The following is a 45936-nucleotide window of genomic DNA, read 5'->3' as shown; positions in this document are numbered from 1 at the left end:
GCGGCATAAACGCGAGAGAAAATACCTCTCTCGCATTTATTCCACGGTCCTCTTGACCCCCTTTCAGCCATCACTTCCCATGCTCTCCCAAATGAACCAAAAACCATGAAACGAAGCATACAAGGGGTCTGGGGGAAGGGAACAGTCATCGGTTTCATCCCTTCCGGGGTGGCTCAGAAAGCCATGACCGTTGGGGAAAAACGCGCTGCCTCAGGCTAGGATGGGCCCAAAGAGGTCATCCAGACTCCGGGCATCGAGCACCTGGTCCAGCCACGCCTCAATCTGCTCGAGGGAGGCGGTGGAGATCTTCCCCAGAACCTCCGCAGGGACGGCACCAAAACGCTTCTTGAGCAGCTTCTGCAGTGCCAGCGCTTCACCCTCGGCCTTGCCCTCGGCCTTCCCCTCGGCCTTGTAGGCCTGCGCCCATTCCTCGAGTCGTTCCGCCAACATGACCTTCAGCTCCTGTAGATCATCTATCCGAGGCAACACGATACGGTATTCGGCCTTGCGCATCAAGGTCGCCCGGATCCAGAGCGCGAACATCCGGCGCAGGTCGGGCCGGTCGGCCAGCCACTCGTCGAGCAGGCTCAGCAGGCCGCCGATGGCCTCCGGCGACGCCGGGTGTTCGATCCGGAAGACGGCGGCAACGAGGTTCCTGAGCGAGGCCAACTCGCGGTCGCTCCAGGCGTTCTCGTCGATCAACAGGTATTTCAGCCGGGGCTTGAACTGCTCGACCAAGCCCGGCACCGGCGGGATCAGGTCAAACACGTCGGTGACCGCCGACCAGCGCTGACTGCCGTTGTAGAGGACGATGGGCAGGACCGGCGGCAGGCGGCCGTCGGCCAGGACTTCACCGCGCTTGAGCAGGTCCTGATAGAGCAGCCCCCCATAGACCATCATGCGCAGGGCCATGTACTTGTCGACGCGGCTCTGGAATTCGATCAGCAAGTACAGATACACCCACTCCCCGCCCACTTTCACCCGCCAGACGATGTCGTCGGCCCGGTGGCCGAAGTCTTCGGTGACGTAGCTGCCGGGCACTCGCTCCAGGGTGCTGTAATCGAGTCCGTGCAGCCATTCATCCGGCACGAAGCCGAGAATCAGGTCGCGCACCAGTTCCGGCGTGGAGAAGAGGAGTTTGTAGCCGGTGTCGTGAGCGTTTGCCATGGCCGAATGGTAGCAGGACTAGGACGGTCAGGACATCCGGCCGCCTGCAGCGGCCCGCTTCCGAAGGACGATCAATGGCTCCGGGCGGGTGACGATTTCGAGCAAGCGCTAATGGCGCCGAGTTGTGGTCCTCACCTCGCCCTCCCCTCAGAGATAGTAGGTCGAAATGAAGAGTCTGGCGTACTGCGGGACGTAACACGCGCGGCTTCAGCCTCAGATTGGCCCAAAGAGGTCATCCACACTCCGAGCATCAAGAACCTGATCCAGCCACGCCTCAATCTGCTCGAGGGAGGCGGTGGAGATCTTCCCCAGAACCTCCGCAGGGACGGCACCAAAGCGCTTCTTGAGCAATTTCTGCAGCGCCAGCGCTTCACCTTCCGCTTTCCCCTCTGCTTTCCCCTCGGCCTTACCCTCGGCCTTCCCCTCGGCCTTGTAGGCCTGCGCCCATTCCTCGAGTCGTTCCGCCAACATGACCTTCAGCTCCTGTAGATCATCTATCCGAGGCAACACGATACGGTATTCGGCCTTGCGCATCAAGGTTGCCCGGATCCAGAGCGCGAACATCCGGCGCAGGTCGGGCCGGTCGGCCAGCCACTCGTCGAGCAGGCTCAGCAGGCCGCCGATGGCTTCCGGCGACGCCGGGTGTTCGATCCGGAAGACGGCCGCCACGAGGTTCCTGAGCGAGGCCAATTCGCGGTCGCTCCAGGCGTTCTCGTCGATCAACAGGTATTTCAGCCGCGGCTTGAACTGCTCGACCAAGCCCGGCACCGGCGGGATCAGGTCAAACACGTCGGTGACCGCCGACCAGCGCTGACTACCGTTGTAGAGGACGATGGGCAGGACCGGCGGCAAGCGGCCGTCGGCCAGGACTTCACCGCGCTTGAGCAGGTCCTGATAGAGCAGCCCCCCATAGACCATCATGCGCAGGGCCATGTACTTGTCGACGCGGCTCTGGAATTCGATCAGCAGGTACAGATACACCCATTCCCCGCCTACCTTGACCCGCCAGACGATGTCGTCAGCCCGGTGGCCGAAGTCTTCGGTGACGTAGCTGCCCGGCACTCGCTCCAGAGTGCTGTAATCGAGTCCGTGCAGCCATTCATCCGGCACGAAGCCGAGAATCAGGTCGCGCACCAGTTCCGGCGTGGAGAAGAGGAGTTTGTAGCCCGTGTCGTGAGGGTTTGCCATGGCCGAATGGTAGCAGGACCAGAACGCTCAGAGCATCTGTCCGCCTTCATCCGTCCGCCTCCGGAGCAGGATCAATGTCCGCGCAGTCGAAGGCGAAGCCCTCCCGGAAGAAAAGCGCAGCCCCTCGCGAGCCCCTGAAAGAATCGGATCAGCATCTGCTCCCGGTCGTTGATTTCATAAACGACGTGAAGCCGTGCCCCGAGAGGTGTCCAATGGTCCTGATCGTCGTGGTCTGCGCTCATCCTCTTCTTGTGGGAGTCCACCGCCGGTGATTTGTCCGTGTCCCCGTCTTGGCAACGGCGAAACATTCCCGCCCTCAAAATCCCCCTTGGGGGGGATGGACAGGACGGGTGAACATGATAAGGTTTTTTAATGGTAGGGCGCCTGTAGGCGCGCGACACTCTATCGGGAACGGGCAGTGCCCAACGTGGGAGTTGGGTATTTATATAGGGAGAGAAAACGGATGCCGTACAAAATGGGTCGTGCTTTGGCTTTGGCGGGTGCCGTCTGGGCCGGCAGTGTGGGGGCGGTGGAGGTCCGCTATGTCGCGAGTGATCTTCCCGATGCCGTCCCTGGCTTCGACCGCTGGCGCTACGACTATACGGTGAGCGGCCCGGTGGCGCAGTATTTTTCGCTCAATCTACTCTTCTCCCCAGCCTTGTATGCCGATCTCGACCTCGTCACCCCGCCCGACCCGTCGCGCTGGTCGTCGCTCGTCGTCGCCCCGGAGCCCGCTTTCCCCGCCGACGGCTGGGTCGGTCTCACCGCCCTTGTCGCGCAACTGACCGGCGAGGCCAGCCCCTTGAGCGTCGAATTCTCCTGGTTGGCCAGCGGCACTCCCGGCAGCCAGTGGTTCGAGGTGCTCGATGATTTCTTCTCGCGAATCGGCATCGGACCCACCGCGCCACCAACGCCGACCGGTGTGCCGCTTCCTGGCAGCTTGTGGCTTGCAACGCTTGCACTTGCCGGCGTCGGGGTCTTGCGCCGACGCTAACGCGGTCAGCCGACGCTGGCGAGCAGCGCCAGGCATTGGGCCGCCTGCCCCCAGGCGCTTTGCTGACTGAACCCTCCTGACCGAATCATGCCTGCGGCTTGCCGCGTTTCTCCGGAGTCGACCATGCGCACCCCTCACCCGCCCCGTCGTGGACCACGCCGCTGCAGCCCCCTCCTGGTCCGTCTCCTCGCGCGCCTGCACGGCTGGCTGCACGACTGTCTGCGACGCTGGCAGGCGCAGCGCGCGGCGGCCCACGCCCAGCCGGCGCGGGTGTACTTCGAAGCGCTCGAACCGCGCCTGCTGCTCTCGGCCGATCTGGCGGCCGGTAGCCTCAGCTACAGCACGACCACCGCTCCGCTCGTCCCGGGCGAAGCGCTGAGTGCCCTGTTTACCGTCGATCGCCTGGGGGACGAAGTGCCGGCGACGCAGGTACGCTTCTACGCCTCAACCGACAGCACGCTCGATGCCGCCGATCCGCTGCTCGGCCGCCGCGATCTCGCCGCCGGAACGCTCCATCCCGGCGCCAATCCGATCGCGGTCGACCTCGATTCGCACGCCTTCTCCAGCCCCGGTCGCTATACGCTGATCGGCGTGATCGATCCCGGTCACAGCGTTTCCGAAAGCGACGAGACGAACAACCAGGCGCTCGCCGCTGTCCCCTTCGAGGTCGCTTTCACCGTTGGCCAGATCCCCGGCCGCAGCCCGGTCCCCGCGCTCGAACGGATCGACGCCGACGGCACGCGCTTCACCCTGGCGATCAGCGGCCCCGGCTCGGCAACCTTGCTGCCCGATGCCGGCGGCTATCGGCTGACGGTCAGCGGCAGCGATGCCACCACCCGGATTACCTTGACCGGCAGCGGCGGCGATGGCCGCATCACGCTCAGCGGCCTGGAGGCAGAGCGCTCGCTCGGCAGCCTGACGGCACCAATCGCTGTGCTAACGGGCTACGCGCGCTTCACCCAGGTCAACACGCTCAGTCTGGCTTCGATCGACGCGGGCGCGCGCATCGAAGGCGCTTCGCTGGCAAACCTCACCGTGACCGGTGATGCACGCGGCGAATGGCGCCTCTCCGGCGCCGGCGCGACCGGCTTCATCCTCGGCACGGTGCAGATTGGCGGTACGCTCGCCGGTCTGTGGGCGATCAACGGTCGCGCCAACAGCGTCAGCGCGCAAACGACGGCCGCCGACTGGCGTGCCAACGTCCGGGCGCCGCTGACGCAACTCGTCGTGCGCGGCGACGCCTCCGGCCAACTCGCAGCGGCAGCGCTACAGCTTCTGCAGGTCGGTGGCTCGCTGCGGGGAATGACGGTGCGCATCGGCGCCGATCTGGGCAGCGACGCCGCCCTCGGCGGCAGTGGCGAGGCGGCCGATACCTTCCGCGCCGGCACCCTGGCACGCTTGCGCGTTACCGGTCACCTCGACAACAGCGTGATTCTCGTCGGCCTCGACCCGCGCAATGGCCGCGACCTCGACGGCGACGACCAGGTGCTCGGCAGCGCCAGCGCCAACCGCATTCAGGAACTGCTGGTCGGCGGGCGGCTGACCGGGGAGACCCGGATCATCGCGCCGGCCTTCCCGGACAGCGTGCGCGTCAATGGCGCGCTCGTTTCTCCCGCCAGTCTCAGCGCCTTGTCGGTGACGGCACCGGATCGGCAGGCACCCCTGCTCAGTGCGGCGCTGGCCAACGATACGGGAGCCTCTGCCAGCGACCGCCTCACCCGCGATCCGACGATCGCCGGCACGCTGACCGAGACCGGTGGCGGTCGCCGCTTGTGGGCGAGCTTCGCCGCCAGCGCGGCGTCGTTCGTCGACGTGAGCAGCGCCCTGCAACCCGACGGGCACTTCGTCCTCGATGCGGCGCGTCTGGCCGCGGTCCATGGCGCGACCCTGCCCGAGGGCGTGCAGTCGCTGCGCCTCGTCGCCGAAGATGCCGCGGGCAACCGCTCGCCCACCGTGACCATCGACTTCACGCTCGATACGACCGCGCCGGCGGCGCCGGGGCTGGATCTGCTCGCAGCGAGCGACAGCGGCGTCCGGGACGACGATGAGCTGACCCGCGACGCGACACCGACGCTGCGCCTGACTGCCGAGGACGGCAGTGCGATCGTGCTGCGCCGGGATGGCGATCCCACGCAATGGTCGCTCACCGGTCCGTCCGCCGAATTCACTTCGCCACCGCTCGCCGACGGCACGCAGATCTTCCGGGCCACCGCCACTGACCTTGCCGGCAACGTCGGCGAGACGGCCACGCTGGCGCTGTCGATCGACACCGAAGCTCCGGCCCTCGTGCACCTGGGTCTCGATCCGGCTTCCGACACCGGCGCAGTCGGCGACCTGCAGACGAACGCCGCGGTGATCGCGCTCGTCGGCCAGACGGTGCCGGGGGTGTCGGTGCGCCTGCTCGATCCGGCCACGTCCACCATCGCCGACGGGACGGGGGACTTCCGCCTCGCCGACCTGCCGCTCGCGGTCGGCGACAACGCCTTCCAGGTCGTTCTCTCCGATGCGGCGGGCAACGAGACGAACGATTCGATCGTTGTCACCCGACTGGCTCTGCCTGCCGATACGACAGCGCCGACGCTGAGCGCAGCGCTGATCGCCGATACCGGCGCCTCCGCCAGTGACGGCCTCACCTTCGATGCGCGCTTTGCCGGCAGCGCCAGCGACGACGTCGGCGTCGTGCAACTGCTCGCGCAACTCGATCCGGCGACGCCCGACGCGCCGTTCGCCGACCTGACGACGCTGCTCGCGACCGACGGCGCGTTCACCCTCGCGCGCAGCACGCTCGACGCGCTGGCTGGTGGCACACTCGCCGACGGCGCGCATACGCTACGCTTCGTCGTGGTCGACGCCGCCGGCAACCGCTCGGACGTGCTCGAACGCCACTTCACGCTCGATACCGCTGCACCCGCCTTCACCGGCTTCGGCCTCAGCGTCAGCGACGCCACCAACGCCACGCTCGACGAAACATCAGCCGGCTCCGTCCAACTCAAGGGTAGCGCCGAAGCCGACGCCACGATCCGCCTCGACGCGCAGGACCTCGAGGTGCTCGCCGGCGCCGGCGGCGCCTTCGTCATGCCCGGCGTCGCGCTTGCGCTTGGCGCCAACGAACTGACGCTGACCGCCAGCGACGCGGCGGGCAACTCGACGACCTTTGACCGTACCCTCACCCGCACCGCCGTCGTGCAGGCCGACGCGGTGCTCGAGTGGAACGACCTCGCGCTGCGCGCCGTGCAACTCGACGTCACCGACCCGCCGGTCGCCACGCGCACGCTGGCGATGGTCAGCCTCGCGCAGTACGACGCGCTGGCTGCGATCGAGGGCACGCCGGCGTACCTGGTCGGCCGCTCGGTCAGTGGCCCGGTGTCAGCGCCGGCCGCGGTCGCGGTCGCCGCGCACCGCGTGCTGTCGCAGACCTACCCGGCGCAGCAGGCGGTGTTCGACAACGCGCTCGCCGCCGACCTGGCCGCCATCGCCGACGGCAAAGCCAAGGACCAGGGCATTGCGCTCGGTCTGGCCATCGCCGACGCCGTACTCGCACTGCGCACCCACGACGGCGCGCAAGACTTCGTCGCCTACGACGGCAGCACGGCGCTCGGCCAGTGGCGGCCGACCGGCCCGATGTTCGACGTCGCCGACGATCCGCAGTGGGGAACGGTGCAACCCTTCGCACTGAGTTCACCCGACCAGCTCCGCCCGGCCGCCCCGCCGGCGCTCGACACCGCCGCGTACGTCGTTGCAGTCGAGGAGGTGAAGCGACTCGGCAGCGCGACGAGCAGCGAGCGCAGCGCCGACCAGACCGAGCAGGCGCTCTTCTGGGCCGACGGCAAGGGCAGCTACACGCCGCCCGGCCACTGGAACCAGATTGCCGAGGAAGTGGCGCGCGCCAAGGGCAACAGCCTCGCGGCCAACGCGCGCCTGTTCGCGCAACTCAACGTCGCGCTCGCCGACGCGGCGATCGCCGCCTGGGATGCGAAATACACCTATGGGCTGTGGCGCCCCGAGACCGCGATCCAGAACGCCGACCTCGACGACAACGACGCGACCACCGTCGATGCCGCCTGGCGTCCGCTGTTGCTGACGCCGCCGCATCCCGAGTACGTCTCCGGGCACTCGACGTTCAGTGCCGCGGCCGCGGGGATTCTCGCCGCGACTTTCGGGGACGCCACCGCCTTCAGCACCACCAGCGCGACGCTGCCCGGCGTCACGCGCAGCTTCACGAGCTTCACGCAGGCGGCACAGGAGGCCGGCCGCAGCCGCATCTACGGCGGCATCCATTACGAATTCACCAACCAGACTGGCCAGCAGCTCGGCACGCAGGTCGCCGAAGCCGTGCTCGCGCGCTTCGCGCTGACGAGCGACACGCAGGCGCCGGCGATCGTGCTCGACGACACCCCGGCGGCAACCAACGCCAACCTCACACTGACCGGACAGGTGCTCGACAACCTCTCCGGAGTCGCCTCGGCACAGTTCCGGATCGACGACGGCGCGCTGCAAGCGCTCGTCCTCGATGCGACCGGCAGCTTCACCGTCACCACCGCGCTGGCGACCGACGGCAGCGCCGACGGCGCGCACACGCTCACGATCGTCGCCCGCGATGCCGCCGGCAACCACAATGCCGGCGTGACGCGCGGCTTCACGCTCGACACCTTCGCGCCCACCCTGACGTTGGACAGTCTTGTCGATGGCGACACGTTGAGCGCGGCGAGCCGCCTGGCCGGCACGGCCAACGCCACCGGCAGCGCGCTGACGCAACTGAGCTATCGCATCGACGGCGGTACCAGCCGCAGCCTGATCTTCGACGCCAGCGGTGCCTTCGACGAAGCGCTCGCCTATGGCGATCTCGACGTCGGCAGTCACGCGCTGGTGCTCACCGCCCGCGACGCGGCCGGCAACCTCGCGACACTGACGCGCACGCTCGTGGTCGACGCGCTCGCGCCGCTGACGGTGACCAGCCTGACGCCAACCGATGGTTCCGACGACGTCGGCGTCACCGTGCGCCCGCAGGTTCGCTTCGCGCGCGCGGTGGACGCGGCGACGCTGACTGCCGACTCGTTCTACGCCACGGGGCCGGATGGCAGCACGCTCGCGGCGACGATCGTTCCGGCCAATGACGGAACGTTCGCCTGGCTGTTCTTCACCGACCCGATGCCGGGCGCTTCACAGGTGACGTTGCACGTCGATGGATCGAAGATTCGCGGCGCGGCCGACGGCCGCTTGCTCGACGCCGACGGCGACGGCACGGCGGGCGGTACGCTGACGCAGCAGTTCACGACGGTCAGCCGGTCGGCGGTGATCGGGACGACCCTGGTCGGCAAGGTGGTCGACCCGGGCCCGGATCTGGAGCCGATGAGTTTCGACGACATCCGCCGCGGGGCGGACGGCGTGATTCATACGCCTGATGACGTCTTCCTGCTGCCGATCGCGCATGCCAAGGTCTATCTCCTCGGGCTGGAGGACCGGGTCGTCTATACCGACGAGAATGGCAATTTCGAGCTGACCGACGTGCCGGCCGGCACGGTGAAGGTGGCGGTCGATGGGCGTACGGCGACGAACGCACCGGCCGGCGTGTTCTTCCCGGAAATGGTGATGGATGTCGAACTGCTTCCGGGGGTAACCAACACGGTGATGGGCGGCATGGGGGCTACTGCCGAGCGACTGGCGAACGTCGATCGACGGGAGGTCTACCTGCCACGCGTGCCGACGAACGCACTGCAGCCCGTGAGCAACACCGGGACGACGGTGATCACGCTGACCGACGCCGCTTCGGCACCGCAACTCACCGAGCAGGAGCGTGCGGCGCTGACGTTGACCGTCAATCCGGGTAGCGCGATCGGCGAGGATGGCCACGTGCTCGATGACGTGCAGATCGGCATCAGCACGGTGCCGCCGGAACTCGTGCGCGACATGCTGCCGCCGGGGGTGTTGCAGCATACTTTCGATATCACGATCCAGGCGCCGGGCGTCGCGGCATTCGCCGAGCCGGTGCAGATCACCTCGCCGAACGTGTTCCATGCAGCACCGGGGACGAAGCTGAACCTTCTGAGCTTCGATCACACAACCGGGATGCTGGTGATCAACGGGACGGGAACGGTGTCGGCCGATGGGCTGACGGTGGTGTCGGATCCGGAATCGGGGATTCGGGCACCGGGGTGGCATGGGTGGACGCCACCGGGCGGGCCATCCAGCCCGCCATGTCCCCCGGGCACGCCACATCCGGTCGACGTGCCTCCGGTACCCGATGCCACCGGGCTGAAGGACCGCTTTTATTCCAATGACGATGGCGAGTTCACACTGTCGTTCAGCAACAACGCGCCAAGGATTGACCCCAGCAGGAATGCTACCGACCCGGTCAACTGTGAGGCCACGCCTCTGGTGGTGGAATTGACCATCGATGGCCCGTCGGCCGATTTTCTCAACGGCCTGACGTTCATCGGCAACAAGGACAGCTTCGAGCTATATCCTGGCCAGCAGAAAAGCCACAAGGTGGATGTCAAGGACCTGCTGGCCAACATCATCAAGGCCGAGAAAGACGTGCTCTACGGCTGCTCTGTAACGGTGAAGGGCTGGAAGTTCAGCACGCCAGGCACGCTGCTGCTTGATGAGAAGATCTACCTGTACCGCTTCCTAGATGCCGCGGACGGTAGCCTCACCGACCTGGTCGGGCCGCACAAGGACGGCATCGTCGACATGGCCGACACGCTGAACGACGGTACTGGCGGCACGGTGGTGACGCGGCGGCCCTTCGTCATCGACACCGGCAGCGAGAAGCCGACGCTCACGGTAACGGATACGACTCACTTCCCGGACATCGGAACCGGCGCTGAATTCGTTTTCGACCCGCAGGCGACCAGCTCGGCCAAGGTCCCGTTCACATCGCCCGTGCAGGTCAAGACACCAACAGGCGCTGTGGCGGGTACTCTGACCCTGCGCGGCGAGGCCACGCCCAAGCAGCAGATCAACATCAACAAGGCCCAGTTCTTGAGCGCGATGAAGGCCATCTTGGCCGACGCAACAGCAGTTGGTGGCGACGTGAGCCCCGTGCTGTTCACCGAGGCCGAGCGCGCCATTTTCCCGGACGATGCGGCGATCAATGCCTTCGCCGATGACCTGGCCACGGCCGTGATCGCCAAGTTCGCGGGCGTCTCGGCCGGCATCGAGTTGGGCAGCGACACCTATAGCATCATTATCAACTACAAGAGCAACGCCACCGTCGGCGAATACGGCACATCGGGCAGCCCTGCCCCGGCTGACGGCATCGACAACAGGACCCTCATGGCGGCTTGGTATCCCAACCGCTCAAAGTACAGCGAGGCCGTCCAGAACTACCTGATCTCGTCGCTCATCGTCAATCAGAGCTTCAGCAGCAACGTCACCGTTTACGTCGACAACGGCATCGAACGAGCCGAACGCGGTTTGCCGCTCGAGTTGACACGGGCGCAGATGATCGCCGAGATGGCGAAGTTCGTCGCGCACGAGGCTGGCCATACGCTGGGCCTTCGGCACACAGGCACGGCAGGCGGCGGCGCGGGCACCCAGGAAGTGCAAACGATCGAACTGCTCGACGGCGTGGCAGGCGACACCTTCAAACTGAGCTTCCTGGGCAAGACCACGTCCGCCCTGGCCTTCGATGCGACGGCGGCGCAGGTCCAGACAGCCTTGAACAACTTGGCTTCGCTCAAGGGTGCTGCCGCTAACGTCGCGGTCACTGGCGGCACAGGCGGCCCCTACACCGTCACGTTCCAGAACGAACTGACCAATCAGAACGTGCCGCTAATAGAGCCCCGCGACGCCACCAGAGCCCTCAGGTTGACTGTGGCTACCACGACCCAGGGCTCCGGGAGCTACACCGGCCTCAAGCTGGTCGCCAACGGCAACCAAGACATCATGTGGCAGGCAATCGTTGATGTCGCAGGAAGCTTGAACTTCGTCGACGGGCTGGGCCTGTCCGGCCTAAGAGTCGGCCTGCACCTGGATTCGACGACTGAAGCCCAGAAGATGCTGAATTTCTGGACGAACCACGTCACAGCGGGCGGCTGGTACGACGCCGAAGGCATTGAGGAGGATGTGCAGTCTATACCGTTCGCCGGCGCGGCCTTGGCCTTGATCGACGGTAGCGACAAGGTGATCGATGACTCGCTCGACTTCGGCACGGCGACGATCGGTCAGCCCGTTACCTCCCAAACGCTCACACTGAAGAATTTTGGTGGCAGCCCGCTCACGATCGCATCGCTCGGCATCGCCGAGGCCGGCGGCGCCTTTAGCGTCGACCCGGTCGCGGCGGGTACCGTGGTGGCTCCAGGAAGCACGCTGCCCGTCGTGATCCGCTTCAACCCTTCCACTAGCGGTACGCTTAAGTCTCGTCTGCACATCGAGTCGAACGACACGAGCGGCTTCTTCACCGAGATCACGCTCGAGGGCCGAGCGGTCCACACCACTCCCCAGCTCAAGGTCGACATACCCAACAACAACATCGGCGGCCAGGACGTAAGCGTTGGCGCCAAGCACGTCCACGGAGTCGCAACGCTGCGCAACGACGGACTGCAGCCACTCGAGATCGCGTCGCTGACGCTCGATGACACGACAGCAGGTTTCTCTCTGATCGACCTGCCGCCGGGCTTCGACGCAGCGCATCCGATCGTGCTGGCATCCGGTGAGAGCCTCGACCTAGGCATTGCTTTCGATCCAAGCCGGCTGGGCATTGCCCGGACGGCCCTGAATGTCCTCTGCAACGATCCCATCACACCGCTTTTCTCGTGCAGCGTCGTCGGTACAGGGACAGGGGACCTTCTGGAAACACTCGACTGGGGCAGGGACTACGTCGCCCTGGAGTACGACGACGGCACGGTGGCACCGGTGATGCGTACGGTCAGCGACGACGCCGGCAACTGGAGCTTCTTCCTGGGGCCAGACAGTCGCGTGCATTATGCGATTTTCGACCCAGCAAGCGGGCTAATCGCACATGGCTACGACATAACGGCAACGAGCGGCTCATCCGCATTAACCGGAGGTGAGTTTGGCGCCAGCACGGCACCAGACACCGACTTCGACGGCCTCCCCGATGACATCGAGTTCGCCATCGGTACCTCCTCGGAGAAATCCGACTCCGATCGTGACGGCCTCGACGACTTCGCCGAAGTCGACATGGGCCTCAACCCGCTCGACGGCCGGGGCCTGCCCGCCGGGATGCTCGCGGTGACCGGGCTGCAGGGTGAGGCGAAGGAAGTGGTTCTGGCCGGGCGGACGGATGGCGCAAGCGGCCAGCTCGCGTATGTCGCCACCGGCTCGTACGGCCTGGCGATCGTCGATCCGCGCAACCTGCTGAAACCGATCGTCGTCGGACAGCTTGAGTTGCCAGGCGACGCCGTCGATGTGTCGCTCGATTCGCGCCTCAACCTGGCCGCCGTGGCGACCGGCGTGTCGGTCGAAGTCGTCGATGTTTCGAACTCGAACGCACCGAGAGTGGCGCGCTCGATCCCGGTGGCGGCCCGACAGGTCGAGGTGGCCGATGGCGTTGCCTACGTCGCGGTAGGCAACGTCATAGAGTCCTACAAGCTGTTGACCGGCGAGCGCGTGGAATCGGCACCCTCAGGTGCCGGTGACATCGTCGGCCTGGTGGCGGATCGCGGCGTCCTGTTCGCCGCCGATGCGGGCGGACGTCTGGCGTCGGTCGACATCAGCAGCGCGACGATGGCGCCGCTCGGCGGCATCGACCTGCCGGCCAGCTCGGGCCAGGTGTTTGTCGGCGACGGCGTCGCCTACGTCGGTGGCGGTGCGACCGGTGGCTTCGTCACCGTCGACGTCTCTGACCCCTCTGCCATGGTGCTGCTGAGTGGCGTCGACAGCGCGGCGATCGCGGGCAATGCCATCGTCGCCAGCGGATCGGGCGACGCGCTGACGCTGGGAACGAATGCAGCCGGGCCAGTGCTGAGCGTGGCCGATGTGCGCGATCCGACACGGACCGATCAGCGCGTCAACAGCTTCCGGCTTCCCGCGACGGCGCATTCGCTCGCCGTCGGCTCGGGGCTCGCCTTCATCGCCGGCGGGACGAGCGGACTAGTCGTCGTCAATTACCGGCCCTTCGATACGGAAGGGAAGCCACCGATCGTGACCCTCAGCGCCCCCGGCGCCGACATCGATCCGGCCACCGACGGGGTACAGGTGCTGGAGGGAACGACGCTCGCTCTGGATGTCGCCGTCGAGGACGATCGTCAGCTCGCTCGCGTCGAACTGCTGGTCGACGGCCAGGTCGCGATCAGCGATGTGTCGTATCCATGGCCGGGCAGCGTCGTGCTGCCGACGATCAAGGGCAGCGACGACACGGTCAGCATCCGGCTACGCGCCGTCGACACCGGCGGCAACGTCGGATTGTCGGCACCCATCGACCTGCAACTGATGCGCGACACCGTCGCACCGGCGCTGGTCGGCAGCAATGCGCCTGACGGTGCAATCAAGGGAACCACGTTCCGCGTCCTGACGCTGGAATTCTCCGAGGCGATCGCCGCCGGAACCGTCACCCCCTCGACGGTCGTACTGAGCGATAGCTCCGGAACCGTGATTGCCGCGCAGGATGTCCAGTTGCGGCGCAACGGGATCGAGCTGCAGGTCACGTATCCGCCGCTGGCCGAAGGCGCCTACCAGCTTCGGCTCGTCGCCCCGGCGATCACCGATCGCGCCGGCAACCCGCTCGGCGCGACCGACATCATCTCGGGCTTCACGATCGGCGAAACGCACACCGTCGAATGGATCGGCAGCCGTTCCGGTTTCTGGGACGACCCGGCGAACTGGAGCAGCGGCGTATTGCCGGGCCCCGGCGATGACGTGGTGATCGACGTGGCGCCCGGCGGGCTGATCGACCATCGGGCGGGCGCAACGACGATCCGCTCGCTGACCGCGAACGGCAACCTGCGGCTCTCCGGCGGAACGCTCGAACTCACCGCCGACTCGTCGATTAGCGGCGCGTTCACCCTGACCGACGGCACCCTCTCCGGGGCGGGTACGCTCACGCTGGCCGGAAACGGCAACCGTTGGGACGGCGGCGCGATGACCGGCAGCGGCACCACCCGGGTCGCTCCGGCAGCGGACCTGCTCGTCACCGGTCGGCTCGGAGCCCTGACGCTGGCCGAGCGCACGATCCGCAACGACGGAACGATCGTCGTCGATCGTGGCGCGGCCGGCGAGGTGCTGATCCAGCCGAGCGGCGCCGCGCTCATTCGCAACCTCGGCACGTTCGAATTCGCCGGCAGGGCACGCATCGGCGACGCAACGCACCCGGTTGCCGGCCCCCGATTCGAGAACCAGGGGCTGCTCAGGGTGCGCGCCGACACCGTTCTGGCGGTCGACCTGGACAACGCCGGCACGGTCGAAGTAAGCGCCGGTAGCAGACTGTCTCTCGCCGGTGCCAGCACCGGAAACAGCCGCGGGGCTTTCCTGGTCGCCGAGGGGGCGACGCTCTCGCTGCCCGGACGCCAGCGCTTCGAGAGCACGGCCAGCGCGTCCGGCGGCGGCAGAATCGACCTGGGGTCGTCTGGTCGCCTGGCGATGACGGGCGGCAGTTACGATCTCACCGTCGCGCTGGCGGACAGCGCCGAGTTGTCGATCGAAGCGCCGACGACCATCCGTTTCCTTGAAATGACCGGCGGCACTCTCTCTGGCACCGGTCCGCTGACCCTCACGCTGCCGCAGAGCGAGCTGCTGGGCGGCACGATCACGGTGCCGCTGATCGAGCCGCCGGATACGATCCGGCCCACGATCATCGAGAGCAGCGTCACCGATGGCGCGATTTACGGCCTCGGGCTGGGTCACATCACCCTGCGTTTTTCCGAAGCGATGCGGCCGGAGAGCCTGGTCCCCGGCCATTTCTTCCTGCTCGATGACGCCGGCGAGCGCATCGACGTACTGTCTGTGTCCATCGGTGCGCGCTTCCGATCAGTCACGCTGGAAGTGCCTCGCCTGACCACCGGCGGTTATCGACTCGTCGTCGCCGGCAACCAGCTCGAGGACCATCGGGCAGGCAACCGCCTAGCCGATGGCGACTGGACGATCGCCGCTTTCCGCGCAACGCCAAGACTCTTCGATGGCGCCCTGTACCCGACTGGGGCTGGAACGCGTTCTGCCGTCCTCGGAGACCTGGACGGCGATGGCGACCTGGACATCGTCACGGCGAACTACTACTCCTCCGCCTCGGTGTTGCTGGGCAACGGCGACGGCAGCTTCGCGGCGCGGGTGGATTACGCCTTGCCGCGTTGGGCAGCTTCGGTGACGCTGGGCGATGTCGATGGCGATGGCGACCTGGACATCGTCACGGCGAACTCCTACTCCGCCTCCGCCTCGGTTTTGCTGGGCAACGGCGACGGCAGCTTCGCGGCGCGAGTCGATTACGCCTTGCCGGGTAGGGTAGCTTCGGTGGCGCTGGGCGATGTCGATGGCGATGGCGACCTGGACATCGTCACGGCGAACGACTCCTCCTTGGGCGATGGCGACCTGGACATCGTCACGGCGGCGAGTGACTTCTCCTCCTCCTCCGCCTCGGTGTTGCTGGGCAACGGTGACGGCAGCTTCGCGGCGCGTGTGGATTACGCCTTGCCGTATGGGGCAGCTTCGGTAACGCTGGGCGATGTCGATGGCGATGGCGACCTGGACATCGTCACGGCGAACTCTTCCTACTTCTCCTCCCACTCTTCCGCCTCGGTGTTGCTCGGCAACGGCGACGGCAGCTTCGCGGCGCGGGTGGATTACGCCTTGCCGCGTTTGGCAGCTTCGGTGACGCTGGGCGATGTCGATGGCGATGGCGACCTGGACATCGTCACGGCGAACTCCTACTCCGCCTCCGCCTCGGTGTTGCTCGGCAACGGCGACGGCAGCTTCGCGGCGCGGGTGGATTACGCCTTGCCGCGTTGGGCAGCTTCGGTGACGCTGGGCGATGTCGATGGCGATGGCGACCTGGACATCGTCACGGCGAACTCCTATTCCGCCTCCGCCTCGGTGTTGCTCGGCAACGGCGACGGCAGCTTCGCGGCGCGGGTGGATTACGCCTTGCCGTATGGGGCAACTTCGGTGGCGCTGGGCGATGTCGATGGCGATGTCGATGGCGACCTGGACATCGTCACGGCGAACTCCTCCTCCGCGTCGGTGTTGCTGGGCAACGGCGACGGCAGCTTCGCGGCGCGGGTGGATTACGCCTTGCCGGATGAGGCACGTTCGGTAACGCTGGGCGATGTCGATGGCGATGGCGACCTGGACATCGTCACGGCGAACTACTACTCCGCCTCGGTGTTGCTGGGCAACGGCGACGGCAGCTTCGCGGCGCCGGTGGATTACGCCTTGCCGGGTGGGGCATATTCGGTGGCGCTGGGCGATGTCGATGGCGATGGCGACCTGGACATCGTCACGGCGAACTACTACTCCTCCGCCTCGGTGTTGCCCGGCAACGGCGACGGCAGCTTCGCAGCGCGGGTGGATTACGCCTTGCCGGGTGGGGCATATTCGGTGGCGCTGGGCGATGTCGATAGCGATGGCGACCTGGACATCGTCACGGCGAACTACTACTCCTCCGCCTCGGTGTTGCTGGGCAACGGCGACGGCAGCTTCGCAGCGCGGGTGGATTACGCCTTGCCGGATGAGGCACGTTCGGTAACGCTGGGCGATGTCGATGGCGATGGCGACCTGGACATCGTCACGGCGAACTACTACTCCTCCGCCTCGGTGTTGCTGGGCAACGGCGACGGCAGCTTCGCGGCGCGGGTGGATTACGCCTTGCCGGGTGGGGCAGCTTCGGTGACGCTGGGCGATGTCGATGGCGATGGCGACCTGGACATCGTCACGGCGAACTACTCCTCCGCCTCGGTGTTGCTGGGCAACGGCGACGGCAGCTTCGCGGCGCCGGTGGATTACGCCTTGCCGGATGAGACACGTTCGGTGACGCTGGGCGATGTGGATGGCGATGGCGATCTGGACATCGTCACGGCGAACTACTCCTCCTCCTCCGCGTCGGTGTTGCTGGGCAACGGCGACGGCAGCTTCGCGGCGCGGGTGGATTACGCCTTGCCGCGTGGGGCATATTCGGTGGCGCTGGGCGATGTGGACGGCGATAGCGACCCGGACATCGTCACGGCGAACTTATTCTCCTCCTCCGCGTCGGTGTTGCTGAACCGTTTGCGTTGACTCGTGATGGCCACTGACCTCGATTTCCCGCAACGCCTTCGGCTGCGACCGACAGATCGCACGCGTCATCCCTCCCGCAGCTCGTGCCGGTACGCCGGGCGACTGGTTGACTGCCCTCGCGTTGACGGCATTCCCGCCTGGATCATCCGATGAGCCATCCGACATCTCCCGCGAACGAGACCGATCCGCCGCCAGCCGCTGACACCGAACCGGCGAACCCCTTCCGCTACGTCGTCTCGCCCGGCTTCGCCGACCTCCTCGAGCCGCTCGAAAGCACGCTCCTGCTGACCACGTACCAGGCCGGCAAGCTGATGGCCGTGCGTGCGCGAGCGGGCCGGGTGTCCACACTGCTGCGCACTTTCGAACGCCCGATGGGCTTGGCGCACCAGGGCGATACCCTCGCGCTGGGCACCCGCAACGCCGTCTGGTTCCTGCGCGACGCCCGCGACATCGCCCCCCAGCTCGCTCCCGCCAGCCCCTTTGACGCCTGCTTCACCCCGCGGCAATGTCACGTCACCGGCGACATCCTCGGCCACGAGATGAGCTGGAGACACTCGCTGCCAGCAATCGGCGGCGAAACTCCGCCAGGGGGGCCGGCCAGCGAGCTGTGGCTGGTCAACACCCGTTTCTCGTGCTTGTGCACCCTGCACGCCGACTACAGCTTCGTCCCGCGCTGGCGCCCGTCCTTCGTCTCCGCCCTCGCCGCCGAAGACCGTTGCCACCTCAACGGTCTGGCCATGGTCGACGGCCAGCCGCGCTTCGTCACCGCCCTCGGCCGCAGCGACACGCCGAGGGGCTGGCAGCCCGGCAAGGCCGACGGCGGCGTGCTGATCGAGGTGCAGACCAACGAAATCATCACCGACGGCTTCGCGATGCCGCACTCGCCGCGCTGGCATGCCGGCAGGCTGTGGGTGCTGAACTCGGGTGAGGGCGAACTGCAGGTCGTCGACCCGAAGACCGGCCAGCGGGAGACCGTCGTTCGGCTACCCGGTTACACGCGCGGCCTGGCGATGCACGCTGGCTACGCCTTCATCGGCCTCTCGAAGATCCGCGAGAAGGCGGAATTCGGCGGTCTGCCGATCGAGACCCGTGGCGAGCCGCTGCAATGCGGCCTCTGGGTGGTCGACCTGCGCCGCGGCGCGGCGGTCGGGTTCCTCGCCTTCGAGGCTGGCTGCGAAGAAGTCTTCGCGGTGGAAGTGCTGCCCGGCATCCGCTGGCCGGCGATCATCGGCTTCCAGCAGGAAACCATCCAGGGCCTCTATGTCGTGCCGCCGGCATGAAACCGCGCGCAGAAAGGCCCGACGCTGGCCTCAGCCGATCAGAATCCAGGACCCCATCGTCGGCGCCTCGCCGGGCAGCGGGCGTGACCCTGGCGGGAGAAGGACGAAGACCACGACCATCGCGCAGAGACGCGGCACCATTTCCCAAGAAACCCGGCTGTTGCCGCGTTGACCTTCGTTAACCTTCGTTAACCTTCATTCCAACCCAGGCCGCATGGCGCACACGAACGATATCGTCTGGCACCCCTCCGCGATCACTCGCGAACAGCGCGAACGACTCAACCGTCACCAGAGCGTCATCGTCTGGTTCACCGGACTCTCCGGCGCCGGCAAGTCGACCCTCGCGCATGCCGTCGAGGAAGCACTGCATCGGCGTGGCTGTCGCAGCTTCGTCCTCGACGGCGACAACGTCCGGCATGGGCTTTGCGCCGATCTCGCTTTCTCGGACGCCGACCGGACGGAAAACATCCGCCGTGTTGGCGAGATGGCCAGGCTGTTTCTGGAAGCGGGGGTGATCACGCTGACTGCCTTCATCTCACCCTTTCGCAAGGATCGTGAACGGGTTCGTTGGTCGGTGCCGCCAAAGGACTTTCTCGAGATTCATTGCCACTGTCCACTCGCCATCTGCGAGCAGCGCGACGTCAAGGGGCTTTACCAGCGAGCGCGTGCCGGCAAGATCCCGGCATTTACCGGCATCTCTTCGCCCTACGAGGAGCCCGATCGCCCCGAGCTGGTTGTCGAGACGGGGGCATGCACCGTAGACGAGGGTGTGGCACAGGTGTTGAGCCTGCTCGAAGTGCGGGGCGTGATTCCCTGAACCTGTTTTGCAGCCATGGCCCTCCCGACCTTCCCCGCGAAGTCTCGCCGATGTTCGCCAGAGGTGCCGGCCACGAACCCGGCGGTTACGCCCCGTCCATCTTCAGCCCGAGCACCTTCAGGATCAATTCACGCCGATTCCGGGTTTGGGTCTTCCGGTACACTTCGCGCAGGTGAGACTTCAGGGTCTCGGCACTGATATGCTGGCGTTCTGCCAGATCGGCGTTGGTCAGATCGCTCACGATCGCCTGCTCGGCAATCCGCACCTCGCGTGGCGAAAGACCGTAGCGCCGCAGCCTCTGGCAAAGATCATGCCGCTGCTCGAAGCGGCGCAAGCGCACGATCATCCCCTTTTCGGCCTTCCCGAGCGCTTCCCGAACCTCGCTCGTCGTCAGGGCCGAGGAGCCAGGCTTTGCCTCGGGCAGCATGAAACGGGTCAGCAGACTGGCCGGTTGCCACGCGAGACGTTCGACGCCATAGTGCTGATCGGCAAGCACCACCATCGACGGGGATTCTTTCCGGGTCAGAAGCTCGAACAGCTCGACCACGTCGTGCCCTTCGAGCAGGCGCTCAGCCGCCGCGTCCCGAAAGACGAGTTGCCCCCTCTCGTCGAAAACGAGCAGTCCGCTCGACTCCCGCGCCGAATGGCGCGCCAGCCACTCGCGTAAGGCCAGCGAACGGCCCAGGTGCGGGGCAAGCGCGGAGATCAGATGCCCGTCTTCCGTCGTGAAATCCGGCTGCCCGGGCGGGCGATGAATGCAGAAAGCCGCCAGGGGTCGTCCGCGATAACCGCAAACGGCAGCCAACGCATGCCGATACGGAACCGTCTGCATGAAGTCGATGAACGCCGAGCGGCCCAGCGCCCCGTCGTCCATCAACTCCGACAGCCGCACCGACTGATTGATCCGGAAGTTCGCCGGTCCGCGCAGGACATACGGATCGAATGCCGCGTAGTGCTCGAGGTAGGCCGTGAGCGTGCTGTGCGCGCAATCGAAGGCGAAGCCCTCCCGGAGTTCCAGGCGCTGCGCATCGATTCCCAGGAAGACCCCGGAGGAGAAGCGCAGCACATCGCGCAGCCTCTGAAAGAATCGGGTCAGCATCTGCTCCCGGTCGTCGATTTCATAGACGACGTGAAGCAGTGCCCCGAGGGGTCCCCAACGGTCCTGATCGTCGTGGTCTGCGCTCATTACTTTTCTTCTTTTGGGAGTCCGCCGCCGGTGATTGGTCCATGTCCCCGTCTTCCCGACGGCGAAACATTCCCGCCCTCAAAATCCCCCTTGGGGGGATGGACAGAGTCGGTTAGCATGATAACGTTTTTTCGAGGCGGGGGAGATTTGTAGGTGCGCGACACTCTTTCGGGAATGGGATGGTCACAGGACTGGCTCGCGGATGCTGCGCAAGGAGGTAGGCGGCGGCGCAGGGCTCTGGCGATATTTCTGCCAGGAATGTGCGCGTGCGCATCCGTATCCTTGCGCCTCACACTGAACACAGGGCGAGCACGCAAGACGGTTCCGACGCTGCTTCGTGCCGAACCTTCGCGTACGTCAGCCGGGCGATGAGCGAGCATTCCTCACGTTTCGACGACACTGCCTGGAGCGGATTCGGAACAGCGCAGACCGCGGCCGAGTTCTGCACCCACTGGCTTGCGCTGCAATGCTTGCAGATCGGTGATGTCCGCAGCGGGCTACTGTTGCTGGCCAGGGAGGGTGGAGGCCCATTCGCCCGCGCCGCAGCATGGCCGTCGGACGGAGACAACGTGAAACCCCTCGGCCAGGCCGCCGAGCGCTGCCTGGCCGAGCGCCGCGGCCTGATCCTGCGCGGACTGGCGGACGCGCTCGTCGTACTGGCCTATCCAGTCGATGTCGACGGAAATCTGGAAGGGGCAGTCGTTCTTGACGTTGCCGAACGCGACAACGATGCCCTGCAGAGCGCGCTGCGTCAGATCCATTGGGGAGTCGGCTGGTTAACCACACTCCTCCTGCGCCGCCGCACCGCCGACCAATCTCTCGTTGCACGGCGCGCCCAGGAGGCGATCGATGTGCTCGCTCTTGCCGGGGAACAGACGGGGCTGCGAGCACTGGCGATGGCCGTGGTCAATGATCTGGCGAGCCGCTTTCTCTGCAACCGGGTGGCGTTCGGCGTCGAGCGCAAGGGTCGGGCACGCTTGCTCGCCCTCTCGCATTCGGCATTTTTCGAGAAGAAGAGTCATTTTGTCGTCGCCCTCGAGAACGTCATGGACGAGGCGTTGAATCAGCGCGGCATGGTCTGCGTTCCGCCAATTGACGACGAGCAGCCGGCAGTGGCCATTGCCCATCGCGATTTCGCCGCGTCGCGTGCCGTCTGTTCGGTCGTCGTCGAGCGCGCGGGAGTGGGTATTGGCGTCATCACCCTGGAGCGCGAGCGGCCGTTCGATGCCGAGGAGCTGCGGGCTTTCCAGGTGGTCGCCGCCCTCATCGGGCCACTCCTGGAAACCCGCATCCGGCTTGACCAGTGGCTGGCAGGACGCGTGCGAGATCGCATCCAGGATGCCTGGCGTCATCTTCGTGACCCGCGGCGGCCAGGTTTCCGTTTCGCACTGGTGATCGTGGCGGTGGCGTTTTCCCTGGTATTTGTTGACACGGATTACCACGTCTCGGCCAAGGCGGTGGTCGAAGGCGCCGTACAGAGATCCGTGGTGGCGCCATTCGACGGCTTTGTCAGGGACGCGCCGGTGCGTGCCGGCTTCCTGGTGCGGCAGGGGCAGGTGCTCGCCACGCTCGACGAGCGCGATCTGCTGGTCGAACGCCAGCGCTGGTTGGCCGAACGCGAGCAACACGGCGCGCGCTATCGTGATGGCCTGGCGAAACACGAACGAGCCGGCGCCAACGTCGCTTTTGCGCAGATGCAGCAGGCCGAAGCGCAGCTTGCGCTGACGGAAGAGAAACTGGCGCGCGCGCAGATCGTCGCACCGTTCGACGGACTCGTCGTGGCGGGTGATCTGAGTCAGTTGCTGGGCTCACCGGTTGAGCAGGGGAGGCCATTGTTCGAGGTCGCGCCGCTTGACGCGTATCGCGTGATTCTCAAGGTGGAGGATCGCGATGTCCGTGATGTTCGTGCCGGACAAAGCGGGAAGCTGATATTGGCAGGACTTCCGGGAGATTTGCTGGATTTTGAAGTGCGCAACATTTCGCTCGCCGAGGCGGACGAGGGCAAGAACGTTTTTCGCGTCGAAGCGCAGCTCGCGCGCAGCGACCTCAAGCTGCGGCCGGGAATGGAAGGCGTGGGCAAGATCAACGCCGGAGAACAGACGTTCGCCTGGATCTGGACACATCGGCTGACCGATTGGCTGCGGCTTCAGGCCTGGAAGTGGCTGCCCTGATCCGGAAGCGAAGCGATGCGAAAGCCATTTCTCAGCGACGCATGGTACCGAGTGGCACGCCTGCAGCCCCAGTTGCGCGCGCACGCGCGCATTCAGCAACAGCGCTTTCGCGGCCAGATCTGGTACGTGCTACACGACCGGGTAAGCGGCACAGTGCACCGTTTCACCCCTGCCACTTATCACGTGCTTCAGTTGTTCGACGGCAAACGAACCGTCGACGAGATCTGGCGGAGGGTCACTGCGGGTGGCGGCGACGCCATCCCGAGCCAGGATGAGGTGATCAGATTGCTCGCCCAGTTGCACGCCGGTGATCTGCTGCAGTCGAGTAAGCCGCCGAATCTGGAGGAACTCCTCGAACGGGAGCGCCAACAGCGATGGCGCAAGATCCTGCAGGGCGTCGTCAATCCCATGTCGATTCGCATTCCTCTCTGGGATCCGGACACTTTCCTGGCACGAACGTGGCGCATCGTGCGACCGCTGTTTGGCGGTTGGGGCGTCTTGCTCTGGTTGGCCACGGTCATCCCGGCCTTGGGTCTGGTGGCCGCTCACTGGAACGAACTGACCGAGAATCTCAGTGACCAGTTGTTCGCTGCGGGCAATCTGTTCCTCATCTGGCTGCTCTACCCGCTGATCAAGCTGCTGCATGAGCTGGGACACGGCTACGCGGTGAAGTCCGGTGACGGTGAAGTTCACGAGATGGGAATCATGTTCCTCGTCCTGACACCGGTCCCTTACGTTGATGCGACGGCGGCCGGGGCGTTTCGCAGCAAGTGGCAACGGGCACTGGTCGGGGCGGCGGGCATTCTCGTCGAGCTCCTGCTGGCCAGCGTGGCGACGATGCTCTGGGTGCTGGTCGAGCCGGGACTGGTGCGCTCGCTTTGCTTCAACGTCGTGTTGATTGCCGGGCTTTCGACGGTGTTGTTCAACGGCAATCCCTTGCTTCGTTATGACGGCTACTACGTGCTGTCCGATCTGATCGAGATTCCCAACCTCGGACCGCGCGCCAACCGGTACTGGCAGTGGCTGGCGAAGCGTCATCTGTTTGGCTTGAGGACCATCGAGCCCCCGTTGGCGACCGTCGGCGAGCGCCGCTGGTTTGTCTGGTACGGCGCGGTATCGTTCATCTACCGGTTGGCCGTGATGATCGGCGTGACCTGGTTCATTGCCGGCGAGTTCTTCTTTGTCGGGGTGGTTCTGGCGATTTGGGGAGGGGTGACGATGTTCGTGCTGCCGATCGTCAAAGGGCTGACCTATGTTCAGACCAGCCCGGAACTGCAGCGTGTGCGAACGCGAGCGCGTTTAGTGGTTTTCGGCGGGATTGCTGCCGTGCTGCTGATCCTTGTCGCCGTGCCGATGCCCCTGCGGACGCATGCGGAGGGGGTGATCTGGGTGCCGGAGAATGCCGAGGTGCGGGCGGCAGGTGACGGCTTCGTCGATGCCCTGTTCGCAGAAACAGACGCGTGGGTCGAGGCGGGGCAACCCCTGCTGATGTCGGTCGCCCCGGTGCTGCAAGCGGAAGTCGCTCGGTCTCGAGCACGCGTCCGGCAACTTGAGGTGCAGTACACGAGCCTGATGTTTGACGACCGACTGCAAGCCACCGCAACGCTTGAGGATCTGCAGCGGGAACGTGTGGCGCTCGCGCGCTCCGAGGAGAAGCTTGCGGCACTGCTGGTCTCGGTACCGGTTTCCGGGCAGCTCAAGCTGGCGCGAGCGGCCGACTTGCCGGGGCGTTTTGTCAAGCAAGGCGAGAGTCTCGGCTACGTGGTTTCCTGGCCGCCGCGGTTAGTCCGGACAGTCGTGACGCAGGACGACATTGCGCTCGTTCGCGAACAGCGGACGGGTGTCGAGGTGAAGATCGCCGACCGGCTTTCTGCCACTTACCCCGCTCGTGTTCTCCGGGAAGTGCCTGGCGGCAAGGATCGCCTGCCGAGCAAGGCGCTGTCGCTTGCTGGTGGCGGCCTGCACGGGACGGACCCGCGTGATCCGGATGGCGAGAAGGTACTCAACCGGTTGTTCGAGATCGATCTGGAGCTGCCGGAGGACGTCGGCGCCGTTGAGGTCGGAACCCGGGTGTACGTGCGCTTTCACCATCACGCGGAACCCCTCGCGACGCAATGGGGGCGTCGCCTGCGTCAGCTATTCCTGGCGCGCTTCCATGTCTAGGGGCTTGCTCCGGTCGTGGCGCGTGCCTGCCTTCGCGCCGGCGGTCTTTCCGGAGCGGCCCGACGGACGTGAAGGAAACGTGCTCGATCGCTTGCTCGCAGGACTCCTCGGTCGTTGGGCGCAGTGCACTTCGCGCTTCCGCCAGCGGCAATTGCGACGTATCGCTGGGCGTGTGGAGGCGCTCGCGGAGGAACTCGAACGGCTCGAAAGCGAGGAGTTGCGTCAGCGCGCGGCCGCGGTGCGCCTCGCATTGCTCCGCGATGGGCTGCTTGACGCCCACGTCGTCACCTGTTTTGCGCTCATTCGCGAGGTCACCGGGCGCTTGCTGGGCAAGCGCCACTATCTTGTGCAACTGATGGGCGGCTACGCTCTTCTGCAGGGCATGCTGGCAGAAATGCAGACCGGCGAAGGGAAGACTTTGACCGCGCTCCTGCCGGCGGTAACGGTTGCCTTGGCGGGAGTCCCCGTGCACGTGATTACGGTGAACGCCTATCTCGCCACTCGCGATGCCAACGAGCTTGCGGCGGTCTATGGTTTTTTTGGGCTGCGGGTTGGCCTGCTGGTCCCCGAGATGGACGCCGCCGATCGGACCAGGGCTTACGACTGCGAAGTGACGTATTGCGTCAACAAGGACCTGGTGTTCGACTATCTGCGTGATCGCCTGCGCTACCAGCGCGGTTTGGGAGGCGAGCGAGCGTTGCTCCGGGAATGGCTTGCCGGCAAGCCGGCGGGTGCAGACGGCGAGAGCCTGCTGCGCGGCCTGTTCTATGCGATCGTCGATGAAGCCGACAGCGTGTTGATCGATGAGGCACGGACGCCGTTGATCATCAGCCGCGACGTCGCCGATCCGTACGGACGCACGCTGTACGAAGAGGCGCTGTCCGTTGCCGCAAGCCTTGATCTCGGGGAACACTTTCAGGTGCGCGTGCGCGAACGGAGTGTCGAACTCTTGCCTGCCGGACGCGCAGCGATCACCGAGTGTGCGGCGGGCCGTGGCGGCTTATGGGCGTTTCCGCTGGCGCGTGAGGAACTGGTGGAGCAGGGGCTATCCGCGCTGTATCTGTTTGATCGTGATCGGGATTACCTCATCACCGATGGCAAGGTACAGATCATCGATGAGTATACCGGCAGGGTGATGGCTGACCGCTCGTGGGAACGGGGACTCCATCAAATGATCGAGGTGAAGGAAGGGCTTCCCTTGTCGGATCGACGCGATACCGTGGCGAGGATCACCTATCAGCGCTTCTTCCGGCGCTACCTTCGGGCGGCAGGAATGACCGGTACAGCAACCGAGGTGGCGGCAGAGATGCGCATCGTCTATGGGCTCGATGTCTTGCGCATCCCGCCGAACAGACCTGTCGTCCGGGCCTTTCTCGGGCATCGTGTCTTTCTGGACAGTGAGCGACGCTGGGCAAGCGTCGTTGAACGCGCGGCAGAAATGCGTGCGGCTGGTCGTGCCTTGCTGATTGGCACCCGCTCGGTCAAGGCTTCGGAGCTGGTATCGGCGCGGCTCGATGCCGCCGGCCTGGAACACGTCGTGTTGAATGCCCGGCAAGATGTGTCGGAAGCCGAGATCGTCAGGCATGCCGGCCAGAGCGGGCGGATCACCGTAGCCACCAATATGGCGGGACGAGGAACCGACATCGTCCTCAGTCCGGAAGTGCGGGCGGCGGGAGGATTGCACGTGATCCTGTCGGAGTACCACGAAGCGGCCCGCATTGATCGCCAGTTGTTTGGGCGGGCCGGTCGCCAGGGAGATCCGGGTTCCTGCGAGGCGCTGGCCGCGCTCGATGACGAACTGTTCACTTCTCATGCTCCTCGCTGGCAGTCCTTGCTGCGGCGCCACTTCTCTTCATACGAGGTCCTGCCCGACGCAGCCGGCAGCTTCCTGCGCCACCTCGCGCAATCGGCCGCCGAACGACAGCACTCGCACATGCGCAGACAAACGGTCATAGCCGACCTGCGCGCGGAGAAGGCATTGGCTTTTGCGGGCACTGGCGAATAGTGGCGGGCGGCAAGACAAGTAGACGAAAAGGTGAAGGGACGAAAGGAAACGGAATGAAGGATGGCAATGGGCTTGGCGATCGACAGAAGGCGGTTCTTGTTCTGCTGTTGCTGGCGGGAAAGGTGATTGCCGGCGAATTTGACTGCATCATCGAACCGAGCAGGTCGGTTGACGTGCGGGCGGCGAGCGAAGGACTGATCGAAAAGGTGTGGGTTGATCGCGGCGACGTGGTGAAAAGTGGGCAGGTGCTGGTGACGCTGGATTCCGGGGTCGAGCGCGCAGCGACCGACGCCGCGCGTTATCGTTCGACCATGCAGGGACGCATCAAGACCGGTGAAAGCCGGGTCGAGTTCTCAACCACGAAGTATCTCCGCCGGGAAAAGCTGGCGGGGCAGTCGTTCATTTCGCTTCACGATCGGGACGAGGCGCTGACCGAGAAGCGCCTGGCCGAAGCCGAACTGGTGGAAGCGCGTGACGATCGCCGGCTGGCCGAAATCGAGCATCGGCGCCTATCGGAGCAACTTCGTCTGCGCACCTTGAAGAGTCCGATCAACGGCGTGGTGGTCGATCGGCTGCTACACGCCGGCGAACTGGCGGACAATCGCGACTTGCGCAAACCGATCTTGCGCCTGGCCGACGTGGCGACGCTGTATGTCGAAGTCCTCATGCCTCTGGATGCGTTTGGCAAATTGGCCATGGGGCAAACGGCTGACGTCCTCCCGGAGGTACCCGTGGGCGGCCGTCACAAGGCTACGGTGAAGGTCATCGACCGTGTGCATGATCCGGCAAGCGGGACCTTCGGCGTGCGGCTAGAGTTGCCGAATCCAGGCTTGAAGATTCCGGCAGGGATCAAGTGCAAAGCGAGTTTTGCCAACGTCACTGCGCGTCCGGCAACACCGCCAGGCACCGTACACCGATCCGAGGCCAGACCACCGGTCAGCCCGGCCCCACCGAAACTCTGAGCCGTGGCAGAGGGCGGGATGCCGCGCACGCCTAGTTTGACCCGGCGCGGGACGGGAAGAGTTCATGTGAAAGTCGCGTCAGCGCGAACGGCGCAGCGCAACCGGCAACTCTCGGCGGACTCGGCGCATAAACGTCAACTGCGCCGCGTCCTTGCTTGCCCGGAGTCGAGAGTCGCTGACGCGACTTTCATTAAGGGATTGCGGTCCTGCCGCAGTGCGCTGTGCTCAGCGCTGCAGGCGATAGGGTTCTTCGAAATCGAGGAAGTCTTTTTCAGACAGCGCGCCATCGACCCACGCCTGCACACCCGGCAAGGTACACACGCGTGTCATGTACGCGCTCACCTCTGCCGGGACGGGCAAGGCATAGGTTTTCAGTCGCATCACCACCGGGGCGAAGTAGGCGTCGGCAATCGAAAACTCGCCAAAGAGCATTGGCCCGCCTCCTGTGCGCAGCAGGTCACACCACATGCCAACGATCCGTTCGACATCGGCGCGCACCGCCGGCTGGTCGCGCCAGACGAGCTGGCCCGTGGCGGGGAGTGACGCCTCGATGTTCATCGGGCAATGGGAGCGCAAACCCGTAAAGCCGGAATGCATCTCGGCACACACGCTGCGAGCCTGCGCCCGTGCCGCCCAGTCTCGCGGCCACAAGGCTTTCTCCGGGAACTTCTCGGCCAGATATTCGGCAATCGCCAGGGTATCCCAGACGACCAGTCCGTGGCCGACCTCAGTGTCCACCAGGACCGGCACCTTGCCCGTGGGACTGATGGCCGCCATGGTCCGTCTGAAGTTTGAACCGGCAGCGAAGGAGTCGAAGCGCACGACGACTTCTTCGCAGGCGATGCCGGCCTGCCCGATGAGCACCCCGGCACGCATCGACCACGAAGAGTAATTTTTGTTGCCGATGAACAGTTTGAGCATGATCTATTTCCTGACCAGTCGAAGGTTTGCGGGCAGCCATCTTACTACGCGTGTTGCTCCGCTTGAGCAGTTTTCCGGCCGCGCCAGGGTGCCGGGCGAATTCAGTTCGAGCCGCTGGCGTCACCCCCCCGTCCGGCCAGGAAGGCCTGCGCTTCCTCGCGGCGTTCAAAGATGTGCGGCGCGATGCTGCGCGCCGAGAAGGCTTCGCCCAGTTTGGCGCGCAGGAAGGCGCTGGTGGCGTAGCGAGTGATCTGGCTGAAATAGTTAGCCAGGAAGTAGCGGTCCATTTCGGCATAGGCGTCGTACATGTCCTGGTTGATGCGAAAGCGATCGTAGTTGATGATCACCCCGACCCGCTTGCCGGCCGCCCGGCAGCGCAGCTCGCAAATGTCCCAGATCGCCTGCACGTCCTCGACCACCCGGACATGCATGCCCTCGAAGTTGAGAAACAGGATGTTGCGCTCGGGATCGTAAATGACCCGCTCCGGCAGGGACAGGTTGAGCAGTTCAGCCTCCAGACCCATCGGGTTGGCATTGAAGATGCGGGCATCCATTTCGCCGTATTCACCGACGATCGGCTCGAAATCCATGTTCGGCAGAATGTCCCGGTCAACGTCGATGCCGGGCGCCACCTCGATCAATGCCAGCCCGCCCCTGACCCGACGGAAGACGCAACGTTCGGTGACGTAATAGACCGGCTTGTCGCGATCGTAGGCGTACTGGCCATTGAAGGTGATCTGCTCGACTTTCTTGATGAACTTCCGCTGCCGACCCTCCTGAACGATTCGCAGCCTGCCGTCATTGACCTCGACCTTCAGACCATTGCCGGTGAAGGTGCCGGCGAACACCACCAGGCGGGCGTTCTGGCTGATGTTGATGAAACCGCCGGCGCCGGTCAGGCGGCCGCCGAAACGGCTGACGTTGACATTGCCGGCGGCATCGCATTCGGCCATGCCGAGGCACGCCATGTCCAGGCCGCCCCCGTCGTAGAAGTCGAACTGCTGATTCTCGTCGATCACCGCATCCATGTTGACGCCGGTCCCGAAGTCACCCCCGGTCGCGGGAATCCCGCCGATCAGGCCGGATTCAACGGTCATGGTCAGCAGGTGCGAGATGCGCTCCTCCTTGGCAACCGTCGCCACGCCTTCGGGCATGCCGACTCCGAGATTGATGATGCCGTTGGGTGGCAATTCGAAAGCGGCACGGCGGGCGATGATTTTGCGGTCGGTCAGTGGCGTCGACACCAGACTGGCCTGGGGAACCCGGAACTCGCCGGCGTAAGCCGCGTTGTACGGGGTCACCAGCGTCTGCATGTGCTGGGCGGGTTCGGCCACGACCACGCAATCGACCAGAATCCCTGGAATCTTGACCTGCCGCGGCGGTAGCCCGCTGCGCTCGGCGATCCTTTCGACCTGGGCGATCACGATGCCGTTACTGTTCTTGGCCGCCATTGCCATGGCGAGGTTGTTGAGGGTCAAGGCTTCCCGCTCCATCGTGATGTTGCCGAAGGTATCGGCGGTGGTCCCGCGCACGAAGGCGACGTTGACTCTGCCGACCTTGTAGAACAGCCACTCCTCGTCGGCGACTTCGACGAGACTGACGATGTCCCGGGTGGTGGCGGCATTGATCCGACCGCCGCCGTAGCGGGGATCGACGAAGGTGTGCAGTCCGACTTTGGAGAACGACCCTGGTTTGCCGGCGGCCAGATCCCGGAACAACTGACAGATGATCCCCTGCGGCAGGTTATAGGCCTGGATGCGGTTGCCGAGTGCCAGTTGCGCCACTTTCGGCATGCGCGCCCAGTGGCCCGCCACCACCCGGCGCAGCAGGCCTGCGTGGCCCAGATGATTGAGTCCCAGGGTCTTGCCGTCGCCCTGACCGGCGGCGGCGAACAGGGTCAGGTTTTTCGGGCTGCCGGTGGTCAGGAAACGACGCTCCAGGGCCGACAACAGGGCTTCGGCGAAGCCGGTCTGGACGAACCCGGTACTGGCCAGGGTATCGCCATCCCGGATCAGTGCGATGGCTTCATCGGCAGTCACGATCTTGCTGCGCATGGTGGTTTCCTCTCGTATTGAGCGAGTTGAGCGAGATTTCCGAACGTTGGCCCGGATCAGATCATACAATCATCGGCAATACCGGCGGATCTACTCGCCCTCGCTGCCGTTCGCCATCAGATGCCGCCAGGGCCGTTGCGCCTGCGGCAGGTGCAGCATCAGCAACTCGCTGCCGAGCAGGGTGACCTGGCCATCCCGGCGATTGTCGCCGGTATCGCTGTATTCGAAATGGTAGACCCGGCGCAGGCGCAACCGACCTTCGTCATCGCGCGCCGGGCGCAGCGAGCCGAGCGCGACGGTGTCGTCGAGCAGGAGCAGGTCTTCTGCCGCGCACGCCGCGCGCGCGGCACGCATGCCGGCCTCGCGCGCCTGGAAGCTGTCGTACCAGAACCAGCCGACGGCCAGCAGCACAAACAGGCTGATCATCTCCATCCAGGGCATCGTCCGGGTCCTGTGAATGTCAAAGTTGCGTCAGCGACGCACGACGCTTACCTTCCTGGCCGGAAACATTTGTTCACACATAAAATCCCTGCAGAACACCCCGCCAGCCCGTAAGCGCGCGAAACCGCGGCCAGGCTGGCTATACTAGCGAAAAATGGCTTACACCACATCCCGACCGACTTCTCGGGGTGAGAATGAACGGTGTTGGTCGAAGGACTTTTTCCGATGAAGAGACGTTGGCATCGGTGATCGCCCTCCCCCCGCGCGGGGGTGAAGGCGGGGTTTGGCAAAGCACTGCTCTGCGCCGTCGCAGCCGGCCCGCGATGCAGCGCGGGCCGGGGTTGGGGAGAAGGGCAATCGTTACACACCAGTTCGTTTCATCAAATCCTTGCGAAAGCATCTGGCCAGAGCCAGGTCTGCTCTGGCGGCCGCTGCGAGGACAGGGACTCCCCCTTTCCCCCAACCCCTCCCCCGCGAGGGGGGAGGGGAGCCGGGTATCTGCCCAACACTTTCATTCGCACCCGACTTCGCGACCGCCCCGCGCCCCGTGCGCCAGACGCTTCGCCAACGGCTGCCGCCTCGCCATCGCCACCCTGCTGACGGCGCTGGCAGCCGATCTGCCGGCGCTGGAAATCAGCGATCCCTTCGCCACACGCACCTTCACACCGCCGCGCCCGGCGCTGGCCGGCAGTGCACTGTCCTGTCAGCCGCTGCCAGCCGACGCCGCCTATGGCATTCTCGAAGTCGTCGATCTCGCCCTGTGTCGCAACCCGACCACCCGCGAGGCCTGGTCGTACGCACGCGTCCAGGCCGCCCAGGTCGGCATCGCGCAGTCCGACTTCCTGCCGGGGCTCGATGGCCAGGTCAGCGCCAGCCGGGCCAGGGTCGACTCGCAGACCACCAGACAGCGCAACGCTTCGCTGACGTTCTCCTGGCTGCTGTATGACTTCGGCGCGCGTTCGGCGAATCTTGAAATCGCGCGGCAAGTGCTGAGCGCCGCCAGCTCGACGCTCGACGCAACCGTCCAGAGCGTCTTTCTCAATGCCGTGCAGGCTTATTACAACACCCAGGCCGCGCGCGCGGCAGTGACCGCCGCCCGCGAATCAGAAAACGCCAGCCGCGAGAGCCTCACCGCCGCCGAAGTCCGCTACCGCGTCGGCACCGGCACCCCCGCCGACCGCCTGCAGGCACAGACCGCCTGGTCGCAGGCAACGCTCACCCGCATCCGCGCCGAAGGCGTGCTCAGGAACGCCTTCGGCCGCCTGGCCAATGTCATGGGGCTCGACGCCAATCAGAGCCTGTTGCTCGACGAGATTCCATCAGCCACCCCCGACGCCAGTTTCACCGGCGACGTCGCGGCGCTGATCGATGAAGCACGCGCACGCCGCCCCGAACTCAAGGCCGCTGAAGCCGAACTCCGGGCCGCTGAAGCCGGCGTCGATTACGCCCGCGCCACCGGCCTGCCAACACTGTCACTGAGCGCCGGCCCGCAGTGGACAGACCTGGGCAGTGCTTCGGCCCACGGCAACTCGATCGGGCTGACGGTTAACCTGCCGATCTTCTCCGGCTTCAACACCACCTACCGGGTTCGCGCCGCCGCCGCCCAGACCGAGGTCCAGAGCGCCCGTCGCGACAACGTCCGCCAGCAGGTCGCGCTCGATGTCTGGGAAGCCTATCAGAGCCTCAGCACGGCGACCCAGACCCTTCGTACCACTGCCGACCTGCTGGCCAGCGCCGAGCATTCCGAGCGTGTCGCCCTCGGACGCTACAAGGCCGGCGTCGGCAACATCCTCGATGTCCTCAACGCCCAGAGTGCGCTCGCCAACGCCCGCCTGCAACGCATCCAGGCGATGCTCGACTGGCACGTGTCGCGCGCCACACTGGCCAGATCCATCGGCGCCCTCGACAGCACGCTGCTGCTCTCGATCAGCAAGCAGAAAGCCCGCAATCCATGAAGCACTCGCGCAGTCTCCTGGCCCTCCTCTTCTTCGCACTCGCGGCCGGCGTTGTGTACTGGTATCGCCAGAGCAGCAGCCAGTCGCTCGAACAGCGCTACAAACTGCAGTCCATCGAGAAGGGGGATGTCACCCAGACCGTCTCGGCCAACGGCACGCTCAACCCGATCGTACTGGTCAATGTCGGCACGCAGGTTTCCGGGACGGTCACCAGGCTCTATGTCGACTTCAACGACAAGGTTGAGAAAGGCCAGGCACTGCTCGAACTCGACGACTCGCTGCTCGCCGCACAAGCCCGTCAATCAGCGGCCAATGTGCAGAACGTCGCTGCCGCGCTCGATCTGGCGCGCGCCAGCGAAGCACGGATGAAAGCCCTGTTCGAACAGGAATATGTCTCCCGGCAGGAACTCGAGCAGGCCGTCCAGACGCGCCGCTCGAGCGAGGCGCAACTTGCCCAGGCGAAAGCTGCCGCCGAAAAGGATCAGGTCAACCTCCATTACACGACGATTCGCTCGCCAGTGTCGGGGGTCGTCGTCGACCGCGTCGTCGACCTTGGGCAGACCGTCGCTGCCAGCCTGCAGACGCCGACCTTGATCAAGATCGCGCAGGACCTCTCGGAGATGCGTATCGATTCGAGCTTTGCCGAGGCCGACATCGGCAAGATCCGCGAAGGACAAAAGGTACGTTTCACTGTCGACGCCTTCCCGAACCGCAGCTTCCAGGGCGAAGTGCAGCAGATTCGTCTCAACCCGACGACGCAGCAGAACGTCGTCACCTACAACGTGCGCGTTTCGCTCTCCAATCCCGAACAGATCCTGCTGCCCGGAATGACAGCCTACGTCAGCATCGGTGTCGCCAGTCGCCAGAACGTCCTGCTGGTGCCCAACGCGGCGCTGCGTTTCAAACCCAGCGAGAGCAGCGACAGCGAGCGCACGCCCGCCGGACAGAAAACGGCGAGTGAGAGCAGCGGCGAAAGCAAGGGCAAGGGCAGGAAACGCGACACGGCCAGCGGCACGGCGTATCGCGTCGAGAATGGCGAACTGAAGGCGCTCGGCGTATCGCTCGGGATCACCGACAACCGCAACACCGAAGTGCTCGGCGGTGATCTCAAGGCTGGCGACATCGTCGTCACTGGCGAGAACATCGCCAGCAACAACGGCAAGCCGAGCAGCGTCGGGATGAGACTGTTCTAATGGCCGAGGAGGTCATTCGCGTCGCCGGTCTTGGCAAGTCCTACGAAACCGCGGCCGGACGCTTCCCGGCGCTGCAAAATGTCGATCTGTGCATCACGGCAGGTGAGTTCGTGGCGATCATGGGACCCTCGGGGTCGGGCAAATCCACCTTCATGAACCTGCTCGGCTGCCTCGATACGCCGAGCAGCGGCGACTACTTTCTGGTCGGCCGCAACGTTGCGCAGTTGCGCCAGGACGAGCTAGCACGACTCCGGAACCGCAGCATCGGCTTCGTCTTCCAGGGTTTCAACCTGCTGCCGCGGATGACGCTGACCGATAATGTCGCCCTGCCGCTGGTCTATGCCGGCATCGAGCGTGAGCAGCGGCGACAGCGAGCGCGCCACGAACTGACCAGGGTCGGCCTCGGCGATTACGCCGACGCGCTGCCGAGTCGCATCTCGGGTGGACAACAGCAGCGCGTGGCGATTGCGCGCGCGCTGATCAACTCGCCGCAACTGATCCTTGCCGACGAACCGACCGGCAACCTCGACAGCCAGACCAGCGAAGAGATCATGGCGCTGTTCACGGCCCTCAATCGTGAAGGAATCAGCATCGTGCTGGTGACCCACGAGCCGGACATTGCCGTGTACGCCGCGCGACAGGTGCGTTTCCGCGACGGACGTCTGGTCAGTGACCTGCCGACCCCCGCCAGAGCGATCGCCGCATGCTGAAAGCAATGCTCGGCGAAGCCTGGCAGGCGATGGGTGCGAACCGCATGCGCAGCATGCTGACGATGCTCGGGATGGTCATCGGCGTCGGCTCGGTGGTATTGATGATGGCCATCGGCCAGGGCGCGCAGTACGCCGTGGCGCAGACCATCAGCAGCATGGGCAGCAATCTGTACATCCTGATTTCCGGCTCGACGAGTGCCGGCGGCCTGCGCAGCGGCGGCGGCGGCGGCCCGACGCTGACCGTCGCCGACGGCGAGGCGATCGCCGAGCTTGACGGCGTCAGCAATGTCGCGCCGGTGCAACAGGGAACGCAGCAACTGGTCTATGGTGCGAACAACTGGAGTGCGACGGTGGTCGGCACGACGCCGCCATATCTCGACGCACGCGCCTGGACGATCGTCAGCGGATACCCTTTTGGCGATTCGGACGTGCGCGCAGCAACGCGGGTGGCGCTGATCGGCCAGACCGCCGCCGACAATCTGTTCGGAAACGACGACCCGCTTGGCAAGACCATCCGCATCCGCCAGAGCCCTTTCGTGATCGTCGGCGTCCTCGGCAAGAAAGGGCAGAACCTCGACGGCCGCGATCAGGACGACACCGTGATCATTCCGCTGACCACCGCGCAGCGCAAGGTCTTCGGCAATCCCTTTCCGGGCTCGGTGCGCCTGATCATGGTGCAGGCGACTTCGGCCGAGGCGATGCCGGCAGTCGAGAAGAGCATGACCGCACTGCTCCGCCAACGCCATCGCATTCGTGAAGGGCAGGACAACGACTTCTATCTTCGCAACCTCGCCGCAGCGGCCGACTCGGCGGCCGAGACGACCCGCGTGATGTCGGTGCTGCTCGGCGCAATCGCCTCGGTTTCGCTGCTCGTCGGCGGCATCGGGATCATGAACATCATGCTCGTCTCGGTGACCGAACGCACGCGCGAAATCGGCATCCGCATGGCGATCGGCGCGCGCCAGCAGGACATCCTCGCGCAGTTCCTGCTTGAAGCGCTGATGATCTCGGTCGCTGGCTGTCTGATCGGGCTCTTTCTCGGCATCGGCGGCGCGCTGCTGACCAATGCGCTGACCGACATGGTGATCGTCATCTCCGGTGCCTCGATCCTGGTGGCCTTCGGGGTCGCGGCCGGGATCGGCATCTTCTTCGGCTATTACCCGGCGCACCGCGCTGCCGCCCTCGATCCGATCGAGGCGCTGCGCCATCAGTAGCGCGACAGGCTACAATCTTTTTTTAGCCCACTCAGCGAGACCCCCCCATGCCCATTTACACCCTCGGCGCCCGGCGCCCCCAGATCGACCCGCAAAGCTGGGTCGCCCCCAATGCCACCGTGATCGGTGACGTCCGCCTGGCCAGAAACGCCTCGATCTGGTGGAACGCAACGGCGCGCGGCGACAACGACCCGATCACGATCGGCGAGAACAGCAACATCCAGGACCATTGCGTCCTGCACACCGACGAAGGCGTACCGCTGACGATCGGCCGCAACGTCACCGTCGGCCATCTGGTGATGCTGCACGGCTGCACCGTCGGCGACGGATCGCTGATCGGCATCGGCTCGGTGCTGCTCAACCGCTCGGTGATCGGCCAGGGCTGCATCGTCGGCGCCAACACGCTGATCCCGGAAGGCAAGGTCTTTGCAGACCATTCGCTGATCGTCGGCTCACCCGGCAAGGTGATCCGCCGGCTCAGTGAGGAAGAAGTCGCTCGGCTGCAGCATAGTGCCGATCACTACGTGGCCAACTGGCAGCGCTATCTGCGCGAACTCGCGGCGCTGTAGTCTTCCCCTGTAGTTTTCCTGTTTCTCCGCGGAGGAAGCCAAAGGCCGTCGAGTCGACGGCTTTTTCCCATGACCTTGTGGATAAATCGGAACCGCTTTTCGCTATCCCGAAAACGCACGGACAACACTGTGTGCAAGCTGTGGGTCGAGCGTGGAGATCTGCCGCAAGGCATTCTTTTCCAAGGGAAACTTTCTGTTGCCTGAATATTCGGCGAGGCCGGAATGATCGCGGCAGGATGGATACCCGAACAGTCAGGACCGTTGGCCCATGTTGCCGGTTTCCGGCCAGGGACGCTGATGATTGACCTCAACGTCTCCTGACTCCACCCGTGCGGCCGACGCAAGACCATGCAGCGACTGCCGAAGGAGGTGCAGGTCGCTTTTCTTGTCGTAAAAGGCATAGGCTCCAGCTTCCAGGCATCGCTTGCGGTAAACGGGCTCCGCAAAGTTGGTGAATACCATGACCTTGACGCCCGGATGTTCCGTTCTCACCGCACGGAGAACCTCCAGACCACTACCATTGGCCAGCTGAATATCGAGCAGTACGATGTCCGGCGGGTGACTTCGAATGCTTTCGATGGCTGGAGCGGGACTTTCGAATTCGCCCACCACCTCCGCACCTTCGATCTGCGCGAGCATTTCGCGCAACATGCGGCGGACAAGGGCGGAGTCATCGACGATCAGGATTGACATCAAGGTCGGTCACAAACAAGAAGAAGAATCTGGCCTGAAGAAACGCCCGCTGGCCGCGTGCTTCTGGCCTGCATGCAGCGCGGGATTTCCTACAACTTAAAAAGGGCTTCTTTCGGCAGAATACGAGTCAGTCAGGAACCCTGGGGCCTTCGGCGAGCGGTTCCGGAGCAGTAACTTCTCGATCTGCTCATGGACCAGCAGCGCGACGTTGGGCAGGAGACTGAGCGAAGTCAAACCCGGAATGCTGGTCATTCCACGGGGCAACACGATGACGATCAACGGCTTGGTGTGAGCAGAGGAAGGATTGGCCAGTACGGCATGCACAAAAGCCCGCGACGCCTTTCCCCAACTGACGACGATCACATCGGGCTGGTGCTTCGCCGTGCAATCGTAGGCGTCTTCAATGGAACGAGCGATCGCCACCACCTCGATTTTTTCGTCCATTCGCAGTGCCCTTCCCACACCGTCGAGAAACAGGTTGTCCGTGTCCACCAGAAGAAATCGGGTGCGTCCGTCCTGCAGGGCGCTCAATGCGCAGGCATCCATGGTCATGATCTCCAGGGTAATCGAGCTGCGCCAAGAAGAAACGCCTTCTCACGCGAATCGATTTCCAGACCGTATCATCCCGCACACACCAACCATCGACTAGCGGCAGCCCGTGTCATTTTCCTGTAGGCAATGGCCGACATTGCACCCGTCAGGGAATCCCTACACAGCCGACGTGCCATCGCCCTGCACGCGCGCGCCGACGAGGGGCACGCCTCACGTCGTTGGTGCGCGACCGGCCATGGACGTTGCTGGCGCTGGCTTCCGACTACGCCGTATCAAGATAGCATGCCCTTTTCCAGGGCATAACGAGTGAGTTCCGCATTGCTGGGCAGGCCGGTCTTTTCAACGATTCGGGCTCGATAAGTGGTCACCGTCTTGGGACTGAGATGCAGTGCCTCGGCAATCTGGTTCAAGCTCTCGCCGGAGGCAATCCGCCGTAGCACTTCGATCTCCCGGTCAGAGAGTGCTTCGGAAGCGGATTTCCGGCCTCGCCCCACCTCGATTGCCAGCCGCTCCAGCAGTGCCGGGCTGACATGCTTGCCGCCGCCAGCGACCTTGCGTATCGCCGCGAGCAGCGTGGCCGGAGGGCTGCTCTTGGTCAGGTAGCCGGATGCGCCGGCTTTCAGCGCACGCACGGCATAGACCTCTTCAGCGTACATGCTGAGCATCAGCACGGCCAGCCGCGGCCGCTCCGACTTGATCTGTTTCAACAGGTCCAGGCCGCCCTTGCCGGGCAAGCCGATATCGACCAGCGCGACATCGAATTCGCTCTGGCGGATCAGGTGAATCGCCTGTTCGGCGTCCTCCGCTTCGCCCGCCACCTCCATATCGTTCGACTGCGCCAACAACAGCCGCAAACCGCCGCGGACCACGGCGTGATCATCCACCAGAACGACCTGGAGCTTGCGCCCGCTCATCACTTCTCAAACCGGCATGCGCAGAACAATGACCGTCCCCTTCTTCACACCGCGCGACAGCGTGATGTCGCCGCCAAAGCGGGCAGCACGTTCCCGGATGCCCAGCAGGCCCCAGGATTCGGCCTTGATCAGATCCTCGTTGTCAATGCCCACTCCGTCGTCCTCCACGAGGATCATCACGGCGCTGGCTTCACGACGGATAACGATCTCGACGCACGATGCCTGGGCATGGCGGACGACGTTGGTCAACGCTTCCTGAACGATGCGAAACAATGCCGTGGCACGCTCCGAATCGACATCGATTGCGGCAACGTCGGCGGCAATCGAAATCCTGCATGGTAGTCCGGTTCGCTCTTGAATCTGCCCAGCGTACCACTCGATCGCCGTCCATACCCCGAGCTGGTCGAGGACACTCGGCCGCAGATCGCTGATGATGCGGCGCATCGTATCGACAGCGGAATCCAGCAATTGCGACGCGTACACCAGTTGTTCGTCGCTCGGCAGCGCAGCCTCCCGAGCGCGATCGATGGCCATCGCGACCGCCCATTTGACACCCGTCAGCGTACTGCCGAGGTCATCGTGCAGCTCTCGCGCAATCCGTACCCGCTCCTCTTCCCGTACCCGCTCCAGATACTGGGTGAGCTGCCGCAGCTTTTCGTTGGACTCGACCAGAGAATCCTGACTGTGTTTGAGCGCCGTCATATCGACCACGTTCACGAGGACGCCGTCGATGTCACCATTGGTGTTCCGGTGCGGCGCGTAGGAGGATAAAGTCCAGAGAAGAAGCGGATCATCGCGACGCGCCCTGGCGTCCTCGGGCGCCAGAAGTTCCGTCGTGCCACGCAGGCGCGGCACGAACTCGTCAGCCATGAACATTTCGCCTGCCAACGCGCGCCTCAGGTAAGCTTCCAAACCGTGGCGCGCTTGTGGAAACAGTTCGTGAAGAGGCTTGCCGATCGCTGCCTCGCGCGCCACCCCGAGCGCGCGCTCGAGAAACCGGTTCCAGACGACCACCCTGCCCGCCTGGTCACAGACCACAAATCCCTGATTGACATTGTCCAGTACCTCCTGTGCAAAACCCTCGGCCTGCAGGCGTGCGGTGATATCCTGAACGGTCGCGACGTAGAGGTCCACATGGCCGTCTTCCTGGCGAACCACCCGCACATCGATCGTTGCATTGATGAGTTTGCCATCCTTTCGCACGAAGCGCTTGTCCGCCTGGAAGCCATCCGTCGCGCCACTCGACACGCGCTCGAACTGGCTCAAGTCGGCGGCGAGGTCGTCGCGATGCGTGAGCTGTGTCCAGGTCAGGTCGACCAGTTCCTCGCGGGAATAACCGAGGATTTCGCAAAGACGATCGTTGCAGCGCAGCCAATGCAGGCTGTCCGTCGAAAGGATGGTCATGCCGACGAAGGGAAGATCAAAAAAGAACCGGAGCAGGCGATCCTTCTCGACGCCCTGGCTGGCCAGCTCGAGTTGATGGGTTCGTCGCTCCTGATGCCACAGCAGGAGGATCAGGAGCGCGACGACCACGACCGCCGACGTCGCGACCAGACTGACCCAGAACACCAGATTCCGCAGCGGAGACAACACTTCGTCGCGGTCGACTTTCGCCACCAGATGCCAGGACGTCTCTTTGACCGGGCGGGTCGCCGCCAATACCCCGACCCCGCGGTAGTCTACCCCTTCCATGACCTGCTCCGCGTCGGTCAGGATGGCTCGGGCAGCCGGCAGCTCGGGATTATCGAGATCCTGACTGAATACCAGCGCTGTTGCCATGCGGTGGCGCAATTCATTGAGATACAGGACGGTGTCTCCCTGCCGGCGCACCAGCAGCATCTCGGCGCTCGGGCTCGGCGTCGGCCAGCTCTGGATCAACGGGAACACGATGCGTTCGACCGGCGCATCGAGGATGACCGCGCCCACCACTTTCCGCTCACCGTCGATCTCCTTTACCAGTGGCGCCACCCAATCCAGGTGAACGCGGCCCGACTCGCTCTGATACAGATCGGTCATCGTCACTCGGGCGGTCTGAAATGCGCTCTGGAGCGCTTTCTGGACAGGCGCCTCGGCAATGATGTCGTGCACGCCCAGGGCGAGGATTCGTCGGGCACGGTCATCGATCACCACGAATCCGTCGTAAGCGTACGCCTGCTTGAACGTCTGGAGACGTTCCACGAGGTGCCGTCGTGCATCGATATCCTCATCACGCGCCACCCGTATCGTATCTTCAATGAAGCCGGGACTGGCGCCCAGAACGATCGCATCGGCACGTCGCTCATCCAGCCATGCTTCGATCTGACCTGCTTTCAGGGCAGCGATGGCGCTCAGATCTGCGAAGGACTGCTGCTTCAGGCGCGGATTCTCAAGGTACACAATACCCACCCCAAGCAGGGGAACGATCGACAGCAGACCCAGGATGACGCCTGCCATGCTGCGTAACCGTGCTTGGGGAGGCCCCTTGACACGTAGTGAGAAGAGGTCCAGCGGCACCAATACGAGGACTCCGGGTAGTTACTGCGCGCAGTTCATCAGAACTCGAAGACCTGATTGCTCTGTAGCATCCTCGGTTTGAATTCACCTGCGCAGGCCTGGATTTCAGCCATCGTCAACTCGATCTGGCTGGGCTTCAGATGACTGATATAGATTTCTGGAGCAATTGACAGCTTCTTCAACTCATTCGCCAGCATCTTCGGACAGAGGTGTTTGGAGATTTCGGCAAGCCCTTGTTCGCAGTTCGGAAAGGCCGTTTCAATCAGCAAATAGCGCAGATTGGCAATGCGATTGACCACCGGCCAGAAGACATCATTGGCGGTGGTGTCGCCGGTAAAGACCAGGCTGCCCATTCCTGAGTCGAGCTGATAGCCCACCGCCGGTACCGTGTGCTCGGCAGGAAGCGCCGTAATCGTTCGCTCACCAAGCCGCACCGACTGGCCGAGGTGGATCGACTGGTAGCGCATGATGGGATTCTCGCGGCTCGGGATCACGCTGAAATCCGGCCAGATCGCCCAGTTGAAGATATGTTTGCCGATGATCTCGAGTGTCGCGGCCGTTGCATAGACCGTTAGGGGTTTGTCGCGCAAGTCGCTGACCGAATCAATCAGCAGGGGCAGCAAGGCAATGTGATCAAGGTGTGAGTGGGTCAGGAACACATGGTCGATGAGCGCCAGTTCGGCAAGCGATAAATCAGCGACCCCCGTCCCTGCATCGATGAGCAGATCATGATCGACGAGCATCGCCGTAGTTCGCCGATGACGTCCGCCAATACCTCCACTACAGCCGAGGACCCTGACTCTCATGGCGGTGCAGCCGGATTCATCCGCTTTCCGAGTCTGCTCTTCGTGATCGGCAGGGAAGCCGTGCGGTCTCGCCCGCAGAGAATACGATCGTTCATCACGGCTTGATGAGGAATTCCATCTTCACCCCGGCGATCTCGATCAGGTCATGGTTCTCCAGAAGACGCGCCTGCGCGTCGATGACCCGGCCGTTCAAGACCGGGAAGGCGCCTTCGACGTGGGTCAGGAAGTGGCCGTGCGGCCTTCTGGCGATCACCGCCACCTGGCCGGGCTTGCCGAGAGTGGTCAAGGTTTTGGTCAGTTGCAACTGATGTCCGGCGTTGGAACCACTGAGCAAGCGGATCGCAGCCGTGCCGAAGGCAGGCGCCAACCCCGCGGGCTGCGATGCACTGGCCGGCGTCGCATCCGCAGCACTCGGAACCTTGTGCACGACTGCTGACCGCGGCGGTTGCGTCGTCTGTTCATAAGGTGAAACCTCGTGCTGAGTCACTGTTGCGAGAATGTACTTCATTTTGTACTTGCCAAGCTCGATGACGTCGCCGTCCTTCAGGAAATGCTTCTTGACCGGCTGGCCGTTGACCAACGTTCCGTTGGTGCTGTTGAGATCCTCAAGGAAGGAATCATTGAGGATGGTCACCACCGCCGCATGTTCGCCGCTGATCGCCATATTGTCGATCTGAATGTCGTTATGTGCCTTGCGGCCGATGCTCACCCGCTCCTTGAGCAGCGGGATCTCCTTGAGAACCAGACCATCCATGCTGAGTATGAGCTTTGCCATCGCCTTCTTCGTCCTTAATTGAGCCATGACCAGAGTTTGGACCAGCCTCTTTTGGCGGCCGGGAATGCATGCAGAACCTTGATCACCACCACCGAAATATTGTCGTTCCCACCATTGTCGTTGGCCATCTGGATCAGTTTCGCTGCCGAGCGCTCAAGATTGACAGCATGCATTTCCAGGGTGTAATGGATTTCCACCTCTTCGACCAGGTCGTAAAGACCATCGGAACATAGCAGGTAAACATCCCCTGGACGCACCGGGTGAACATGAATCTCCGCTTCAACCTCTGCCTCGATGCCGACAGCGCGTGTCACCAGGTTCCGCTGCAATGAGTAACGCGCCTCTGCCGCTGAAATCAGACCGCTATCTATCTGCTCCTGCAGGACCGAGTGGTCGTGGGTCATGGCCATGAACTGATCGCCCCGCAGTCGATACAGACGCGAATCGCCAATGTGGGCGACCACCACCTGATCATCGCAGAATACGGCAGCGACCAGCGTGGTGCCCATCCCGCCAAATTTCGATTGACGCTCCGACGCCTGATAGATCGCCAAATTCACCGCCGCGATCTGCTCCTTGAGGCAACGATGCGCAAACAGCAGTCCGCTACCGCTGTCGGTCTGGTACGCGGCAGTCGCCTTGAAAGCGGTGGCCAGCCTGGATGAGAGGAGTTTGGTCGCCATGTTGCTGGCGATTTCTCCGGCATTGTACCCGCCCATTCCGTCAGCCAGGATCACCAGTCCTTGATTGGCATCGGCAAAGACCGAATCCTCATTTTTCCCCCTGACCAATCCGGGGTCGGTACGGGCAGCGATTTCGAGCGCTCCCAACAGACTGTTTGCCACGTCCACTCCCATCACTGATCAGCAAATCCAGACGGCCATCAGCATTCCATCTCTCAAGCAGAGCGGCAGCCTTGACACCCTCTGCCAGGACTATCCGCCATAAGGCAGTTCGACACCGAAACCGTACTCACGTGCCAAATTCTCAAGGGTTACGGCGACGGCCAGATCCTGAACGGCCATGCCCTGTGACTCGAACAGGGTGATCTCGTCAGGCGTCGAACGCCCTGCCTGCCGACCGCAAATGACGTCGCCGAGTTCGATCAACTGACGCGCATGCAGGCGCCCTTTTTCCAGCAGCGGCAGCAGATCACCTGCTTCACACAGTGCCGTTGCCACGCTGTCGACGATGATCGGCGAGCAACGTTTGATGACGTCCTCGCCAAGTTCCCTGCGGATCAGCGAATTCGATCCGGCGGCATTGATGTGTGTTCCCGGTGCAAGCCACTCGGCATTGAACAGGGGCGTCGCCGACGTGGTCACCGTGCTGACGATATCACTGCCCCGCACCACCTCTTCGGGGGAAGCCACGGCAAGCACCTCGAGCGCAAGCCGTTCGGACATTCTCGTACAAAAGGCTGCCAAGCGCTCGGCATGGCGTGCGTAGACCTTGATCCGTTGCAGCGGGCGCACCGCTGCGATCGCTTCGAGATGCCCTTCGGCCTGCCAGCCGGCACCAAACACGCCCGCCACGCGGGCATCGGACCTGGCCAGCCAGCGTGTCGCGATGCCGGCTGCCGCACCCGTACGCATCATGCCCAGGCGATCGGCTTCCAGCACGGCGCGCAGACTGCCAGTCGAGGCACGATACAGATAAACCAGGAAGCGCACACCCGAGCGGTTACTGGTGTAGGCCTTGTACCCGATGACGTCGAGTTGCGGCAATGCCCCCTGCAGGATATGCAGCGTCGTCTGTGGCAGGCGCGTCCGTTGCCGGGGGGTATCGCAGCCCTGCATCGACGCGAGATCACGGTGCGCAGCCTCGACTGCCGCGAGTGCCAGCGGCATGGTCAGCAGTTTCTCAACCTCTTTTTCACTCAGAAACAGTGGCATCGTGTTGCCTCCAGTTCGGCACTTCGGAATCAAACGATCAGCACGATCTTTTCAACTTAACGGTCACGACTTTTCCAGTACCCCGATCATGAAAGTCATGACCGTTTCCCTCTCCCTCAACCCCTCGCCCGCGAGTGGAGAGGAGAGAGTCATGAGTCGCTGACGCGACTTCTACATCATTCATAGTTTGCAGCTTGCAGCGGCGATTTTAACGGCAAATGTCACAGATCAAGGGCAAACAAAAAAGGCAGACCGGAGTCTGCCCTTTTTTGCCAGGAATTCAGGCCAGCACAACAGGCAACCACAGGCACCCTAAATCAGGGACTGGATCATCCTGCCCATGACCGAAGGATCACGGGTGACCTTGAAACCACACTCTTCCATGATCGCCAGCTTGGCGTCCGCAGTATCCGCACCGCCCGAAATCAGTGCCCCGGCATGGCCCATGCGCTTGCCTGCCGGAGCGGTTACACCGGCAATGAACCCGACGATCGGCTTCTTCATGTTCGCCTTGCACCACACAGCGGCGTCAGCTTCATCAGGACCGCCGATTTCACCGATCATGATCACCGCGTCGGTATCCGGATCGTCGTTGAACAGGCGCATGATGTCGATGTGCTTGAGGCCGTTGATCGGATCACCGCCGGTACCCACC

General features: G+C 64.2%; 28 protein-coding genes (1 of these 28 cut by a window edge). 13 read left to right on the top strand and 15 right to left on the bottom strand.

Features of this window, described 5'->3' with window-relative positions:
• Window positions 1-210 precede the first annotated feature (210 nt).
• Window positions 211-1167, bottom strand: coding sequence for an Rpn family recombination-promoting nuclease/putative transposase (locus V5B39_RS03820; RefSeq protein ID WP_332341599.1), 957 nt, complete (start codon window positions 1165-1167; stop codon window positions 211-213).
• Window positions 1168-1380: 213 nt separating this feature from the next.
• A complete protein-coding gene (locus V5B39_RS03815; RefSeq protein WP_332341597.1) occupies window positions 1381-2355 on the bottom strand; it encodes an Rpn family recombination-promoting nuclease/putative transposase in 975 nt (324 codons plus the stop codon).
• Between the two features lie 463 nt (window positions 2356-2818).
• On the opposite strand from V5B39_RS03815, the gene V5B39_RS03810 reads away from it, so the two are divergent.
• From V5B39_RS03810 to cysC, 4 genes are all read left to right on the top strand, one after another.
• Window positions 2819-3349 (top strand): hypothetical protein, encoded by a 531-nt coding sequence (locus V5B39_RS03810; protein WP_332341595.1) that lies wholly within the window; start codon window positions 2819-2821, stop codon window positions 3347-3349.
• 123 nt (window positions 3350-3472) lie between these two features.
• Window positions 3473-17512 carry an FG-GAP-like repeat-containing protein gene (locus V5B39_RS03805; protein ID WP_332341593.1) on the top strand — a complete coding sequence of 4680 codons (14040 nt, stop codon included), beginning with the start codon at window positions 3473-3475 and terminating at the stop codon, window positions 17510-17512.
• Window positions 17513-17661: 149 nt separating this feature from the next.
• On the top strand, window positions 17662-18792 hold the full coding sequence (locus tag V5B39_RS03800; RefSeq protein ID WP_332341592.1) for a TIGR03032 family protein: 1131 nt from the start codon (window positions 17662-17664) through the stop codon (window positions 18790-18792).
• Between the two features lie 214 nt (window positions 18793-19006).
• Entirely contained in the window at window positions 19007-19609 is a 603-nt protein-coding gene (gene cysC / locus V5B39_RS03795) for an adenylyl-sulfate kinase (protein WP_332341591.1), read from the top strand.
• 85 nt (window positions 19610-19694) lie between these two features.
• Here cysC and V5B39_RS03790 read toward each other — a convergent pair whose 3' ends face one another.
• Window positions 19695-20795 (bottom strand): helix-turn-helix transcriptional regulator, encoded by a 1101-nt coding sequence (locus V5B39_RS03790; RefSeq protein WP_332341590.1) that lies wholly within the window; start codon window positions 20793-20795, stop codon window positions 19695-19697.
• A 368-nt stretch (window positions 20796-21163) separates the two neighbouring features.
• Between V5B39_RS03790 and V5B39_RS03785 the strand changes: the two genes are divergently transcribed.
• The 4 genes from V5B39_RS03785 to V5B39_RS03770 are packed head-to-tail and all read left to right on the top strand — an operon-like array spanning window position 21164 to window position 28096.
• Window positions 21164-22966 (top strand): efflux RND transporter periplasmic adaptor subunit, encoded by a 1803-nt coding sequence (locus V5B39_RS03785; RefSeq protein ID WP_332341589.1) that lies wholly within the window; start codon window positions 21164-21166, stop codon window positions 22964-22966.
• A 15-nt stretch (window positions 22967-22981) separates the two neighbouring features.
• Window positions 22982-25129 carry a hypothetical protein gene (locus V5B39_RS03780; RefSeq protein ID WP_332341587.1) on the top strand — a complete coding sequence of 716 codons (2148 nt, stop codon included), beginning with the start codon at window positions 22982-22984 and terminating at the stop codon, window positions 25127-25129.
• On the top strand, window positions 25122-27134 hold the full coding sequence (locus V5B39_RS03775; protein WP_332341585.1) for a translocase: 2013 nt from the start codon (window positions 25122-25124) through the stop codon (window positions 27132-27134). Before V5B39_RS03780 ends, V5B39_RS03775 begins: the two co-directional genes overlap by 8 nt.
• 53 nt (window positions 27135-27187) lie before the next feature.
• On the top strand, window positions 27188-28096 hold the full coding sequence (locus V5B39_RS03770; RefSeq protein WP_332341583.1) for an efflux RND transporter periplasmic adaptor subunit: 909 nt from the start codon (window positions 27188-27190) through the stop codon (window positions 28094-28096).
• 225 nt (window positions 28097-28321) lie between these two features.
• Here V5B39_RS03770 and V5B39_RS03765 read toward each other — a convergent pair whose 3' ends face one another.
• The 3 genes from V5B39_RS03765 to V5B39_RS03755 form a co-directional block, all read right to left on the bottom strand.
• Window positions 28322-29017: a glutathione S-transferase family protein gene (locus V5B39_RS03765; protein WP_332341581.1), complete on the bottom strand. Its 696-nt coding sequence runs from the start codon at window positions 29015-29017 to the stop codon at window positions 28322-28324.
• A gap of 101 nt (window positions 29018-29118) precedes the next feature.
• Window positions 29119-31071, bottom strand: coding sequence for an acyl CoA:acetate/3-ketoacid CoA transferase (locus V5B39_RS03760; RefSeq protein ID WP_332341580.1), 1953 nt, complete (start codon window positions 31069-31071; stop codon window positions 29119-29121).
• Between the two features lie 90 nt (window positions 31072-31161).
• Complete coding sequence (locus V5B39_RS03755) at window positions 31162-31512, bottom strand: DUF3301 domain-containing protein (protein WP_332341579.1); 351 nt, start codon at window positions 31510-31512, stop codon at window positions 31162-31164.
• A 323-nt stretch (window positions 31513-31835) separates the two neighbouring features.
• Here V5B39_RS03755 and V5B39_RS03750 point away from each other — a divergent pair, with 323 nt between their 5' ends.
• From V5B39_RS03750 to V5B39_RS03730, 5 genes are read left to right on the top strand one after another with little or no spacing between them, the layout of a single operon-like run.
• Complete coding sequence (locus V5B39_RS03750) at window positions 31836-33467, top strand: TolC family protein (protein WP_332341577.1); 1632 nt, start codon at window positions 31836-31838, stop codon at window positions 33465-33467.
• A complete protein-coding gene (locus V5B39_RS03745) occupies window positions 33464-34660 on the top strand; it encodes an efflux RND transporter periplasmic adaptor subunit (protein ID WP_332341575.1) in 1197 nt (398 codons plus the stop codon). Before V5B39_RS03750 ends, V5B39_RS03745 begins: the two co-directional genes overlap by 4 nt.
• Window positions 34660-35370 (top strand): ABC transporter ATP-binding protein, encoded by a 711-nt coding sequence (locus V5B39_RS03740; RefSeq protein ID WP_332341574.1) that lies wholly within the window; start codon window positions 34660-34662, stop codon window positions 35368-35370. Before V5B39_RS03745 ends, V5B39_RS03740 begins: the two co-directional genes overlap by 1 nt.
• Complete coding sequence (locus V5B39_RS03735; protein WP_332341573.1) at window positions 35364-36584, top strand: ABC transporter permease; 1221 nt, start codon at window positions 35364-35366, stop codon at window positions 36582-36584. The genes V5B39_RS03740 and V5B39_RS03735 overlap by 7 nt, the downstream gene beginning before the upstream one ends.
• Before the next feature lie 47 nt (window positions 36585-36631).
• Window positions 36632-37153, top strand: coding sequence for a gamma carbonic anhydrase family protein (locus V5B39_RS03730; protein ID WP_332341571.1), 522 nt, complete (start codon window positions 36632-36634; stop codon window positions 37151-37153).
• A 252-nt stretch (window positions 37154-37405) separates the two neighbouring features.
• Here the strand turns inward: V5B39_RS03730 and V5B39_RS03725 are convergent, their stop codons facing one another.
• The 9 genes from V5B39_RS03725 to sucD all read right to left on the bottom strand — a co-directional run.
• Entirely contained in the window at window positions 37406-37846 is a 441-nt protein-coding gene (locus V5B39_RS03725) for a response regulator (protein ID WP_332341569.1), read from the bottom strand.
• Between the two features lie 96 nt (window positions 37847-37942).
• Entirely contained in the window at window positions 37943-38398 is a 456-nt protein-coding gene (locus tag V5B39_RS03720; RefSeq protein ID WP_332341567.1) for a hypothetical protein, read from the bottom strand.
• Between the two features lie 272 nt (window positions 38399-38670).
• Entirely contained in the window at window positions 38671-39312 is a 642-nt protein-coding gene (locus tag V5B39_RS03715; RefSeq protein ID WP_332341565.1) for a response regulator transcription factor, read from the bottom strand.
• Between the two features lie 6 nt (window positions 39313-39318).
• Complete coding sequence (locus tag V5B39_RS03710; protein ID WP_332341564.1) at window positions 39319-41745, bottom strand: sensor histidine kinase; 2427 nt, start codon at window positions 41743-41745, stop codon at window positions 39319-39321.
• A 98-nt stretch (window positions 41746-41843) separates the two neighbouring features.
• Window positions 41844-42611, bottom strand: coding sequence for a 3',5'-cyclic-nucleotide phosphodiesterase (locus V5B39_RS03705; protein WP_332341563.1), 768 nt, complete (start codon window positions 42609-42611; stop codon window positions 41844-41846).
• 94 nt (window positions 42612-42705) lie between these two features.
• Entirely contained in the window at window positions 42706-43386 is a 681-nt protein-coding gene (locus V5B39_RS03700; RefSeq protein WP_332341561.1) for an FHA domain-containing protein, read from the bottom strand.
• 14 nt (window positions 43387-43400) lie between these two features.
• Window positions 43401-44231 (bottom strand): Stp1/IreP family PP2C-type Ser/Thr phosphatase, encoded by an 831-nt coding sequence (locus V5B39_RS03695; RefSeq protein ID WP_332341559.1) that lies wholly within the window; start codon window positions 44229-44231, stop codon window positions 43401-43403.
• A gap of 90 nt (window positions 44232-44321) precedes the next feature.
• A complete protein-coding gene (locus V5B39_RS03690; RefSeq protein WP_332341557.1) occupies window positions 44322-45281 on the bottom strand; it encodes an ornithine cyclodeaminase family protein in 960 nt (319 codons plus the stop codon).
• A gap of 312 nt (window positions 45282-45593) precedes the next feature.
• On the bottom strand, window positions 45594-45936 hold the end of the coding sequence (sucD, locus tag V5B39_RS03685) for a succinate--CoA ligase subunit alpha (RefSeq protein WP_332341555.1). The gene runs 551 nt beyond the window's last position; only the last 343 of its 894 coding nucleotides appear in the window; the start codon falls outside the window, past its right edge; it ends in the stop codon at window positions 45594-45596.

It is taken from the genome of Accumulibacter sp., assembly GCF_036625275.1.
Taxonomy (GTDB): Bacteria; Pseudomonadota; Gammaproteobacteria; order Burkholderiales; family Rhodocyclaceae; genus Accumulibacter.
The sequence above is the reverse complement of the archived record's forward strand: the minus strand, read 5'-3'. Positions and strand labels throughout refer to the sequence as shown.

Coding starts and splice junctions, on each gene's coding strand:
- V5B39_RS03770 (WP_332341583.1), top strand. CDS start 27,188: ATGAAGGATGGCAATGGGCTTGGCGATCGACAGAAGGCGGTTCTTGTT.
- V5B39_RS03800 (WP_332341592.1), top strand. CDS start 17,662: ATGAGCCATCCGACATCTCCCGCGAACGAGACCGATCCGCCGCCAGCC.
- V5B39_RS03740 (WP_332341574.1), top strand. CDS start 34,660: ATGGCCGAGGAGGTCATTCGCGTCGCCGGTCTTGGCAAGTCCTACGAA.
- V5B39_RS03810 (WP_332341595.1), top strand. CDS start 2,819: ATGCCGTACAAAATGGGTCGTGCTTTGGCTTTGGCGGGTGCCGTCTGG.
- V5B39_RS03720 (WP_332341567.1), bottom strand. CDS start 38,398: ATGACCATGGATGCCTGCGCATTGAGCGCCCTGCAGGACGGACGCACC.
- V5B39_RS03730 (WP_332341571.1), top strand. CDS start 36,632: ATGCCCATTTACACCCTCGGCGCCCGGCGCCCCCAGATCGACCCGCAA.
- V5B39_RS03725 (WP_332341569.1), bottom strand. CDS start 37,846: ATGTCAATCCTGATCGTCGATGACTCCGCCCTTGTCCGCCGCATGTTG.
- V5B39_RS03745 (WP_332341575.1), top strand. CDS start 33,464: ATGAAGCACTCGCGCAGTCTCCTGGCCCTCCTCTTCTTCGCACTCGCG.
- V5B39_RS03760 (WP_332341580.1), bottom strand. CDS start 31,071: ATGCGCAGCAAGATCGTGACTGCCGATGAAGCCATCGCACTGATCCGG.
- V5B39_RS03775 (WP_332341585.1), top strand. CDS start 25,122: ATGTCTAGGGGCTTGCTCCGGTCGTGGCGCGTGCCTGCCTTCGCGCCG.
- V5B39_RS03715 (WP_332341565.1), bottom strand. CDS start 39,312: ATGAGCGGGCGCAAGCTCCAGGTCGTTCTGGTGGATGATCACGCCGTG.
- V5B39_RS03790 (WP_332341590.1), bottom strand. CDS start 20,795: ATGAGCGCAGACCACGACGATCAGGACCGTTGGGGACCCCTCGGGGCA.
- V5B39_RS03700 (WP_332341561.1), bottom strand. CDS start 43,386: ATGGCAAAGCTCATACTCAGCATGGATGGTCTGGTTCTCAAGGAGATC.
- V5B39_RS03820 (WP_332341599.1), bottom strand. CDS start 1,167: ATGGCAAACGCTCACGACACCGGCTACAAACTCCTCTTCTCCACGCCG.
- V5B39_RS03765 (WP_332341581.1), bottom strand. CDS start 29,017: ATGCTCAAACTGTTCATCGGCAACAAAAATTACTCTTCGTGGTCGATG.
- V5B39_RS03755 (WP_332341579.1), bottom strand. CDS start 31,512: ATGCCCTGGATGGAGATGATCAGCCTGTTTGTGCTGCTGGCCGTCGGC.
- V5B39_RS03735 (WP_332341573.1), top strand. CDS start 35,364: ATGCTGAAAGCAATGCTCGGCGAAGCCTGGCAGGCGATGGGTGCGAAC.
- V5B39_RS03780 (WP_332341587.1), top strand. CDS start 22,982: ATGCGAAAGCCATTTCTCAGCGACGCATGGTACCGAGTGGCACGCCTG.
- V5B39_RS03705 (WP_332341563.1), bottom strand. CDS start 42,611: ATGAGAGTCAGGGTCCTCGGCTGTAGTGGAGGTATTGGCGGACGTCAT.
- cysC (WP_332341591.1), top strand. CDS start 19,007: ATGGCGCACACGAACGATATCGTCTGGCACCCCTCCGCGATCACTCGC.
- V5B39_RS03805 (WP_332341593.1), top strand. CDS start 3,473: ATGCGCACCCCTCACCCGCCCCGTCGTGGACCACGCCGCTGCAGCCCC.
- V5B39_RS03690 (WP_332341557.1), bottom strand. CDS start 45,281: ATGCCACTGTTTCTGAGTGAAAAAGAGGTTGAGAAACTGCTGACCATG.
- V5B39_RS03785 (WP_332341589.1), top strand. CDS start 21,164: ATGAGCGAGCATTCCTCACGTTTCGACGACACTGCCTGGAGCGGATTC.
- V5B39_RS03750 (WP_332341577.1), top strand. CDS start 31,836: ATGCAGCGCGGGCCGGGGTTGGGGAGAAGGGCAATCGTTACACACCAG.
- V5B39_RS03815 (WP_332341597.1), bottom strand. CDS start 2,355: ATGGCAAACCCTCACGACACGGGCTACAAACTCCTCTTCTCCACGCCG.
- V5B39_RS03710 (WP_332341564.1), bottom strand. CDS start 41,745: ATGGCAGGCGTCATCCTGGGTCTGCTGTCGATCGTTCCCCTGCTTGGG.